General features: G+C 50.8%; 49 protein-coding genes (2 of these 49 only partly in view). 28 read left to right on the top strand and 21 right to left on the bottom strand.

The window, feature by feature from the left end; all coding sequences use genetic code 11:
* The 4 genes from ABDW72_RS05280 to ABDW72_RS05265 all read right to left on the bottom strand — a co-directional run.
* Positions 1-1345 carry the 5' portion of a TonB-dependent receptor domain-containing protein gene (locus tag ABDW72_RS05280; protein ID WP_347157414.1) on the bottom strand. The gene continues 1082 nt to the left of window position 1, outside the view, so the window shows 1345 of its 2427 coding nt (coding positions 1-1345); it begins with the start codon at positions 1343-1345; the stop codon falls past the left edge of the window.
* A gap of 8 nt (positions 1346-1353) precedes the next feature.
* Complete coding sequence (locus ABDW72_RS05275) at positions 1354-2727, bottom strand: HTTM domain-containing protein (protein ID WP_347157413.1); 1374 nt, start codon at positions 2725-2727, stop codon at positions 1354-1356.
* A 33-nt stretch (positions 2728-2760) separates the two neighbouring features.
* Positions 2761-3879 (bottom strand): imelysin family protein, encoded by a 1119-nt coding sequence (locus ABDW72_RS05270; RefSeq protein ID WP_347157412.1) that lies wholly within the window; start codon positions 3877-3879, stop codon positions 2761-2763.
* Between the two features lie 83 nt (positions 3880-3962).
* On the bottom strand, positions 3963-5066 hold the full coding sequence (locus tag ABDW72_RS05265) for a DUF4856 domain-containing protein (protein WP_347157411.1): 1104 nt from the start codon (positions 5064-5066) through the stop codon (positions 3963-3965).
* A 244-nt stretch (positions 5067-5310) separates the two neighbouring features.
* On the opposite strand from ABDW72_RS05265, the gene ABDW72_RS05260 reads away from it, so the two are divergent.
* The 4 genes from ABDW72_RS05260 to ABDW72_RS05245 all read left to right on the top strand — a co-directional run bounded on the left by ABDW72_RS05260 (position 5311) and on the right by ABDW72_RS05245 (position 10750).
* The gene (locus ABDW72_RS05260; RefSeq protein ID WP_347157410.1) at positions 5311-6975 is read left to right on the top strand and encodes a S41 family peptidase; all 1665 of its coding nucleotides are present in this window, start codon (positions 5311-5313) and stop codon (positions 6973-6975) included.
* Positions 6976-7112: 137 nt separating this feature from the next.
* Positions 7113-7640, top strand: coding sequence for a hypothetical protein (locus ABDW72_RS05255; RefSeq protein ID WP_347157409.1), 528 nt, complete (start codon positions 7113-7115; stop codon positions 7638-7640).
* A gap of 17 nt (positions 7641-7657) precedes the next feature.
* Complete coding sequence (locus tag ABDW72_RS05250; RefSeq protein ID WP_347157408.1) at positions 7658-8041, top strand: co-chaperone GroES; 384 nt, start codon at positions 7658-7660, stop codon at positions 8039-8041.
* 192 nt (positions 8042-8233) lie between these two features.
* Entirely contained in the window at positions 8234-10750 is a 2517-nt protein-coding gene (locus ABDW72_RS05245) for a DUF5916 domain-containing protein (RefSeq protein ID WP_347157407.1), read from the top strand.
* 182 nt (positions 10751-10932) lie between these two features.
* Here ABDW72_RS05245 and ABDW72_RS05240 read toward each other — a convergent pair whose 3' ends face one another.
* From ABDW72_RS05240 to rocD, 3 genes are all read right to left on the bottom strand, one after another.
* A complete protein-coding gene (locus ABDW72_RS05240; protein ID WP_347157406.1) occupies positions 10933-14691 on the bottom strand; it encodes a S8 family serine peptidase in 3759 nt (1252 codons plus the stop codon).
* 369 nt (positions 14692-15060) lie between these two features.
* Positions 15061-16032 (bottom strand): porphobilinogen synthase, encoded by a 972-nt coding sequence (gene hemB / locus ABDW72_RS05235; RefSeq protein WP_347157405.1) that lies wholly within the window; start codon positions 16030-16032, stop codon positions 15061-15063.
* An 835-nt stretch (positions 16033-16867) separates the two neighbouring features.
* Positions 16868-18109, bottom strand: coding sequence for an ornithine--oxo-acid transaminase (gene rocD / locus ABDW72_RS05230; RefSeq protein WP_347157404.1), 1242 nt, complete (start codon positions 18107-18109; stop codon positions 16868-16870).
* A gap of 207 nt (positions 18110-18316) precedes the next feature.
* Between rocD and ABDW72_RS05225 the strand changes: the two genes are divergently transcribed.
* The 8 genes from ABDW72_RS05225 (at position 18317) to rimO (ending at position 23446) form a co-directional block, all read left to right on the top strand.
* Positions 18317-18478 (top strand): C1orf53 family protein, encoded by a 162-nt coding sequence (locus ABDW72_RS05225; protein ID WP_430438143.1) that lies wholly within the window; start codon positions 18317-18319, stop codon positions 18476-18478.
* 141 nt (positions 18479-18619) lie between these two features.
* Positions 18620-18859: a 50S ribosomal protein L28 gene (rpmB, locus tag ABDW72_RS05220; RefSeq protein ID WP_347157403.1), complete on the top strand. Its 240-nt coding sequence runs from the start codon at positions 18620-18622 to the stop codon at positions 18857-18859.
* 342 nt (positions 18860-19201) lie between these two features.
* Positions 19202-19390, top strand: a complete 189-nt coding sequence (rpmG, locus tag ABDW72_RS05215) for a 50S ribosomal protein L33 (RefSeq protein WP_347157402.1) — start codon at positions 19202-19204, stop codon at positions 19388-19390.
* Positions 19391-19392: 2 nt separating this feature from the next.
* A complete protein-coding gene (locus ABDW72_RS05210; protein ID WP_347157401.1) occupies positions 19393-19548 on the top strand; it encodes a DUF4295 domain-containing protein in 156 nt (51 codons plus the stop codon).
* Positions 19549-19657: 109 nt separating this feature from the next.
* On the top strand, positions 19658-20614 hold the full coding sequence (ftsY, locus tag ABDW72_RS05205; protein ID WP_347157400.1) for a signal recognition particle-docking protein FtsY: 957 nt from the start codon (positions 19658-19660) through the stop codon (positions 20612-20614).
* Between the two features lie 10 nt (positions 20615-20624).
* Positions 20625-21182 (top strand): carboxypeptidase regulatory-like domain-containing protein, encoded by a 558-nt coding sequence (locus ABDW72_RS05200; protein ID WP_347157399.1) that lies wholly within the window; start codon positions 20625-20627, stop codon positions 21180-21182.
* 318 nt (positions 21183-21500) lie between these two features.
* Positions 21501-21935 carry a hypothetical protein gene (locus ABDW72_RS05195; protein ID WP_347157398.1) on the top strand — a complete coding sequence of 145 codons (435 nt, stop codon included), beginning with the start codon at positions 21501-21503 and terminating at the stop codon, positions 21933-21935.
* A 197-nt stretch (positions 21936-22132) separates the two neighbouring features.
* A complete protein-coding gene (gene rimO / locus ABDW72_RS05190) occupies positions 22133-23446 on the top strand; it encodes a 30S ribosomal protein S12 methylthiotransferase RimO (protein ID WP_347157397.1) in 1314 nt (437 codons plus the stop codon).
* An 81-nt stretch (positions 23447-23527) separates the two neighbouring features.
* Here the strand turns inward: rimO and ABDW72_RS05185 are convergent, their stop codons facing one another.
* A complete protein-coding gene (locus tag ABDW72_RS05185) occupies positions 23528-23908 on the bottom strand; it encodes a PH domain-containing protein (RefSeq protein WP_347157396.1) in 381 nt (126 codons plus the stop codon).
* Positions 23909-24453: 545 nt separating this feature from the next.
* On the opposite strand from ABDW72_RS05185, the gene ABDW72_RS05180 reads away from it, so the two are divergent.
* The 3 genes from ABDW72_RS05180 to ABDW72_RS05170 are packed head-to-tail and all read left to right on the top strand — an operon-like array spanning position 24454 to position 26938.
* On the top strand, positions 24454-24726 hold the full coding sequence (locus ABDW72_RS05180; protein ID WP_347157395.1) for a hypothetical protein: 273 nt from the start codon (positions 24454-24456) through the stop codon (positions 24724-24726).
* The gene (gene bshC, locus ABDW72_RS05175) at positions 24699-26363 is read left to right on the top strand and encodes a bacillithiol biosynthesis cysteine-adding enzyme BshC (RefSeq protein ID WP_347157394.1); all 1665 of its coding nucleotides are present in this window, start codon (positions 24699-24701) and stop codon (positions 26361-26363) included. The genes ABDW72_RS05180 and bshC overlap by 28 nt, the downstream gene beginning before the upstream one ends.
* Positions 26363-26938: a 5-formyltetrahydrofolate cyclo-ligase gene (locus ABDW72_RS05170; RefSeq protein WP_347157393.1), complete on the top strand. Its 576-nt coding sequence runs from the start codon at positions 26363-26365 to the stop codon at positions 26936-26938. Before bshC ends, ABDW72_RS05170 begins: the two co-directional genes overlap by 1 nt.
* 1 nt (position 26939) lies before the next feature.
* Here the strand turns inward: ABDW72_RS05170 and ABDW72_RS05165 are convergent, their stop codons facing one another.
* The 5 genes from ABDW72_RS05165 to mnmC2 form a co-directional block, all read right to left on the bottom strand.
* Positions 26940-27908 (bottom strand): hypothetical protein, encoded by a 969-nt coding sequence (locus tag ABDW72_RS05165; protein ID WP_347157392.1) that lies wholly within the window; start codon positions 27906-27908, stop codon positions 26940-26942.
* Between the two features lie 218 nt (positions 27909-28126).
* Positions 28127-29122 carry an aldo/keto reductase gene (locus ABDW72_RS05160; protein ID WP_347157391.1) on the bottom strand — a complete coding sequence of 332 codons (996 nt, stop codon included), beginning with the start codon at positions 29120-29122 and terminating at the stop codon, positions 28127-28129.
* Positions 29123-29390: 268 nt separating this feature from the next.
* The gene (locus ABDW72_RS05155; protein WP_347157390.1) at positions 29391-29687 is read right to left on the bottom strand and encodes a hypothetical protein; all 297 of its coding nucleotides are present in this window, start codon (positions 29685-29687) and stop codon (positions 29391-29393) included.
* A gap of 402 nt (positions 29688-30089) precedes the next feature.
* Positions 30090-30581: a glutathione peroxidase gene (locus tag ABDW72_RS05150; protein ID WP_347157389.1), complete on the bottom strand. Its 492-nt coding sequence runs from the start codon at positions 30579-30581 to the stop codon at positions 30090-30092.
* 122 nt (positions 30582-30703) lie between these two features.
* Positions 30704-31387 (bottom strand): tRNA (5-methylaminomethyl-2-thiouridine)(34)-methyltransferase MnmC2, encoded by a 684-nt coding sequence (gene mnmC2 / locus ABDW72_RS05145; protein ID WP_347157388.1) that lies wholly within the window; start codon positions 31385-31387, stop codon positions 30704-30706.
* Between the two features lie 193 nt (positions 31388-31580).
* On the opposite strand from mnmC2, the gene ABDW72_RS05140 reads away from it, so the two are divergent.
* Together ABDW72_RS05140 and rlmN are read left to right on the top strand one after the other, a co-directional pair.
* A complete protein-coding gene (locus ABDW72_RS05140) occupies positions 31581-32021 on the top strand; it encodes an acyl-CoA thioesterase (RefSeq protein WP_347157387.1) in 441 nt (146 codons plus the stop codon).
* 8 nt (positions 32022-32029) lie between these two features.
* On the top strand, positions 32030-33103 hold the full coding sequence (gene rlmN, locus ABDW72_RS05135; protein WP_347157386.1) for a dual-specificity RNA methyltransferase RlmN: 1074 nt from the start codon (positions 32030-32032) through the stop codon (positions 33101-33103).
* A 60-nt stretch (positions 33104-33163) separates the two neighbouring features.
* Here the strand turns inward: rlmN and ABDW72_RS05130 are convergent, their stop codons facing one another.
* The 5 genes from ABDW72_RS05130 to ABDW72_RS05110 all read right to left on the bottom strand — a co-directional run bounded on the left by ABDW72_RS05130 (position 33164) and on the right by ABDW72_RS05110 (position 38913).
* Positions 33164-34126 carry a YihY/virulence factor BrkB family protein gene (locus ABDW72_RS05130; protein ID WP_347157385.1) on the bottom strand — a complete coding sequence of 321 codons (963 nt, stop codon included), beginning with the start codon at positions 34124-34126 and terminating at the stop codon, positions 33164-33166.
* 271 nt (positions 34127-34397) lie between these two features.
* Complete coding sequence (locus ABDW72_RS05125; RefSeq protein WP_347157384.1) at positions 34398-35852, bottom strand: DUF4403 family protein; 1455 nt, start codon at positions 35850-35852, stop codon at positions 34398-34400.
* Between the two features lie 86 nt (positions 35853-35938).
* Positions 35939-36259: a thioredoxin family protein gene (locus ABDW72_RS05120; protein ID WP_347157383.1), complete on the bottom strand. Its 321-nt coding sequence runs from the start codon at positions 36257-36259 to the stop codon at positions 35939-35941.
* 146 nt (positions 36260-36405) lie between these two features.
* On the bottom strand, positions 36406-37131 hold the full coding sequence (locus ABDW72_RS05115) for a DUF3891 family protein (RefSeq protein ID WP_347157382.1): 726 nt from the start codon (positions 37129-37131) through the stop codon (positions 36406-36408).
* An 807-nt stretch (positions 37132-37938) separates the two neighbouring features.
* Entirely contained in the window at positions 37939-38913 is a 975-nt protein-coding gene (locus tag ABDW72_RS05110; RefSeq protein WP_347157381.1) for an NAD-dependent epimerase/dehydratase family protein, read from the bottom strand.
* Between the two features lie 380 nt (positions 38914-39293).
* Between ABDW72_RS05110 and ABDW72_RS05105 the strand changes: the two genes are divergently transcribed.
* The 4 genes from ABDW72_RS05105 to ABDW72_RS05090 all read left to right on the top strand — a co-directional run bounded on the left by ABDW72_RS05105 (position 39294) and on the right by ABDW72_RS05090 (position 42361).
* Positions 39294-40499, top strand: coding sequence for a hypothetical protein (locus tag ABDW72_RS05105; RefSeq protein ID WP_347157380.1), 1206 nt, complete (start codon positions 39294-39296; stop codon positions 40497-40499).
* A 61-nt stretch (positions 40500-40560) separates the two neighbouring features.
* Complete coding sequence (gene kbl / locus ABDW72_RS05100; RefSeq protein WP_347157379.1) at positions 40561-41751, top strand: glycine C-acetyltransferase; 1191 nt, start codon at positions 40561-40563, stop codon at positions 41749-41751.
* 95 nt (positions 41752-41846) lie between these two features.
* Positions 41847-42134, top strand: coding sequence for a hypothetical protein (locus ABDW72_RS05095; RefSeq protein WP_347157378.1), 288 nt, complete (start codon positions 41847-41849; stop codon positions 42132-42134).
* Positions 42135-42160: 26 nt separating this feature from the next.
* Positions 42161-42361: a PLDc N-terminal domain-containing protein gene (locus ABDW72_RS05090; RefSeq protein ID WP_347157377.1), complete on the top strand. Its 201-nt coding sequence runs from the start codon at positions 42161-42163 to the stop codon at positions 42359-42361.
* Between the two features lie 118 nt (positions 42362-42479).
* On the opposite strand, the gene cdaA is transcribed toward ABDW72_RS05090, so the two are convergent.
* Both cdaA and folP read right to left on the bottom strand, forming a co-directional pair.
* The gene (gene cdaA / locus ABDW72_RS05085; protein ID WP_347157376.1) at positions 42480-43322 is read right to left on the bottom strand and encodes a diadenylate cyclase CdaA; all 843 of its coding nucleotides are present in this window, start codon (positions 43320-43322) and stop codon (positions 42480-42482) included.
* Complete coding sequence (gene folP, locus ABDW72_RS05080) at positions 43319-44191, bottom strand: dihydropteroate synthase (protein ID WP_347157375.1); 873 nt, start codon at positions 44189-44191, stop codon at positions 43319-43321. The genes cdaA and folP overlap by 4 nt, the downstream gene beginning before the upstream one ends.
* A gap of 29 nt (positions 44192-44220) precedes the next feature.
* On the opposite strand from folP, the gene ABDW72_RS05075 reads away from it, so the two are divergent.
* The 6 genes from ABDW72_RS05075 (at position 44221) to ABDW72_RS05050 (ending at position 49046) form a co-directional block, all read left to right on the top strand.
* Positions 44221-44775: a DUF1599 domain-containing protein gene (locus ABDW72_RS05075; protein ID WP_347157374.1), complete on the top strand. Its 555-nt coding sequence runs from the start codon at positions 44221-44223 to the stop codon at positions 44773-44775.
* 40 nt (positions 44776-44815) lie between these two features.
* The gene (locus ABDW72_RS05070) at positions 44816-45913 is read left to right on the top strand and encodes a BT_3928 family protein (protein ID WP_347157373.1); all 1098 of its coding nucleotides are present in this window, start codon (positions 44816-44818) and stop codon (positions 45911-45913) included.
* A complete protein-coding gene (locus ABDW72_RS05065) occupies positions 45910-46650 on the top strand; it encodes a hypothetical protein (protein ID WP_347157372.1) in 741 nt (246 codons plus the stop codon). The genes ABDW72_RS05070 and ABDW72_RS05065 overlap by 4 nt, the downstream gene beginning before the upstream one ends.
* Before the next feature lie 72 nt (positions 46651-46722).
* The gene (locus tag ABDW72_RS05060) at positions 46723-47784 is read left to right on the top strand and encodes an ABC transporter permease (RefSeq protein ID WP_347157371.1); all 1062 of its coding nucleotides are present in this window, start codon (positions 46723-46725) and stop codon (positions 47782-47784) included.
* 46 nt (positions 47785-47830) lie between these two features.
* Positions 47831-48340 (top strand): shikimate kinase, encoded by a 510-nt coding sequence (locus tag ABDW72_RS05055; protein WP_347157370.1) that lies wholly within the window; start codon positions 47831-47833, stop codon positions 48338-48340.
* Between the two features lie 97 nt (positions 48341-48437).
* The gene (locus ABDW72_RS05050; RefSeq protein WP_347157369.1) at positions 48438-49046 is read left to right on the top strand and encodes a sterol desaturase family protein; all 609 of its coding nucleotides are present in this window, start codon (positions 48438-48440) and stop codon (positions 49044-49046) included.
* 184 nt (positions 49047-49230) lie between these two features.
* Here the strand turns inward: ABDW72_RS05050 and ABDW72_RS05045 are convergent, their stop codons facing one another.
* Positions 49231-49407, bottom strand: a complete 177-nt coding sequence (locus tag ABDW72_RS05045; protein WP_347157368.1) for a hypothetical protein — start codon at positions 49405-49407, stop codon at positions 49231-49233.
* A 1251-nt stretch (positions 49408-50658) separates the two neighbouring features.
* Here ABDW72_RS05045 and ABDW72_RS05040 point away from each other — a divergent pair.
* On the top strand, positions 50659-57671 hold the 5' end (the start) of the coding sequence (locus ABDW72_RS05040) for a malectin domain-containing carbohydrate-binding protein (RefSeq protein WP_347157367.1). It continues 15583 nt past the right edge of the window; the window shows 7013 of its 22596 coding nt (coding positions 1-7013); the start codon lies at positions 50659-50661; the stop codon falls past the right edge of the window.

Genomic DNA, 57671 nt, shown 5'->3' with positions numbered 1-57671 from the left:
GATCTGTAAAACCGTGGTAGTAGCGGGCGCCCACCAGCAGCGTAGAGAAGGTGTTGAGGAAGTCGTAACGGTGGATGAGGCGCGTTTCGTTGCCGAAGTTATGGAACTGGTCCTGCAGCAGCGTCCGCGGAGCCGTCAGGTCATCAGGGCGGTTGATTTTGCCCATGTAGCCCAGGGCGTCGCGCTCGGCCAGCAGGCCAAAGTTGCGGACGTTCAGCTTGGTGCGCTCGCTCAGGCGGTAGTCCAGCTGCAGGGCCATCAGGTTCCACCTCACGCTAAACCAGTTGCGGTCGCGCACCGACTGCCGCGCGTTCTGGGCAAAGGCGGTTGCGTCCAGGCCACCCGGCTGTTGCGCCAGGTAGTCCATAAAGGTATAATCGAAGCTGATCCTGAGGTTTTCAGAAGGGCTATACTTAAGTGATCCAAACGCGGTATGCGCATCAAAGCCGGAATTTTCGCGCCAGCCATCGCCGCGCTTGTACTGGTAAAAGCCGTAGTAATTCAGCTTTCCGGCTGTGCCACCTACACTGTTGAACGAGTTGAAAAGGCCCCAGGAACCGGCTGTCTGGCGGGTAGTCAGCTCAAACGGCTTGTCTTTTGGTCCTTCTTTCATCACAAAGTTGATCATGCCGCCAAACTGCGTGCCATACTGCAGCGAAGCCGCACCCCGCACTACCTCAATCCGGTCGAGGGCTTCGGTGGGCGGCGTATAGTAGCTTTCCGGGTAGCCGAGGGCATCGGCGCTGATGTCGTAGCCGTTCTGGCGGGTGTTAAAGTTGGAGGTGCGGTTGGGGCTGAGGCCGCGGCCGCCAATGCCGAGCTGCAGACCCGCGCCATCGCTTTCCCAGATGTTGAGGCCGGCTACCTTCGCAAACACCTGGCGGCTGTTGTTGGTGGCTTTGTTGGCTGTGATCTCGCTCAGCACCACTACCTCACTTTTCTTGGCTTCGTAAATGGCGGTGCCTTCCACGGCGTTCAGGTGGCCGATGCCCAGCGTTTTCTCCCGTTCCCCTTTCACGTTTACCTCGCGCAGTGTTCCCTCCAAGGGCTTCAGTATGAAGTTAAGGACCACATCGCTGCTGCCGATCATGACCTGCTGCGTCTGGCTCCCTAGGCCGGGGCTATAGGCGGTGAGGGTATAGGTGCCGGCGGCGAGGTTATTTAACTGGTAGGCACCCTGGCTGTTGGTTTTGGCGATGGTGCCCGTGTTGGTGAGCAGCACCTCGGCCTGTGCCAAAGGCTGCCCGTTGCCGGCGCTGGTCACGTTGCCGGAAATTGAAAAAGACTGTGCCAGGGCTGTCAGGCAGCTGCAAAGCACAAGAAAGGAGGTAAGCGCTACACGCATGTTCGGTGTTAATTTGAGCCGGCCATCTGCTGTGGCGGCGTAACGTCATCAAAAGGTAAGATCCAGGTTTTGGGCAAAAAGCTCTCGTGCTCGGCTGCCAGGTTCACGGTGGGGTCGAGCAGCAGGCGGCTGCCCCGGCCGTTCATGCTCACGTATACTTCGGCCCGCACCTGCGCCCCGGGCATGCCGCGGCGGGCAAATTCCTCCTGCAACAGGTGGGCAAACTGCAACAGCATGTCGGGCTGCGTGGCCATCTGCTTTTCCTGGTTCAGGGTCAGGTATTCTTTGTTGTTGATCTCGATCTCGTAGCCGGTGCGCGGGTCCCGCACATAAAAGAAAGCCGTGCCGGTTTTTTCCATCAGCATCACCCGCCACGAGAAGCGGTAGCCCTGCTCGGTCCAGAACAGCTTGCCGGGGTAGAGCAGAAAGCGCCAGGGCACCAGCACCTGCACCACCAGGTACAGCGCCAGCAAGTATAAAAGCACCGGCTGACCTGCAACCGCCGCGGTTCGCTGCAGCACAGGCTGCGGCACCTGGGCAATGGCTCTGCCCCAGCGCAACAGCGTTTCATGAAACTGCGGAGAGAAGAAAACCAGCGTGCTGACAATCATGATGTAGGGGAACATGCCGATGGGGAACAGCACCGCCGTGAGCACATGAAACACGATCACGGTGAGGTAGGCTAGCCACCGGCTCCGGCGCCAGCTCAGAAAAAACGGAATGGTGAGGTCGTAGAGGGCGCCGAACCAGCTAAACAGGTAGGCCACCCATACTTTGTCGAGCAGCGGCCCGATGAGGGGCAGGTGCGTGTGCGCCGGCAGCCAGTAGCGTAGCGGCATGGCCTCCAGCAGCCAGTCGGGGTTGAGCTTGGCCACGCCGGCATAGAAGTACACGAGTCCCAACTGCCCCTGAAAGATGAGCACGGTCCAGCGGGGCACCTGACTGGCCCACAGGTGCGGCTTGCGCAGCACGTCTACTGAGAAATGGCGGTTGGCCGGCACCAGCATCAGCAGGAAAGCCACCACGCTCACAAAGTAGTAATGGTTGAGGTAATTGGTCTTGTCGAGCAGCTCCACATACGTAAAGCTCAGGAAAAACAGCAGCGCCGACAAGCGGTAAAACAAGCCCAGCATCAGGCCCAGCGCCGCCAGTGCCATCAGGCTAAACACGGCATACATGCCCGCCTCGCCCAGGGGTTTTACCCATTCAAAGCCATAGTAGGGGAAGTATACTTTGGGCAGCACATACAGCTCTGTCACCCAGCCTTTGGCCATAAAGCGCAGTACGCTGGCCAGCATCATCCCGCCAAAAATAACGCGGAATACCGCCAGCGGCGCGGCAGACACGGGAGCAGAGAGGTAGGACTTCAGCTTGGAAGGCATTGTAAACGCATTTTTATACTTGCTGCGGCCAATTTAATCGCCGTCGTTGTCGGTGTAGGTGATGGTTACACCCAGGGCGGCCGGCATATCGGTTTTAGTGAGCACAATGAGCTTCTGCAGCTCGTCGTATACTTTGGTCACGGCCTGCGGTTGCGTGGTAACCGCCTCCGATAGCGGCCCCTGTACGGCATTGGCCGCGGCCAGGGCGGCATCGAACTGCGCCTCAATCGCCTCCGACAAAAGGGTGTTGTTATACTTGGCGCCCACGTGGTCCAGGTAATCGTCGAGGCCAGGGCCGTTGGTGCCGTTGGCGTGCTGGCCCATAAACACGGCTTTCTCGGCGCTGATGGCCCGCTTCAGCAGGTCCAGGGAAGTATGGCTGTAGTAGGCTTCCACCTTTTCGGGGTAGGCGCTGCCGGCGGTAAAGCGGCCGCTCGGGATGCCTACCTTGGCGCGTTTAGTCAAATCGATGTCGGAGTTGAGCTGGTTGACCAGGTTACCTACAGCGCTGCCAACAGCTGTGCCGGCTGCTTTCTGGAAGGTATCGGCATAGTTGCCGCTTGTCCAGCTGGTGTATACCGTCTCGGCTCTTTGCTTGATCAGCCCGGCCACGTCCTGCAGGTACTGCTTGCGGCTCTCCGCTTTGGCATCAGAAGTATAAAGCGTGATTACGTCGGCCTCGGTGGGCGAGCCGTACAGCAGGTAGTCCAGCGCCGGGAAGCCTTTGGCGTCCAGGTTCGCGGATGTCTGCAGGTCGTAGGTGCCCGTGGCGATGTTAGCCTCGATCTCTGAAGTGGAAGTTGGATAGATATTGAGGTTGTTACGCAGCAACTGCTCGTCAGCGGGGCCAAAGCTGTAGACACTCACATCCTGCCAGGCCTTGTAGGCGGCTACATAAGCCTGGCGGGCTGTTGCCAGGGTCGTAGCGGAAGGGCTTGCGGTAAATGCCGAGACCGCCGCCGTCAGCTCATCTGTCGTTGTTTTTAGCGCCTGGTAGCCTGGCACGATCAGGTTTTGAGAATAGTTTGCCAGCATGGCCTGCCGGTCGTATTCTGTTTGCGGACTGCCGTTGTCCTCCTTGTCGGAGCTGCAGCCAGCTAATGTGGCCAAGCACGTAAACACTGCAACGGTATAGGTTTTGTAAGCTTTCATAAAGTTGGTTTAATGCGAAAGGCAGCTGCCAGGGCCAAGGCCACAGCAGCTGCGCTTCTGGTTTATTTGCTTTGCTTCGTGGCCTACAGCTGCGCCTTGATGTTGTCCATCTGGTACGCAGTGCTCAGGATGTCAATGGCGGCGGCAACGTCGTCCGCGGTAGTGGTGTAGAAGTTATCGCCGAGCTTGGCCAGCACCTCGTTATACTTGGCCTCGGAGATCACGCGATCGCCTTTGTAGGCCAGGCTCAGCACAAAGCCTTTGCCCTCTGAGAGGTAGTGGCTTTTCTTGGCCTGGTCTGCTATATTCTCACGGGCTTCTTTCAGCTCCATGATGGCGGAGGCCACCGCCAGGCGCTCCCACTCTTGGCGCAGGGTGGCGGCAGCGGCGTCCTTAGCTTTCATGTCGTTGGCGTTGATGGCGGCGCGGCCTTTGATAAAGGCATCCATCATGGCTTTGTTGCTGCCCAGGGCGGCGTCTACCTCCGTGCTGTAGCCAGCCCAGTATAGAGCATTCGTGGTGTTAGCTGGGAAGTCGGTGGGGGCGCCAAAGTAACCGAACGCTTCGTCCCAGTGGTGCTGCATGGCCGTGCCTTCGCCCGGCGTTACGGTCTTGTTATCCACGGCAGCGCCAATTTCTTCTTCTGTCAGGTAATGGTCTACCGCCTGGTAGTATAAGATCGCGCCCATCAGCCCTTTTTTGATCAGCTGCGCCAGCTCTACCCCCTTGGCATCTACCAGGTATGTTCTAGACCCGTCAGCTGTGGTTAAAAGGCCGGCCGTGCCGTTGCTGGCCGGCGCGCCGGCAGACTGGCTGGCCAGGGCTACCGCATCAAAATAACCTTCGTACTGCGCCTGCGCCGTGGCAATTGTTTTATCTTTAAGCTGCTTGTCGGAGCTGTTCAGCGCGGCATCGGCAAAAGGAGCAGCCGTGTTGGCATACATGTTTTTGATCTTTTGGCCACTCAGCACTTCGCCGTTGTTGCCTGTTTTAATGTAGTCGTTCAACTCGTTGAGCATGTTCAGGCGTGTGGTCTGCCCGGCGTAATTCACGTTCTCAAACGTATAGGTCGTGGGTACCTCATAAGCGGGGGTAACGTCCTCTTTGTCGTCAGAGCAGGAGGTAAATGCAGCGAAGCAGGCGATGGCAATAGTAGCAAGTGTTCTATGTTTGAAGACGTGCAGCATAATTTGAGTAATCTTTATTTAGACTTATTATCAATAATGGGAGCAAAGCTAGGACAGAAAAGTTCCAGAGGCAAGCCTTATTTATAATTATTTTAAATAAGCATTCTAAGCATAAGGTTACCTGTTAGATTTAGCTGCAACTTTGGCAATTCTACCTTGGTATACTATAGTAGTCTGCGGTTATATCGTTATCTTTAGTGTTGGCAGTTGCGTTGCTGTAGCTGCTGCCTCATGCTTATTTTAAATGATGGACAAAATGGAGAAAGAGGAAGAGCAAGGAAGCATCCGCAACTCGCCGTTTCAAATAAAGCTGCCGCTTTTTATAGCCATGGCACTGGTAGTAGGGGTGCTGATTGGCGCCACTACCTTTTCGCCTTCTACTAACGATCCGCAGGGTACTGCCCGCAGTTACCTTAAATTCCGCGACATTCTCAGCTACATCGATCGCGATTACGTGGACTCGGTGGACGTGGAGGAATTGTCGGATTACGCCATTAGTAAGATGCTGGAGAAGCTGGACCCGCATACGGCGTATATTCCGGCCGATGAACTGGCTATGGCCCGTTCGCAGTTGGAAGGAGATTTCGAAGGCATCGGTGTAGAGTTCAATATTTTTCAGGATACTATTTTTGTGATCACCCCCCTGAGTGGTGGCCCCTCTGAGGCAGCTGGCATACAGGCCGGCGACAAGATCGTGGAAGTGGATGGGGAGAATGTGGCTGGCATCGGCATCAACAACGAAGGTGTTTTTAAGCGGCTCCGCGGCCCCAAAGGCACGAAAGTAGCCCTCGGCGTGGTGCGCAAAGACAGCAAAAAGCCACTCAGCTTCACCATCGAACGCAGTAAGATACCAACTACCTCGGTTGATGCCAGCTACATGGTAAATAACAAGACTGGCTATATCAAGGTCAGCCGCTTCTCGGCTAACACGTTCGAAGAGTTTAAACAGGCGCTTACGGAGCTAAAGAAAAAAGGGCTGCAGCAGCTTATACTGGACCTGCGCGGCAACCCCGGTGGCTACATGGACCACGCTACCCGCATGGCCGATGAGTTTATTTCCGGCGACAAGATGATTGTGTATACCGATGGCAAAGGCGACAAGTATGATTCCAAAACTTATGCCCGCACCAAAGGTGATTTTGAGAATGGGCCACTGATCGTGCTGCTGGACGAAGGAAGCGCCTCCGCCTCTGAAATTCTGGCTGGTGCTCTGCAGGACAATGACCGCGCGCTGATTGTGGGCCGCCGCTCTTTTGGTAAGGGACTGGTGCAAATGCCGATTCCGCTGAACGATGGCTCCGAACTGCGCCTGACCATTTCGCGCTATTATACGCCAAGTGGCCGCTCCATTCAGAAACCTTACAACGGCGATCCGGAAGAGTACCAGAAAGACATCCTGCACCGGTATGAGAACGGGGAGTACTTCCATCCCGATAGCAGCCTGTTTGCAGACTCGCTGAAGTACCACACGCTGCATGGCCGCAACGTGTATGGCGGCGGTGGCATTATGCCCGATGTGTTTGTGGCCCGCGATACGACCGAGCTCTCGCCCTACCTGAGCCAGCTCTATAACAAGAGTATTCTGCGGGAGTATACTTTAGAGTATTACCACGACCACCGGAAGGAACTGGAGAAGCTGCCGCTGCAGAAGTTTAAGCAAAGCTTTGAGGTTTCAGACGCGATGCTGCAACAGATGCTGCAGATGGCCGGAAAAGCCGGTGTTGAGTATAACGAGGCACAGTTTAAGCGGTCAAAGCACCTTATCCGGAACAATCTGAAGGCTTTTATTGCACGAAGTGTGTATGGCAACGACGGCTTCTTCCAAGTGCTGCACGCCACAGACGAGGAGTTTCAGCAGGCCCTGAAGCAGTTTAGCAGGGCACAGCAACTGGCAAAGAACGGCAGCTAATAGTGCTTTGGAAAGTATAGGATGCAGGAGGGGCGCAATAGTAGGGTGCCATAAATTGCACTCTATTTTGTAAATTGCGGCAGAAGAATGGGACAGCCTTTTCTTCTGCCGTTTTATATTGCCCTTATACTACTTATATGCGAAAAGCCCTTATACCTGTTGTGTGGCTACTGGCCCTTGCTGGCATTGCCTGTAATAAAATTGATGATCTCCTGACCTTTTATATCAACCAGGACGAAGAAATTAAAGTAGAGGCTACTTTCCCGCTGGGGCAGGTCGTGCCGTTAACTCCCGTTACTGTTACTACTAACTCGGAAGAGACATTTAAGAACAACAAAACGAGGGCAGAACTGGTAAAGGATGTAACGCTGCAGCAACTGGAACTGACCATTACAGATCCGCAAAACGAGAACTTCAATTTTCTGAAAGGTATTGAACTATACATCTCCAGTGAGCAGCAAGGGGAAACGAAGATCGCGTACCTGGATGAGGTACCGCAAAATGTGCGTACGCTGCAGCTGAAGCTGACCAATGCCAAGCTGGATGAGTATATCAAAGGTGATGCCTATACGATCAGAACGAAAGCGGTTTTGGCGAAACCGATAGCAAGTGATATTGCCATTAACGCCGGCATGCGTTTTAAAGTAACCGCAGATCCATTATAAGTATGCATACATTACCCATGAGGATATCTGATAAAAATAAATTAGAGAAGATCATCATCGTCGGCGACCGCGTGCTGATCAAGCCAAAGTCGGCCCGGGAGCAGACCAAGAGCGGCTTGTTCCTGCCACCCGGCGTACAGGAAAAAGAGAAAGTGCAGGAAGGCTATGTCATGAAAGTAGGGCCCGGGTATGCTATTCCGGCTGATTACGGCTTTGATGATGAGCCTTGGGAGCGGGGAGACGAGGAAGAGGATGTGCGCTACATTCCGCTTCAGTCGAAAGAAGGAGACCTGGCCATTTACCTGCAGCGCGATGCCATCGAGATCAATTATCTGAGTGAAAAATACTTTATTGTGCCGCAATCGGCCGTACTCATGCTGGTGCGCGAAGAAGACCTCTAGCAGCAGTTAACTTTCTCAGTCCTCATACACAACGCCATACTTACCAAGTATGGCGTTGTGTATGAGGACTGCTATTATCAAAGCAAAGCACATTTTTTCTGCGCCTCAGGCAACCTTTGCCACTAAAGTCCCCTCTTTAGCCTACCCATACTTAACCATGCGCTTTGGCGCTTTGCCTGCTATTTTTGCTTTATGAATAGAGCTTTACCGCCACTTTTTCCCTTGTCCCTGTATCTGCTGCTGGTATTTACAGGTGCGCCTTTTATACTGGTGGCACAGAACAGTGGCAAAAAAGCTGTTGTGCATCCGCAAAAAACCTTGCAGGCGCTACGCGTAACAGAGGTGCCAAAAATTGATGGCCTGCTGGACGAGGCTGTATGGCAAAAGGCGGAGATCGCCACCCGTTTTATCCAGAACCGGCCAACGCCGGGCCCGCTTGAGAAACACCCCACCGAAGTACGCATCCTGTACGATGACGAAGCCATTTACGTGGGCGCGCTCATGCACGATGTAGCCCAGGATTCCATCTTCCGGCAGATGGGCACCCGGGACGACCTGGGCAACACAGACTGGTTCGGTATTTTTCTGGATACTTATCATGATGGCACCAATGCGTTCGGCTTTTTTGTGACTCCTGCCGGGGTGCAGCTCGATGCCCGCTACTCCAGCAATGGCGAAGATTTCAGCTGGAATGCCGTGTGGGAAAGTGCGGCCAGCCTGCAGGGTACTGATTGGGTAGCTGAACTGCGCATCCCTTATTCCGCTATCCGTTTCAGCAGCAAGCCCGAGCAAGTATGGGGACTCAACTTTATGCGCAACCGCCAGTCGACGCGGCAAGGCTACTTCTGGAATTATGAGGACCCGGCGGTGGATGGTTTTGTGAATCAGTATGGTACTCTTACCGGCCTCCACAACATTAAGCCTCCGCTGCGCCTCTCCTTTACGCCGTATGTTTCTGTTCTGGCGGAACGCTATCCCTACCAAAAAGAAGGCAGCGGCGGCACTGGGTATAAAGATGCGGTAAACTTTAGCGGCGGCATGGATGTGAAGTATGGCATTAGCGACGCTTTTACCCTGGACATGACACTGATCCCCGACTTCAGCCAAGTGCAATCGGATAACCAGATACTGAACTTAGGGCCTTTTGAGACACAGTTTAATGAGAACCGTCCTTTCTTTATGGAGGGAACTGAGCTGTTTAACAAAGGTGATTTCTTTTACTCGCGCCGCATTGGAGGTGTGCCCGTTAATTACCTGGATGCTGATGCAGAGGCCGAGCGCGGGTATAAAGTAATTGAAAACCCTTTGGAGACCAAGATGCTAAACGGCACCAAGCTGTCGGGGCGCACCAAGTCGGGGTTGGGAGTAGGCGTGTTTAATGCGGTGGTGAGCCGGCAGTATGCCACCCTGGAAGATGCTACCGGAGAGCGCTTTAAAAAGGAAACACAGCCGCTGACCAATTACAACATTGTCGTGCTGGACCAATCGCTAAAAAACAACTCGTACGTAACCTTGGTTAACACCAGCGTTGTGCGGCAGGGCACCACCTACGATGCCAATCTAACCGGGGCTCTTTTCCGAGTAGCCAGCAAAGGGAACAAGTATGCGCTGCAAGGCAAGGGCGCTCTTAGTCAGCGATACTTCTCCGACAGTACCGCGCTGGGCCACACGTATGCCCTGGAGTTTGGGAAGGTGAGCGGAAACTTTCAGTACAGCATTTCGCATTCGGTGGAGTCGGATACTTACAACCCAAATGATCTGGGCATCCTGTTTACCAACAATAACAAGGAGGAGGAGCTAAACCTAAGCTATAACATTTACCAGCCTTTCTGGGAGTTACTGAACCTGTACACCCACCTAGGGGCAAATTACTCCCGCCGTTACCGGCCGGATGCGTTTCAGAATTTTGTCATCTATGGCGAGGTGAATGGCACTTTTAAGAATTTCTTTAGCGCCGGATTGCACGTAAATATGGAGCCGGTAAAGACGTACGACTATTTTGAACCACGCGTGGCAGGTTGGTATTACTACTTCCCGACCAACTATAACATTGCAGGTTGGTTCTCTACAGACTACCGGAAGAAACTGGCCCTTGACGTAGAAATGAATTACCGGCGCTTTCAGGAGAACAAGCGGCATAACTTTAACTATGCTTTCTCGCCCCGCTACCAGGTAAACGACCGGCTGATGTTTGTGTACAACTATAGTTCTGAAAACCACCTGGATGACATGGGTTATGCGGATGATTTTACTGCAACAGAAGATGGCCAGCCCCGGCAGAAGATCATTTTTGGACTGCGCAATGTGAATTCTGTTTCTAATTCCTTGTCGGGCAGCTACATTTTTAACAACCGTATGTCGCTGACGCTGCGGGCACGCCATTACTGGTCTAAAGCAACTTACAGCCGGTTTTTTCAGCTAACCAGTAAAGGCGAGCTGTTGCCTGATACTTATAACCAAAACAAAGATGTAAACTTCAACGCCTTTAACGTCGATATGGTTTACTCGTGGTGGTTTGCACCGGGCAGTGAGATCAGCCTTGTGTGGAAGAATGCCATTCTGCAGCAGGAAGACCAGGTGACACCCCATTATTTTGATAATTTCAGCCACACCATTTCCTCTCCTCAAAATAATACGCTCTCCCTCAAAGTGCTCTACTACCTCGATTATCTTACGCTACGAAACAGGTTGTTCAGGAAAGCACAATAAAGCAGTTTGTAACCCATACTTAAGCGATCAGGAAGGAATATTGTCAGAGTCCTGCTCTTTCCTGTATGGCTGAAGCGAAGCTGTAGCAAGTATAAATGCTGCATCCTACTGCTATCCGTATCAAAGCAAAAGCGGCCCCGGTACAAACCGGGGCCGCTTTTGCTAAGTCACAACAAGTATACTTAATGCTGCACCACCATCTTTTTCGATTCTACAGTGTCGCCATGCGTTACGCGCAGCATATACACCCCGGATGCCCGTTTGCTAAGGTCCACTGAACTTTCGTACTGGCCGTTGCGCTGTGTGGCTTTGCTGGTGTATAGTTTATTGCCGAGCATATCATATACTTCATAAGAAATGATCTCTGGTTTTGAAGTCTCTAGGCTAATATTAAAGATGCCTTCGCTTGGGTTAGGCCATACGACCAGCACCGGCCCCAGGTCTTCCAGATCAGGGTTATACTTGAATGAGAAAGCGGTAGAAACATCTGATATACAGCCTTGCTTCTGCTGCATAACCGAATAATCGCCGCTCTCAGTAGGAGTATACAACTGGCCTGTAGCGCCGCTTATTGGCTTGCCATCCAGGAACCACTGGTTTCCTTCTGCCGCACTGGATTTCAGTGCTGTTCCATCGCGCACTACTACCGGTGTTGTTAATGGTGCACCAACCTGCACCGGCACTTCTACGCGCTCACTTTTACAGCCAATGGCGCTTACTTTCAGGTTATAGAAGTAATAATAGTAGCTCTCAGAAGCTGTAGTAGCCGTGTTGCCGATGATTTGAACCACGTTAGGGATGCCAAACGGATAACCACTAACGCCCTGGTTGTTTCGGAAGATGGTGGCTCCATCCAGGTAGGCGATGGCAACAGAGTAGGTGCCGGCCTCTGGCAGCGCCAGGCCCAGGTAGTATACTTCCCCTTTATCGTTCGGGTCGTTAGGCTGTACTCCTTCTCCGGGAGTAGTGCGGGTAGCAGTTACGGCAAGCGTTCGGGTAGATACCGGAACGCCATCTTCATTATAAACTGTAAATTTAATTTTGCCACTGTGCCCGATGTATAGGCGGGCGCTTTCCAGCTGTATCGGCGCATTGGTTTTGAACACCACATCCGGCGAAAACTGGTTGTAGCCCCCGTCGGTGAAGACGCTCTTTGTGGCCGGCCCGATGGTGGCGCTAAAATCGTTGAGGCTGGCGAAAAACTTGCTGTCTGCCGTGTTGCCCGTTAGGCGCAGGTTACTGCCTGCTGCTATTGGAGTGGTCGCGGTTGCGCTGGGATACCAGAAAACGGCCCCGTCACCGGTGCCGGTGAGGGTATAGGCCGACTCCGTGCCACAGCGGTAAACTGCCGCATCAGGTGCCGCCGAAGGCTGCCCTACGGTAAAGGAAAGATCGGAGCGGTTATTACTCTCCACCACATCGTTCTGCAAGCCCGACAAAGCAACAAGTTGGTAAGTGCCGCCCGGCTCAGTTGCGAAGGTGCCTTCCGGTATAAATTCTACCCGTGTGTTTGGCTCTAGGCTTCCTGTATAAGTGCCCGTCAGCTTTCCGATCTCTTGGTTATTCTGGCGCACACTAATTGTAACCGGTATATTCTTTTGCGCGTTGGTGCCAAAGTTTTTCAGTGTAACTGCTATGGTTTGGGCGCTGCTGGCGCAGGAAGAAACACCTGTTGGCAAAACACTCAACACGCCGATGTCTTTGCCGGCCCTGTTAAACTGCAGCAGGTAATCCTGCGTTTCGCCATGGGCATAACTGCCGCAGGCATTCACGGCTGCGGCATCGGCCGTTTCCTCGGCTACCAGGCGCATGCGTACCTTGTTGCCGGTCACGAGGGTGGCCGGAGCCGTAAGTGAGGTGGCATAAGTCGCATTGCCAGTCAGCACGCCTGACGTTGCGGCCAGTTCGCCATTATCGTCAAAGTCGCCGTCACCGTTCCAGTCAACAAACACTTTAACAACTTTTGAGGCGTCGCTGGCTGTTGTGCCAAGCTCAACGGTCAAGGGCTTTGTCTGGCCTGGCTCAAAGCTGAACACATTGTTGGTGAGGTTCTGATACGTGGTGCCGCCTGCCGCCATTGTGATGACCTGGCTGCCCACTGTCACTTTATTGATCCTGGTACCATCGGTGGTGGCAGCAGCGCTGGTGCAGAACGCTTTGCCTCCAACACCGCTCACCAGCAGAGAATAGGCCTGCGGTCCTTTGACTAAGGTGCCTTTGTGTTTAACGGTAATCGTATACGTTTCGCCCGGAACAGCATTGCCGAGGTATACTTGTTCCACGTTATCCAGCTTGTTATCGCCGGGTACCGCAGCGCCCTCTGGATGGGTAGGATCCAGCGTCCAGGGCATATAGGTGGTGGTGCCTTTGGTAACCCGTACATCCAGGTCGTTTACCAGGCGTGCTGTGCGGTTATTCAGGGCACCGCTGCCTTCCGCTACGGCAGTAGCTTCCGGGTCTGTCCAAGAGATGGTGACAACTAATGGTCCGGCACCGGAGGCCTTTACCTGCAGCGTATAGGTTTTATCCTGCTCTAGGCTATTTTCCTCAATCAGGTTTGTTCCGTTGGCGTTGGTAAGCATGCTGGCTGCTTTTGCCGAATTGAGCAATCCCCAGCCATACTTGTAATCAGGTCCGGCTGTTTCGCCGGTTTCACTCGCTGTATGAATGGCAAGGGCTTTCAAGGTAGCGGCACGCATAAAAGTACCCTGGTGCAGGTTGGCGTAGTGCTCCTGCAGCAGCAGCAAACTGCCCGAAACGTTGGGAGCAGCCATCGAAGTACCGCTCATAATTTCATAGGCCCGGTCTCCGCTGCCCGTTGTTGACAGCACGTTAACGCCATCGCCTACCACGTCAGGCTTAATACGGCCATCGTCGGTCGGGCCATAGCTGCTGAAGGCAGAGACAGCGGCATCAGAGGGCTGGGTATAGCCTTCTTCAATCGCATCAATCGCACCCACAGCCAGCACGTTTTTGGCCGTGCCATACGTAGCGATCCCGTCATAGCTGTCGTTGCTGCTAAGGCCGTCCGGGCGGGTTTTTACCAGCGTGAATTTCCCATTCTTATTGCGTTGATAATAAGGAGCGCCTACTTCAGGCCCAGTTTCGCCCCGGTTGTTGCCCACCGATTTTACGATCAGATAGTAAGGAGCATTATAAGCGATCTTATCCCATTCAGCGGCATCTGCATTATAGTAGCCAAACTTGTAATCTTCGGTCGCACTAATCTCGGTATCGCCCCACCACTCCCAGGCTGGATCTGTGTCGGTGCCTTTGCGGTCGGGGTTATAGTACCAACCAGCTATAGTGCCGTACGAGTGGTTCGAGATGAGCAGGTTATCGGCTGCACTTGCCATTTCAGCCACATCATTGTTGAAGTCATACGCCTGCAGGTTTTTATAATTGTAGGCCATTCCTTTGGCTACCGGGTTTATGCCCGTTGCCATCATCGTGCCAGCTACGTGCGTGGAGTGGTCGTTTATTTCAGAGGCTTTGTCTTTTTGTACTACGCGGCCTATCAGTTCCTGGTGTGTTTCCCGCACACGTCCGCCATCCCATACGGCCATTTTGTTTGCCACAGCAGCACTTGAACCGTCTAGGTTTAGCCCGAGCGCTCCTCCCTTCCAAAGCTCATTTGTTCGGGTAGTAACGGCAGAGATGGTGTTGTTATACGTGATGTAGTATACTGGCAAGCCTTTCGCATCCAGGCCCTGCAATGCAATATGTCGGCCGTTAGCAAAGGTTTTCTCTATAATCCAGCCGTTCTGTCGGGCGAGTTCCACTGCACGGGCGTGGCTCTCCTGGTAGTTTTTTGCTGCGGTCCCGGCAATACGCTGTAAGGCACTCTTATTAGTAGTATGCGGGGTGATAGTTTGCTGTGCAAACGCCGTGGTAGCCGTTGCCAGGCATAATGCAACGCTCCAAAGGCCCAGTCTTCTCATAAAAAAAACAGTAGATAAAATATTGTATCTCAATTTAGTGTAAATTGATGATAATGGCAAAGTTGTTCCCGCAGGAGGAAGTTTATTTTTGAAAAGTATACACCCGAGCCGGAATAGCAGCGCCTTACGCGTTTGAACCGCCCGGGCCAGTGGTAGTACGGTATTACCCCAGCGGCAGCACATTCAGAAGTAAACACTTTGTAAACAGCGGGCACAACTCCGGCGCAAATTGTAGAACCTATGTTGCGCACCCGCAGCATGCGGCGCTTTCATCAGGATAGCGACAAGCAAGTATAGTACAGGAGTGCAATTAAAAAGCGCGCCGGTATTTTGATGCCAGCGCGCTTTTTAAATCCTGCAGAAAAGTGTCTATTTCTTCAGCAACTGCGCATATTCTTTGGCAAAGTAAGTGAGGATGATGTCGGCGCCAGCACGTTTTATACTTGTCAGGATCTCGACCATCGCCTTTTCACCGTCTATCCAGCCATTTTGGGCAGCCGCTTTCACCATGGCATACTCGCCGCTGATGTTGTAGGCGGCAATCGGCAGGTTGGAGTTGTCGCGCAGCAGCTTGATCACGTCGAGGTACGAGAGGGCGGGCTTCACCATCAGGTAGTCGGCACCCTCCAGCGTGTCCAGTTCGGCCTCTATCAGCGCTTCACGGCTGTTGGCGTAATTCATTTGATAGGTTTTCTTGTCGCCGGCCTTGGGCGCGGAGCCCAGCGCGTCGCGGAAGGGGCCGTAAAAGGCGCTGGCATACTTGGCGGTATAGGCCATAATCGCCACTTTCTGGAAGCCGTTCTCGTCGAGCACTTGCCGGATGTGGCCGATGCGACCGTCCATCATATCCGATGGCGCCACAATGTTGGCACCGGCCTGCGCCTGCACCAGGGCCATTTTGCCAAGCACTTCCAACGTTTCGTCGTTCAGGATCTCGCCGTTCTCCACAATGCCGTCATGCCCATCAGAGTTGTAAGGGTCCATGGCCACATCGGTGATTAGGGCTACCTCCGGAAAGTTCTTCTTGATGGCGCGGATCGCACTTGGGAAAAGGCCTTCGGGGTTGTGGCTTTCCGTGGCATACTTGTCTTTCTGCGCCTCGGGTATACTTGGGAACGGTGCAAAAGCTTTCACGCCCAACTCTACGCAGGCAGCTACCTCCTCCAGCACTGTATCAATGGAGAAGCGGTTAATGCCCGGCATCGATTTTACCTCGATGCGCTGGTTCTGGCCGTCTATTAAAAAAAGCGGGTAAATTAAATCTTGCGTGCCGAGGGTTGTCTCCTGCACCATATCTCGAATCACCTGTGTCTGGCGGTTACGTCTTGGTCTTCTGATCATAGTAATTTGTTTTCAGAATCTATTCTAAATCATACTCCTGCAAAGGTACGGTGAAAGCCGGGGAATCGGAATGATAGACGTCGTTTTTTGAGGTTGACGGGACGCTGCGGGATTGGTTGAAGCAGGAGTTGCTTGTTAAAAGGAAGGAGGCTGGAAAAGTAGGATGTTGTGCAGGGAGTTGCTAGCGTTGCTTCCGTTTGTACTTCCGTTTTATAGTTTAGCTAGCAAGCTATACTTAATAGCCTACTCATACTTTCGGTTATACTTGCTAGCTGTTGTTTATACTTTACGAGGCAAGCTATACTTATTAGATGCGGTTTACTCCTCAGTTTTATACTTGGCTTGTTGCATCTTTAGCTTTAGAGCGCTCTGGCCCGCGAGGGCACCTCGGGTTGAGCGCGGTGGCGTGAACCTGCGCTGGCGCGCTGCCCTTACGGGCACCGCAACCCACCAAGGCGCTCCACCCAAGGACTGGAAGCTTTCTCATAGCTACAGTTTACACTTTAGCTCAAGTATAAACTAGTGTACTAGCGCGAATCTCCAGATTCGTGGCGGAGATGAAGTCTGATTTCATCGGCCTGAAGGGACAAAGCAGTACTACGAAGCGAAGCTTGTACTATAGCACGTACACTTCAACTCGCTTCAGCTACAGAACTCCCCTCCTTAGACAAGCGAGAACGCGAGTTCGAAGCTTGCGAGCGCAGCTCTGAGGGGTAGGGGTGGTTGGATCCGGTACTGAAATCCTACAGCCAATCCCGTCATCCACAGTGCCCAAAATCAAAAAGGCGACACCGCTGGTAGCAGTATCGCCTTTCATATCTTAAAGTGCTAACGTCTAAAATCCCATAATTACGTCTTCAATTACATCACAGCACTCCTGCAGTTGGGCTTCGGTAATAACCAGCGGCGGCGCAAAACGGATAATGTCGCCGTGGGTGGGTTTGGCCAGTAGGCCTTTCTCCATCAAAGCAACGCATACATCCCAGGCAGTGCGGCCATCGGGGGTAGGGGTGATAACCACTGCATTCAGCAGACCGCGGCCACGCACCAGTGTGACTAACTCCGGGCGTTTGGCTTTCAGTTGTTCCATACGCTCCCGGAACTTCTCGCCCAAGCGATACGCATTTTCTGTTAGTTGCTCCTGTTTGATCACCTCCAGCGCCGCAATGGCCACCACGGCTGCCAGCGGATTGCCACCAAAGGTAGAGCCATGCTCGCCCGGTTGAATGCAGAGCATGATCTCGTCGTTGGCCAGTACGCAGGAAACTGGTAGTACACCACCCGACAGGGCTTTGCCAAGTATAAGTATGTCGGCTTTTACATCGTCGTAGTAGCTGGCCAGCAGTTTACCGGTGCGGCCAATACCCGTCTGTATCTCATCCGTAATCAGCAGCACGTTGTACTCTTTGCACAAGGCCTGCGCTTTGGCCAGGTAGCCCTGGTCGGGCACCATTACGCCGGCTTCGCCCTGGATAGGCTCTACCAGAAAGCCGCACACATTCGGGTTCTCCTGTAGAGCCTCTTCCAGAGCAGTAGCATCGTTATAAGGAATTACTTTGTAGCCTGGCATGTAGGGACCGAAGCCTTTGGTAGAGTCCGGATCGGTAGAAAAGGAGATGATACCGGTGGTGCGCCCATGAAAGTTGTGCTCCACGACAATGATCTCTGCCTTATTCGGGGCGATACCTTTTTTGAGGTACCCCCACTTGCGGGCCAGCTTCAGGGCTGTTTCCACCGCTTCGGCACCGGAGTTCATGTACAGCGCCTTGTCGTAGCCAAAGTACTCGCACACATACTTCTCTGCTGCACCCAGCTTGTCGTTATAAAATGCGCGCGAGGTGAGGGTGAGCTGCTGCGCCTGCTCTACCAAGGCGCTGATGATTTTTGGATGGCAGTGGCCCTGGTTTACGGCGCTGTAAGCCGACAGAAAATCGTAGTAATGCTTGCCTTCCACATCCCACAGGTGTACGCCTTCGCCTTTGCTCAGCACAACGGGTAAGGGATGGTAATTGTGGGCGCCAAACTGGTGCTCTATGTCTATTTCTTGTTGGCTGGAGGTAATTGGTAGCGTATCCATAGTTATATTTTTAAGGTTGATGTAAAAAGGTGAACTGCCGGCAACCAGAATACCGCAGTTATGATTTTTACAGGGAAAAACAGTTATATGTTGTAAAGCTAATGAATTAGCGCCGACTTTGAAACCGGAGATATCCCTGCTGCCCGGCAGCGTGTTGCAGAATATGTATATCTTTGCACCGCTGGCACATCAAACAAAAGACACCTGGTGGGAGAAGAGTTAAAAGAAGGAGAGGACTACTACCTGAACGAACAGGGGTTGCTGGTGTTTACGGCAAAATACCTGCTGCGGCGTGGCTATTGCTGCCGGAACGGTTGCAAACATTGTCCTTACGGGTTCCGGAAAAAGCAACAGAAACAGGACCAGTAAGTATAAAACTAGCGCCCTGGCGGGGTACTTTGGCCATCTTTATACAGGTTTACAGGAAAAATATTCGCTATCCCTTTGAGATTCTGTATCTTTTTACTGATATTTGCACCCCTATTGAAATAATTTAGATAAAAATACAAGATGGCACGAGTTTGCGACTTAACCGGAAAAAGACCACAAGTAGGAAATAACGTATCTCACGCGAATAACAGAACCAAGCGTAAGTTCTATCCAAACCTGCAAAAGAAGCGTTTCTACATCCCTGAAGAGGATGCTTGGGTAACGCTGAAAGTTTCTACTTCAGCTTTGAGAACCATCAATAAGAACGGTATCTCAGCTGTGTTGAAGAAAGCAGTAGAGCAAGGTTATATCATGTACTAGTGGCCCTGCCAGGCTGCCGCATTGCACTAGATTAAGCCTTTGCGCTTTCTTCGGCTATGCAAGGTCTGTGGTGCCATCTGCTACTTTAGATAAATTCCTCAGCAACGGAGAGAACGTAAGGCTTTGTAGCTTCCCGCTCGCTCCGTTGCTGTTTTTTTGCGCTTCCGGGCGGCCGATAGCTTATAGTGTGCTTCGGCCTGTTAATGCGCCAGGTGTGCGCAAAGCACGTAAAACCATGCGCTTGCTTTAGAACAGGCGGTGGAATAAAAATTATACTTTGTTTGTAATTAGAGATTTAAGCAATTATATTTGCAGTCCTAAATAAAAAATCATTATAGAGAGATGGCTAAAAAAGCAAAAGGTAATAGAATCCAGGTTATTATGGAGTGCACAGAGCAGAAGACTACTGACATACCTGGAACTTCAAGGTACATCACTACCAAAAACAGAAAGAATACTCCGGAGCGTCTTGAGCTGAAGAAGTATAACCCGAATTTGAAAAAAGTAACTGTACATAAAGAAATTAAATAACCATGGCTAAGAAAACCGTTGCAACCCTAAAGACTGCCACAGGTAAAGACTGGGCAAAAGTGATCAAAGCTGTTAAATCGCCTAAGACTGGTGCCTATAGCTTTAAGGAAGAGATGGTGCCTGTGGATAAAGTACAGGATGCTCTCTCTGGCAAATAAACAAGCTTACTCTACTATACATAGATAACACGAAGAAGTCCCTTTACCGGGACTTTTTTAGTATATTACCGTATCACCGAGATAGTCGTCACCCTTCATAAAGACCGGTATGGGAATTTTTGACTTTTTCAGTAAAGAGAAGAAGAAAGAATCGCTGGACAAAGGCCTCGAGAAAACCAAGTCCAGCTTTTTTGGCCAGCTAAGTAAAGCCGTAGTCGGTAAAGCTACAGTGGATGTAGAGGTGCTCGACGAACTGGAGGAGATCCTCGTGCACGCCGATGTAGGCGTTGGAACGACCGTAAAGATCATTGACCGCATCGAAAAGCGCGTAGCTCGTGACAAGTATGTAGGCACCGACGAACTGGACCAGATCCTGCGCGAGGAGATTGCGGCCCTGCTGGAAGAAAACAACTCCGGCGATGGCGCCAACTTCGACCTACCCAAAGATATCAAGCCTTACGTGATTATGGTGGTCGGCGTAAACGGCGTTGGCAAAACCACTACGATCGGCAAACTGGCGGCGCAGTTTCATAAAGCAGGCAAGCAGGTGGTGCTCGGTGCTGCCGATACGTTCCGAGCCGCAGCCGTAGACCAGCTGATCATCTGGGGCGAGCGTGTAGGTGTGCCGGTTATTTCGCATGGCATGAACACCGACCCGGCCTCTGTGGCCTACGATGCCGTGAAAAAAGGCGTTGAGCTGAATGCTGATGTGGTGATTATTGATACGGCAGGCCGCCTGCACAACAAAGTGGGCCTGATGAATGAGCTCACCAAAATCAAGCGCGTGATGCAGAAGATCACGCCCGATACGCCGCATGAAGTGCTGCTGGTACTGGATGGTTCCACAGGACAGAACGCCCTGCTACAGGCGCGCGAGTTTACCAAAGCAACTGACGTAACGGCCCTAGCCATCACCAAACTGGACGGCACCGCCAAAGGAGGTGTCGTGATCGGAATTTCAGATGAATTTAAAATTCCGGTGAAATATATCGGAGTTGGCGAGAAAATTGAAGACTTACAATTATTCGACAAGCACGAATTTGTAGATTCTTTCTTTTCACGCTAATACACATTAAATGGATAAGCTCCTGCTGTTACCGCTGGCACTGCTGCTCTCTTGCTGCAGCAGTACGAAGCCTGCTTCTACGGGTACCAATCAATCAGAACAACAGATGGAGCAATCTCAAGCACCTGCGCAGCAGCCAGGGCAGGTAATTGGCGCACCTGCCAGCGCCTCTTCACAACAGGTAGTGCCTGTTTCGCAGGGTATAGCTGGCAAAGTGCTTTGGAAGTCGGGCAACCAAATGCCCTCTCCGGATGCACCGCCCAGCCAGGGCAGAGGCGTGCAGCGCACTGTATACGTCTACGAACTTACAAATGCCAGCCAGGCAACAGCTGTAGACGGTGTTTTCTATACTAACCTCAAAACAAATCTTGTGGCGCAGGTGGAAACTGATGCGGATGGTAGCTTTTCCGTTAACCTGCAGCCCGGTACTTATAGCCTTTTCACGAAAGAGGAGAAAGGCTTATTTGCCAGTATTTTTGACGGAGAGATGAACATTAACCCGGTGGAGGTGCAGAAAGGACAAGTAACCAACGTGGAGTTGGTAATCAACTATAGGGCTAGTTATTAGGTAATTGTAACCGCACGCGCTTGCACAACTGGAACGGAGCGTCTGTTTTACCAGCGTCAATGCAAGCTCATATTCCGCTGGAAAAGCTTTCTTGTAGTGCTTCTATGCAATATCTGCCCTAGCTTTAGGCCATACTTACAAGGGCAGGAGCTACCTGCAAAGTACAACGAGCGCCTGGTTATACTATATTTACGGCCTCTCCATACTTTTGCTGAATTAGCTGTACAGCATTTCGGAGGTAAGCTATATTGAGAAGTATAACGCCGCTTTTTGTGCTGGGAAAGGAAAGTAGCTGTTCTCTTAACACTTATACTGCTGATGTATATAATTAAGAATGATTTCATGGAGGTGACGTACGAGGTCGCCCAAAATGTATTCACCGTCAAGTGGTCTGATGCGCTAAGTGTAGAGTCGCCCCTATTTTATCAAACTATCATTTCCTTGTTTGCCATAATTCAGGAACGCAAAGTAAGAAACCTGATTATAGACTCCGGCATTCCGGCGGGAGGTGTGCTGACAGAGGAAGTCATAAACTATTTTATCCAGCACATCCCCTATACCACTTTACGAAATATTGCCCTTCTGGAGTCGCCGGATTTTCTCTGGGACAACAATTTGTATCAGGTGCTTTCGCTGCTTATTACCAGCTACCATTTGCCAATTGCAATTGAAATGGTAAAAAGCCCGGAAGCAGGTCGGGAGTGGTTTGCCCAGGCTGCGCTGGCGAGCCCCCATACGGATATAGTGGGTTGAAGCTGCAAGAGACAAGTTACGTGAGGCGGAAGTAGCCGCCGTCCTCCTCTAAATTCCGGCAAGAGAACCTGCTAAAGCGCTATCCCCTATTTATTTGTCAAACATATCGTACCTTTGCAGGCCGGTTTACGAAACGAACCAATCGGAGCCGGGGCGGGTTCTAAATTATTATCGCATACTCTCTTAATTACATATAAGTGAAAGTAAGATCACTCAAAAAAGATAAAGTAAACGTCGTAACGCTCGGTTGTTCCAAAAACCTGGTGGATTCAGAAGTGCTGATGGGCCAGCTGCGTGCCAATGAGTTTGACGTGGCGCATGAGTCCGACAAAGACGACTCGAATATCATCATCGTGAATACCTGCGGCTTTATCGACAATGCCAAGCAGGAGTCTATCGATACAATCCTGCGCTATGCCGATGCCAAAGAAGCGGGCCAGATCGATAAACTGTATGTGACCGGCTGCCTCTCGCAGCGCTACAAAGATTCGCTGGAGCAGGAGATTCCGCAGGTAGATGCCTACTTTGGTACGCTGGAGTTGCCGCGCCTGCTCAAAACGTTAGAGGCCGACTACAAGCACGAGCTAATTGGCGAGCGTTTGCTCACCACGCCATCACACTACGCCTATTTTAAAATTGCCGAAGGCTGTAACCGCCCCTGCTCTTTCTGTGCTATCCCGCTGATGCGCGGCAAGCACGTAGACCGCCCCATTGAGGACCTGGTGAAGGAGGCGAAGCGCCTGGCAAGTATGGGCACCAAAGAACTGGTGCTAATTGCGCAAGACCTGACCTACTACGGCCTGCAGCACTATGGCGAGCGCAAGCTGGCTGATCTGCTTCGCAACCTGTCGGATGTAGAGGGCATTGAATGGATCAGGATGCAATATGCCTACCCGTCGCAGTTCCCGATGGAGGTGTTTGATGTGATGAACGAGCGTGAGAACATCTGCAAGTACATAGACATGCCACTGCAACACATTTCGGATAACATGCTCAAGACCATGCGCCGCGGTATCAGCAAGCGCCGCACCATTGAGCTGGTAGATCAGATCCGCCAGCGCGTACCAGACATCGCGCTACGTACCACGCTAATTGCCGGGCATCCGGGCGAAACGGATCAGGATTTCCAAGAGCTGTACGATTGGGTAGAGGAGACGCGATTTGACCGCTTGGGCATCTTCACCTACTCACACGAAGACAACACCCACTCCTATACCTTAGAAGATAATGTGCCGGACGAGGTGAAGCAGGAACGTGCCGATGCGATTATGGAGCTGCAGCAGGGGATTTCGGTGGAGTTGAACGAGGAGAAAATCGGCCAAACCTATAAAGTGCTGTTCGATCGCAAAGAAAGCGGCTACTTTGTAGGTCGTACCCAATATGATTCGCCGGAAGTAGACAACGAAGTACTGGTGCCGGCTGACAGCAACTACATACGCCTTGGCGATTTTGCCCACGTAAAGATCACCGATTCTTCCGACTTCGACCTATATGGAGAAGTCGTGAGCTAAGTACTTGAATCATTATTAAGAAGAGGCCAGCTAGGTATAAATCCTGTCTGGCCTCATCTTTTTTAAGCTTTGTGCACAGTGCTACTTCAGCACATACCTGCTCAGTACCCGGTACGCTTCGTTAATGTTTTCCCCTTTCTTAAAGTCCTGCCGGATGGTTGGCTCCAGTTCGCCGGTAAGCCAGATCTTCAGTTCCGCATCCAGGTCAGCGATGCCGGCGCTTTCTTTTGAGAACATTTTAATACTGCCATAAGGAATGCTCTGGTAGTCTTTTTTAGAGGCGGTGACACCCTGCTTGTTTACGATGATCAGGCGCTTGTTGGTAAACACGAGCATGTCCCGAATCAGCCGGTAGGCACGCTCAATCGTTTCGTCTGTAATGAGGATTGGTTGAAATTCGTCTGTTATTTTTTCGATAGACACTTCCGATGCGTGTCCCATCATGCCGCTTAGTAATCCCATTGTTGTATTGTTTTGAATCGTATACTCTTGTTTACGTCTGTCAGCAATTAGGTTATGGGCGGGTGTATATAGGAACTTAGGAGGTCTTTTGTAGGACCGGGTCCAATCCCCCTGCCCCTCAGAGCTACGCCCGCAAGTTTCGAACTCGCGTTCTCACTTGTCTAAGGAGGGGAGTCTGTTACTACTTTAGTTTAAGTATAGGCGTTCTTAAGTATAGGCGTTGTAGTTTTGGCTGTTGGAGAAGTATAGATAGTATGGGCTTTACTCGTAGTGCTGCTTTGTCCCTTTGGACCAGAGAAGTCAGAGACTTCAGTTTTACTGCAAGTCACAAATCAGGAGATTCGTGGCAGTATACTTCTTTATACTTCAGATCAATATAAACTGTAGCTATAAGAAAGCTTCCAGTTATTGGGTGGAGCGCCTTGGTGGGTTGCGGTGCCTGTAAGGCAGCGCGCCCGCGCAGGTTCACGCCACCGCGCGGTGCCCTTGTCGGGGGCACCTGCCCCCCTAGGACATGCCCTCGCGGGCTTAGAGCGCACCAAAGTATGAGATGCAACAAGGCAAGTATAAAACTGCGCATCAAACCAAAACTAGCAAGTATAACCAGCCTGCTTAAGTATGAAGCAGCCGCTACCAAGTATAGCCAGAAGTATAAGTTAAACTCAACAGGTAATCTGCATCCCTATGCCTTTCATGCAAATACATCCTATAGCTCTTTTCCCTTGCAACTTATCCCTCTCCACCTGCTTTCTATCGGATCGGCTGCAAAACCGAAAATAAAGCCGTTACTTTGCGGCAGACCAGCTGGCAAAGTATAGGCCAGGTGCAACACATTTCCAGCATAACTGTTAAAGAGGCTATACCCAAGGCCAAGCGGATGGAAGTACAGAACATGAAAATCACCGAAATGGAGTATGCAGCGACTGGCGCATTCTCCCAAACCATAGCAGATTACCTCGGTCGGAGCGAGCAGCTGCGCCCGTTCTACAATCACTTTCCGAGCATCGAAGCGTTTGAAGCGCAGCTGAAAGAGAAGCGCTTTAGCCCAGAACAGCGCCAGACACTCTGCCAGGCACTGCAGCAGCAGTATACTTCTGTAGCCGACATTCACCCGCAGGTGCAGCAAAGCCTCGATCTGCTACAGCAGCCAAATACCTACACCATTACTACCGGCCATCAGCTTAATATTTTTACCGGTCCTTTATACTTCGTGTATAAAATTATTACGGCCATTAATATGTGCCGGCAACTGCAGCAGCAGTACCCGGACTACAACTTTGTGCCGGTATACTGGATGGCTACTGAAGATCATGATTTTGCCGAGATCAACCATTTCAGCCTTTTTGGCAAGACTTATACATGGGAAACGGACCAAACTGGTGCCGTAGGCCGCTTTACGACGGATGGCCTGGAGAAAGTACTGGAGGTGCTGCCGGAAGCCTATCCGGTTTTTGAAGAAGCCTATCGCAACAGCAAAAACCTGGCAGCTGCTACCCGCGCTATCACGCATGCGCTGTTTGGAGAATATGGCCTGGTAAGTATAGACGGCGACGATGCGACGCTGAAGAAGGCGCTGCTACCGGTTGTGGAGAAAGAGCTGACGGAGCAACTGTCGAACAAGTTGGTAGAAGAGGCAAGCGCACAACTGGAGGAACTGGGTTACAAGCCGCAGGTATACTCACGCGAGATCAACTTGTTTTACCTGACGGATAGCTTGCGGGAACGCATTGTGGAAGAGAACGGCACGTACCAGGTGCTGAATACAGAGATCCGGTTTACGCTGGAAGCAATACGGCAGGAGGCAGAGGAGCACCCGGAGCGTTTCAGCCCAAATGTGATTTTGCGGCCGCTTTACGAGGAACTGATTCTGCCGAACCTGGCCTACATCGGCGGCGGCGCAGAGGTGGCGTACTGGTTCCAGCTAAAGAAGCTTTTTGCCGCTTACGAGGTGGCTTTTCCGGTGCTGATGCTGCGCAACTCGGCCTTGTATATTACGCAAAGCAACGCCAGCCGCATGCACAAACTGGACCTGCAGCCGCAGGATTTGTTCCAGGATTACCAGGAGCTGAAAAAGCAGCTATCCAGCCAGATACACGAGGAGGAGATTAGCCTGGAGGCGCAGCGGAAAGCCGTAGCTGCTGCGTTTGCCCAGGTAGAGCAACTGGCAAAAGAGGTGGACCCAACGCTGGTAAAAGCCGTAGGAGCGGAGGAGCAGAAGGCGCTCAACGCACTGCAGATGCTGGAGAAGAAAATATCCAAAGCGCGCGACAACAAGCACGAGCAGACCTTTAAGCAACTGGAGAACCTGAAAGAGAAGCTGTTTCCGAACGGCAGCCTGCAGGAGCGCCACGATAACCTGCTCACCTATAAAACCAACAACCCGGACTTTATACAGGCTTTAGTAGAAGCATTTGATCCTTTTGAGCTGAAGTTTACGATACTGGAAGAAGCATAATGCGGAAAGCGGAGCTCCGGCGGCAGATGCTGCAGCAGCGGCGCACCTTGCCATTAGAAGAAGTGCAGCAATGCAGCGCGCGTATTGCCGATCAATTTTTTACGCATTTTCCGCTGCACGCAGGGCAAACCGTGCATGTGTTCCTGCCGATCATCAAAAATAACGAGGTAAACACCTGGCCTGTTATCGAACGGCTACGACTGGAGCACCCGGAGGTACGCGTAGCCGTGCCGGTTACGGATGTGGCACAACATGTCCTCACCCACCACCACCTCACAGATGAGGCCGTACTCGTGGAAAATGCCTGGGGTATTCCCGAACCGCAAAATGCGCAGCTTATACTTGCTCCCGAAGTAGATATCGTGCTGGTTCCGTTGCTGGCGTTTGATAAGTATGGCCACCGTGTAGGGTATGGCAAAGGTTTCTACGACCGTTTTCTGGCCGATTGCCGCCCGGATGTACTGAAGATCGGCTTGTCTTTAGCGCCGCCCGTAGAAAGTATAACTGATGCCAATGCGTTCGATATTCCGCTGGATGCTGTGGTCATGCCGGAAGGAGTATGGCGGCGGCAGTAGCTTAAAAAAGCTTTAGCTGCCTGTTTTCCGACTCAGCAGACGTTATTTCGATGAACCGGATCCTGGGCCTTTTCTCCAGCAACTCTCCTGACTTTTTATCCAGCCGGTCTACAAATCCTTTCACAGTAGCGTTTGTAAACAGGGCTGTTTTATACTGTTTGATGTTGCCTTCGTGTGGATAGCATGTCAGCACATGGTCCTGATACAGAAATCCAAGTGTGTTTGAGTTCTCGTTTCCTCTGGAAATGTGGCCTTCCAGCGTTACATACATGTTGTGTCGCAGGTCCGGGAAAAGGATCTCATTCTCATCTTCGTTTGGGAGAAAAATAAATTTCTTCTGAGCATCTATGCTGACATAGTTGGCGCCATCCGCATTCTGGTACCCGACCACTAATACTCGTTCTTCTGCTATCACTTTAGCCAGCCGCTTAAACAGGTCGCCTGGGCAGGCGGCAAACACTTTCAGGTATTGCGCCGGAACAACCAGAACTTCACCTGCCGCATTGCCAACGGAGACTTTGTTATCGCCGGTAAACTCCACTTGACTGATCTTTTTATGGGTGAGGGAGCCTGTGTGCTTCGCGATCTTCATCACCCAAGTCATGGCTTTAAATGCGTTCTTAAATATAGCTTTGAAGCCTAACTCCTTTAAGTCCGTTGCAGGAATTTCGTTTAAAGCTGTTCCAAAGTATTTGCTCTCCTCCCAGGTGGCAGAGGCTTTGAGCAGCAAGGCATCAACGTCTTCCGGGAAAATCGTTTCCCAGCTGCCTTTTCTTACCCGAACCGGTATTTCAAAAGTAACGTGCTCCAGCGACGTGTCTTCGTGCTGTATAAAGAAACGCAACGCCTCATCAATTCCCAGGAGTGCTTCGCCCGCTTTCCGGGCATCCAGAAAACCTTCCTGCACCAGCGCTCCTTCATACTTGATGTAAGCAAAAACAGCAGGTACTTCATATTGCTCCATAGCCATGCTAAGAAATAGGTTTTACAACAGGTTAACGCTCTTTGTAATATAGCCAGAATAAGATAAAGTATACCAAAGTTGCTGTGATTCTTTGCGTGTAAGAACCGGTTCTGTGCAGCCATGGTCTGGGCGTCTCTTTGGATTGCACAGCTTCAAACGCGTAGATATAGAAAGGCAGCTGCTAAAGTATAGCAGCTGCCTTTTGCAATGTATAAGTGGCGTTGCTATTTCACCAGTTCCAGCTTGTTCAGTTCTTCGGTAATGAAGCTTACCTCTTCCGGGCTTAGCTTTACATGGAGGGCTTTTGCGTTTTGCGTAGCCTGGTCGGCGTTGCGGGCGCCTACCAGCGCAATGGTAATGCCGGGCTGCTCCACGGTCCAGCGGATGACCAACTGCGCCAGGGTAGCATTCTTCTCGTTGGCCAAAGGCTGTATCTTTTTCAGGAAAGCATCGGTGCGCTTCAGGTTTTCGTCTTTAAAGAAGTATAAACCGGCGCGGTGATCGCCTTCGCTAAAGGTATAGCCGGGCTTCATCTTGCCCGTCAGCAGGCCGCGCTCCAACGGACTGTAAGCGAGGATGGATTTGTTATTGTCGATACAGTAGGGCACCACATCAGCCTCAATGTCGCGCTTTACCATACTATAGGGCACCTGGTTTGATACCAACTGCACATACTTTTCCGCCTCCCGCATCTGCGCAACATCATAGTTGCAGACGCCGGCCTGGCGCACTTTTCCTTCTTTTATGAGCTGCGCCACTGTTTCCATGGTCTCCTCGATTGGTGTGGTCGAGTCGGGCCAGTGAATCTGGTACAGGTCGATGTAGTCGGTGCCGAGGCGGCGAAGGCTATCCTCGCACTCTTTGATGATACTTTCGCGACCGGCATACTTGTACACGTCAATGTCCTTGCCGCTGTTGTCTTTGCTTTTAAAACCGAAATCGCCTTTGGCTACGTCCCAGCGCATGCCATACTTGGTCAGGATCTGCACCTTGTCGCGCGGCAAACTTTTGATGGCTTCCCCTACAATCTCTTCGCTGGTGCCCTGGCCATAGATTGGTGCGGTGTCGATAGAGGTGACGCCCAGATCATAAGACGCTCTGATAGCCTCCACGGCGTCTTTACGCTCAGTTCCGCCCCACATCCAGCCGCCGGCCGCCCATGCGCCAAACGTTACAACAGATACATTCAGGTCTGATGTGCCTAATTTTCTATATTCCATGTTTGTTTTTATTTATTATATTTTGCTCCCTTGCCAAGAGCCTCAGAATAAATAAAAACGTGAACATGGCAGATTGGTTTATTTCCGATAGCCGCTGCCGCAGCAGGACCTCACCCAAAGCCACAAAATTACCTGAACGCTAGTCTGCCGACCAGCATAACGGAAAAGTTAAAATGCCGCTATCGTAGCAGCACTCAAAAAAGCACAGCCCCTGCAACGCATAAGTGCTGCAGGGGCTGTAAGCTGGCGGTGCCGGTTGTGGCGCTGCTTAGCCTTTGTAAACGATTTTATACTTCTTCAGGTCGTGTATGGGGCCAAACTCAGATTTCTCGATTGTCTTGCCACGACGCTTCAGGTGTACCTCAACCGGAGCCATGGTTTTGGTCATATCCGAGTTAACCACTTTTACATAAAAGTTGCGTGCTTCTTCTTTGGCGCCTTTCTCAAATTTGTGTTTGGAGTGGTTTCCGTTTACCGGCTGCCCTGGAATAATGTGATAATTAGTGCAAACCACTTCATAGCTAGGCAAAAAAGGCTTGATCACTTTCTTTAGTAATTTTTTCATTTATTGCGTGATTGTTTTTAGAAGCGCTTCAATCGCTCTAAAGTAGTTAAATTTTTGATAAACAACATATAGCCGCATTGGTAAGAACTTATTTTTTTATTGCAGCCCAACATAACTACAGAGCCATACTTTGCTGTATTGCTTTAATTTTGGATATAAGCAGGATGAGGACCAATAAAAGAACGCTTAAGATGACCAAGAAACGCTAAACTACAGCTGAAAGTGTGCTCTTTTTAAGATAAAAAGTGAATAGGACGAAAGCCATAGCTCGTCTTGCTGCAATAGTACGCTGAAGTATAGGAGCATGGCAGCAAATCAAATCGGAAGCGAATAGGAAAAACACCGGAGCTGTGCAAAGCTTAACGCAGCAGCCATAGCATGACCGTAGAGAGGAAAACCCGTTTAGACCTTCGCCTCAGTGAGCAATTGCGTGATGTATGGCTCTATACTTTCTGGCTTGGTGATGGGGGCAAAACGCTTTACCGGTTTCCCGTTGGCATCGAGCAGAAACTTGGTGAAGTTCCATTTTATACGACGTCCAAAAAAGCCGCCAAGCTTCGATTTAAGGTATCTGAATACCGGATGCGTATTGGCACCATTCACCTCCACCTTATCAAACATCGGGAAACTGACGCCATAGTTCACCAGACAGCCTTCCTCTATTTCTTGCTTGCCGCCGGGCTCCTGGTTGCCAAACTGGTTGCAGGGGAAACCCAGGATCACCAGGCCCGCCTCTTTATACTTGCGGTAGAGCGCCTCCAGGCCTTCATACTGCGGTGTAAGGCCGCACTTACTGGCCGTGTTCACCACCAGCACCACTTTGCCCTGAAACTGGTCAAATGCTATTTCCTTCCCTTGCAGGGACTTGGCCGATAACTGATAGAATGCTGCCATAGTGCTGTGTTTTTAATAAATGTTCGTACGCTTAAACCAAAGCAGCCCGATAATGTTGCGCTTTATACGTGAGCTGCTGCCAAATGCCTCTGCAGCCTGCCTGGATGCACTTTTTTCAAATGCTAAAGAGTGGCAACCGGCTTCAGGCCGCGTGTCATTTCGCGTTTGCCCGGAGGGCCAGGCAGTGCTTCTACAGTAAAGCCTGCTGCTTTCAGGCTTCGCTTAAACGAGCCTTTGGCGCAATACGTCACCAGTACGCCGCCTGGCCGCAGCGCCTTGTAAAGTTTGTCAAATATGGCTGCTGCCCATAATTCCGGCTGCTTGTCGGGCGCAAAAGCATCGAAGTAAACCAGGTCATAGTACTGGTCCGGCGCTATAAATTCTTCCAGCGTTTCATGGATCTTCTGAAGCGTGAAATATGGAATCAGGTCTACCGGTTTGTTCCATGTGGCCTGGTGCATCTGCAGGAAAACCTCGTAAAGCTCTGGGTTCAGGATAATTCTTTCGTAGTGCAGCTGTTCAACCACATCAGCTGCCAGCGGGTATTTCTCCAGCGTGTCGTATTGGATAAACGCTTGCTTTGCCTGTGCAAATGGAAACGTCAGGATCGCATTGAGGCCAGTGCCAAAGCCTACCTCGAGTATTTTAACGTCTTTTTTAGTCTGCAGCACATGCTCCAGGCCATACTTGATAAATACATGTTGCGACTCCTGCAAAGCCCCATGTACCGAATGATAATGTTCGTTCAGCTCGGGCACGAACAGGGTATTAGATCCGTCTTTGGTCTGGCGTATTTCGAGGTGCATTTCTTTTGTATTACCTTTACAAAGGTACGCATTGCGGCAGCCTGTCTGCAACAAGTTGGTTGTTTATTGCTAATTGCTTTAGTGTATAAGCTATAGGCGCATCTTTAAACGTGATCTTTCAGGCTGCAAAGCACGTCATTGCTTTCAAAATAAAGTATAAATACGCTTACATAACTCTTTAGCACCAAAAATAATGGCCAGAATACACGTGCCCCTACCTGCTCATGTGCATTACGAAGCAACCGTCCCGCTGCGCATTACGGATATGAATTATGGCGGGCACCTGGGCAATGATGCGCTACTCACCATCCTGCACGAGGCACGCATGCAACTGCTGCACCACTTTGGCTACAGCGAAATGAACCTGGGCGGAGCCAGCCTGATCATGGCTGATGTCGCGATCGAGTATAAAGGCGAAGGCTTTTACGGCGATACGCTCCACATCAAAATGGCCTTCTACGAGCTAAGCAAGTATGGCTTTGATATTACCTACCACGTCAGCAACCAGAACGGCAAAGAGGTGGCCCGCGCTAAAACCGGCATGCTATGCTTTAACTATGAGGCGCGTAAGCTCATGTCGCTGCCACACGAAGTAAAGGCAAAGATTGAAACTAAAGCGGAAGGTTTTTTGTAATTTTGTGTATGACATTGATCGCAGATATAAATATTCTCCATAGGAAAGACATCCGCAAGTTGTCTCTGGATGAGCTGAAAGCGTGGCTGGTAGAGCAGGGCGAGAAACCGTTCCGTGCAAAACAGATCTATGAGTGGCTTTGGAAGCATTCTATCCGGTCGTTTGAGGAGATGAACAACGTGAGTCTGGCACTGCGCGAAAAGCTGGAACAGCATTTCGCCATCAATGCCGTGCAGGTAGCCACGCAGCAGTTAAGCTCCGACGGTACAATAAAATCAGCCTTTAAACTACACGACAGCAATATTGTAGAGGGCGTGCTGATTCCGCATGATGAGCGCAAAACAGCCTGCGTATCGAGCCAGGTGGGCTGTTCGCTTACCTGCAAGTTCTGCGCTACCGGCTACATGGACCGTGTCCGTAACCTGGATGCTGCCGAGATCTACGACCAGGTGGTGCGCATCAACGAACAAAGTATGAAGCAGCATGGCGTGCCGCTCACCAACATTGTGTATATGGGTATGGGCGAGCCGCTGCTAAACTATGCCAATGTCATGAAGAGCATCGAGCGCATCACAGCGCACGACGGCCTGGGCATGGCAGCCCGCCGCATAACGGTGAGTACTGCTGGTATTGCCAAGATGATCAAAAAGATGGCTGATGATGGGGTGAAAGCTAACCTGGCGCTATCGCTGCATGCTGCCAACGACGAGAAGCGCAACCAGATCATGCCGATCAACGAAACTAACTCGCTAGAGGCCCTGACCGAAGCGCTGAAGTATTATCACCAGCTGACAGGACGGAAAGTGACTTATGAGTACATCGTATTCAATAACTTTAACGATACCCTGCAGGATGCCGAAGAACTGCTGCGTTTTTCTAAAGTTATCCCCTGCAAGATCAACCTGATCGAGTATAACCCGATTGAGAACGCAGATTATGAGAACACCGATGAGGACCGCTGGCAAGCCTTTATTTATTACCTGGCCGATCGGGGTGTGCAGGTAAACGTGCGCCGCAGCCGTGGCAAGGATATAGATGCCGCCTGTGGCCAGTTGGCTGTAAAAGAGAAGCAAACAGCTTAAATAAGCTGCCGGATTATAAAACAAAAAGGCCCTGTTGTGTAAACGGCAGGGCCTTTTTGTTTATTCTTTATTAAACCGTCCTTCGGCAGGTGGCCGGCCACTTTCCACATCATGGCGTTCTTTTCGCACCTCGCGCTCCTCTACAAACACGGCATGGCGTTTTGGCCGTACGTGTTGCCCGAAGCGGTTTGCATACTGCTGCGTGAACTCGGCCCCAAACAGCACGATCATGGATGAATAATAGATCCAGATAAGAATAATGATGATAGAGCCGGCTGCACCATACGCAGAACCCGGATCACTGGTGCCAATGTACCAGCTGATCAGGAACTTACCTATGGTGAAGAGTAGTGCTGTAACACCTGCCCCAATCAAGGTATCTTTCCAGCGGATAATGGCGTCGGGCAGGTATTTGAAAATAAGCCCGAACAGCACAGTGATCAGCCCTACAGATACGATAAAGTCTACTAACTTGATTACCCATACCCCTACGTCTGGCAGCAGTTTGTTCAGGTAGCCGCTCAGGATAGAAATGGCGGCACTGATCACGAAGGATACCAGCAGAAGCAACGCAATGCTTAGAATGATGCCGAAGGAGAAGACACGCTCCCGAATCAAATACAAAATGTTGTTCGTTGGCTTTACTTTCAGGTTCCAGACGGTGTTAAGCGACTGTTGCAAGGTGGCAAAGAAAGTGGTGGAGGCAAAGATCAGCGTGCCGATGCCGATCCAGAGAGCCAGGCCCCCGGAGCCGCTCACCTGCGCGTTCTCAATAATGGATTGAATACCTTCTGCAGCTCCTGAACCAACAGCGGTGGAGATCTGGTCGGCAAGCCTGCCGGACACTGCCTCCTGCCCATAGAAAAAACCGGCGGCGCGAATAATAATGATGAGCAGCGGCGGAATGGAAAAGATGGCATTGAAGGCGAGAGCGGCTGCCAGGCTTAACGCGTTATTTGCTGTAAACTCGCTAACAGATGCTTTCAGGATAGGCAAGGCGCCCTTTATAGTAAAATCGGACATAGGCTTATAATGTCGTAATTAGCATTAGTTGTGCTGTTTGATACGGCAGTTTTGGCCCTGGGTTGGTTTTAGCGGCTGTGCGAGCGGGTTCCCTGTTAAAAAGAGTGGTTGCTCCCGTGCTCTTTAGCCAACGCTTTAATTAGCTGAAAGACAGCAGCAAGAAGTCAGCAAAGGGGCTGCGCCCGCTTGTGATCTGCTGCCTAACCGGTTGCAGCGGGCTAAAACCAACAGAGGCCGACAAGTGAGTTGCGGCCTCTGTTGGTAAAGACTTTTAAAGTTTATCGATCGTGGCGCTTAGTTTGCCTGTAGCGTTTACGACGGCTTTTATGCCGTCCGGCGTCAGGTAAATATCGTCGGGGGTAATCTCCTGTATTTTGCCCTGCAGCAGCAACGACTGGTTTACATGCCCTTGCTGATCGAGGGTGGCCTGCAGCATTTTTCTGGCATCATCCAGCTGCTTCTGTACCGGAAAGCTCACCTGCTGCTCAATCATATCTACAAACTTGTTTTTAGCCATCCAACTGGCCGTGCGCAGCAGCTTATCCTTTGTGTCAAGGTCATAGTCCACGTCGCGCACTTTGATGGCGGCTGTTGCGGCATCATAGTAGGGGGTGCCACGCAGGTATACTTTGCCCACAATTTTTTTGGTGAACAAGCCGGTTTTGGTTTTGCCATTTACATCCAGCATCAGCACCAGTTGAGAGCCTGCCGGGGTAATGGCTGCTTCATTTACCGTTAGCGTGCTCTTGCCATCATCAAAGGAATAGGTGTGTCCGGCTATCTGCGTTTGCAACACCTGGCTAGCATACGCATAAGGTATGTTTGCCGTCAGCCCGATCTGTACCTCATCGCGTAGGCGGTTGTCGATGATCAGCTTGGGCAGCTCTTTGTTAAACTGGCTTGCAGGCTTTCCGTTGGTTGTAACCGCTACGTATGAGGTAATGCCGATACGGGTGTTCAGCGTGCCATTGCTCGCCAGCAGCGGAGCCACACGCACTTCTTTCGGTACTATGGTTAACCAGGCATTCATGTCATTATCCAGCTTTACAGGCTGTTGCATCAGCTGCCATGCCTGCACTACATACTGGCGCAGGTCCAGGTACTGCTGTAGTTCTCTGTCCAGCTGCTTGGTTAAAGTGGCCATCTGGCTGCGCATGGCGGGCTCCACAAAGCGGGCCAGGCCAATGGTAAGCGGCCCCAGTTGCAGCGTCGGTTTGGTGTCGCCCCATTCAAAGTCGCCGCTGGTTACCGTGCTGATCTTGTAATCTTCGGTGAGCCTTATTTTGCTTTCCGTTTTGATCACCATATCAAAGCTGGTATCCTCCGTCTTATCTATCGCGGGGCACAACTTGCAAGGGTCCCACTTCCAGCGGCCTTTGGCATAGATGTGCAGCGGCAGGCTGAAGTATACTTTATCTTTCTCGGCACGGATATTCAGCAGCCCGTTTTTAGTAACTGTTACAGCTACATTATCGTCATCCAGCTTATCATCTTTATACAAAACGCCTTTTACCTCCTGGTTCAGGCGCTGTGCCACGGCGGCGACAGAGACCGACACCGGGATAGAGATGGACGATAACCTGGGCTGATATACCGGGGCGGCCGTAGTGGTAGCCGGTGCCGTGGCGTCTAGCTTGGCCGTGCTGGAGCAGCTCCAAAAGGCCAGAATACCACAGGCGCAAATAACATAAAGCAGCAGGTGCTTTGGTAAAACAAACGTTCTCACTATTAAGCGGATTTAGGAAAAAGTGGCGCAAGTTACAACGACTATTCCGAATCAGCTACAAGATTGTGAACAGGACCATACTTATACTACAGGAGTTGTTGCAAGAGCTGGCGGAGGCCGTCTTCGGTAGCAACAACACCACAGGCTAACAGCGTTCCGTTTTTATAGGTTGCGATAAAGGGAGTGCCCGTCATGCGCACTTCTTTGCTGGAAACAGGGTTCTCTTTGGCGTTCATCCGAACAAAAGTAATGGACTGATAGGCCGGATCACCGGCAAAGGCGCTGAAGCTGGGGGCAAGTGCCTTACAAACGGCGCAGTTCTCATCTATAAACTTTACAATTACTCTATTTTCTTTAAAGATCAGCTTGCGCAGATCGTTATCGTTTGATTCCACTATCATTGTCATGCATTTATCTGTTTTTAAAAGCTGCAGGTGCCCTTCTATAGACGCGAAATATGACTTCAGGTTAGTCTTGAGGCCACAGGAGTTCTCCATAGTGGTACAGCCGTAAGCCGGAAAAGGATAAAAAACGATGTGTTATGATTTGCTGCTTACGCTTTAAAAAGCCACGTTTTATACTTGACATCCGCCTGGTGTAGCGCCTGTGCCAATGCAGCATCGTCTTTAAACTGCAACTGCGTTAGCTCGCGGTATTCCGCTTGCACCTCTATCTGGTTTTGTGCAAATGGCCACGGTTCCACGTGTAGCGTGTCATCGGGCAGCTGCTTCACAAAGTATGTTTGGTCATCAGGTCCGCTTGCTATTTCCAGGGCGCGCGCAGCCGTGGGCAGCTCCCGTCGGCAGAGTATAAGCGAAAGGCTGTCGCACCATTGCAGGATGGCGTATGCCTTCTGGGCCTGCTTCTGCGGAATACCCAGTTGCTTGCGGTAATGCTGCTGGAGGTGCCGCTGTTCATCCAGAAATGCATCGGTTGCGGGGCTTTCGCCGCGGCGAGGCTCATAGAGGTAGCTCATATGCAGCGAAGTGAGCAGCGCTACCCAATTGCCCTGAAACCGTACGGCATCCATCAGCGCCCGGGCCTGTTCCAATGTGTTCGGTTGTAGCGTGAAATCGGCGGGAGCACCGGCGGTTGTCAGGCCATCCTGCCCGCGCCATGGCTTCTGGCGGTTATCGTGGTTGGCAATGGCTACCATAGTTTCGACCCAATAGAGGCACTGCAGCTCAGGTTTGAGGTGGTAGGCCAGCTGCGCTGCCAGTATGCCGTGCGCCTGCTGGTAAATCACTTCCCATCCTGCCGGTATGGCGTTTACGATCATGTTCGCTCTTTTGCAAAGTATAACTGTTTTTTGCCGGGAAAGTTAGGCGGATGTTGCTGACGCTGTACGGCTGTTATTGGTTGTGGCTGTTTGAAATTTAGGCTTACTCTTGCAAGTTGTGCTGGAAGCAATGAGGCATCGCATGCATCGGCGGTGGCTAATATTCTGTTTATACTTCCGGCTATACTTGATAGCTGTAGTTTATACTTTGGCAGGCAGGCTATACTTGCACGCCGCTTTTTATCCTGTAGAATAACAAGCGGCTTGTTGCATCTTTGGCTTTGGTGCGCTCTAAGTCCGCGCGGGCACGTCCTGGGGGGGGCAGGGGCCCCCGACAAGGGCATTGCGCTGCTTTCGTTTCCTGCCCTCGTGCCTCGGGCTGCCTCGCCCAAAAGCTCGGCACCGGAAACTCTCGAGGCGCTCCACCCAAGGACTGGAATCTTTCTCATAGCTCAAGCTTATACTTATGCTCAAGTATAAATAAGTGTACTGGCGCGAATCTCCACATTCGTGACAAGGGGTGAAGGTAAAGTCTCTGACTTCTCTGGGCCTAAGAGACAATACAGATCCACGAAGTGAAGCTTATGAACAGTGAAGCTTATTCTTATACTATAGCACGTAACATCAACTTCCTCCTACAGCCGGATTTCCTCTTTGAGGAGGGTAGGAAGGTGTTTCTGCTTAGCTAGAGCTACAAAGCTCATATACAAGCAAGTGTAGTAGCCTGCTGCACCTTTAACGCTAAAGCGAATTCTGCACACCAGGAGCGGGAGCCCGGTATAACACCAATTTTCTTTCTAGTAAAGCCTAAAAGGTGTGTGCTGCTTTTAACCTTTTCAAATTAGTTAGCATATCAGCTGTCATGGTGTCCAGATCGTAGGCCGGTTGCCAGCCCCAGTCCTGCCGGGCAGCACTATCGTCTATACTTTGTGGCCACGAGTCGGCGATCTGCTGGCGGGCGTCTGGCTTGTAGATGATTTTAAAATCTGGAATATGCTGCCGGATGGAGGCGGCAATTTCGTCGGGAGAGAAGCTCATCGCTCCTAAATTGTAGGAATCCCGCACTTTTACCTGTTCGGCGGGAGCATGCATCAGGTCCAGCGTCGCCTTTAAGGCATCAGGCATATACATCATCGGCAGGTATGTATTCTTGTCCAGGAAACATTCAAACGGCTCCCCTTGCAGCGCTTTGTGGTAAATGTCTACTGCGTAATCGGTGGTGCCGCCGCCTGGCAGCGCTTTATAGCCGATCAAGCCGGGGTAGCGGAGGCTGCGTACGTCAAGGCCATACTTTTCAAAATAGTAGGCGCACCAGCGCTCACCAGCCTGTTTGCTGATGCCATATACCGTGTTAGGGTCCATGATGGTGTGCTGGGGCGTAGCACGGCGCGGTGTGGTGGGGCCAAAAACAGCAATGGAACTGGGCCAGTATACTTTGCTTACCTGGTGTTCCAGGGCCAGGTCCAGCACGTTAAACAGGCCATCCATGTTCAGGCGCCAGGCAAATTTAGGATTCTTCTCGCCTGTGGCTGAAAGTACAGCAGCCAGGTGATAAATCTGCTTGAACTTATACTTGGCAGCCAGGTCGGCGAGCACCTGTGTATTCAGCACATCTACCTTCTCAAAAGGACCGGAATCGCGTAAATCGGACTGTTTTGGCATAGCGATGTCTGCTGCTACTACATTTGCATTGCCGTACAGGCGCCGTAATTCCAGCGTAAGCTCAGAACCAAGCTGCCCGCAGGCGCCAATCACCAATACCGTTTCACGTTTGTTTGCCATAGTCCCGAGGAATCTTTGCGCAAAAGTAATCGATTTCGGGTTAATACTAAACAGTGCTGCTAAGAAACAACTGAGGGGATGGCTCGTGGTGCTGCAAAGGAGGCAAGGAGAGATAAAATAGAAATGGCCTGCTGCAGGCAGGCCATTTCATTAAACTAACTAACCATTATTCACCTTGGCAACAAAGGTAAGGTGGAGACACCCGCCGGAAAAGGGGGAGCAGCAGACTTAATAAATCGATAATACCGCGTAAGATACCGGTAACATGCGCCGGCCCGGCATGGATTTTCTTATATTTGCAAGGCAGAGTGCAGCGCGGCAGGGCACTTTTAAGTCCGAAGCTTAACTTTGCGGCACCAGCCAAGTATAGCCCTTGTAACATGACGTTTGAAGAATACCTGGTAAAAAAGCGGATCAACACGGCAGCATTTAAGGCGGCAGAGCCTGCACGGTTTATGGCCTGGCAGGAAATGTACGCTCAGATGCATCCGAACAGCTTCTATACTTCTGTGAAGATGGTGCTCAACAACGTGCGCCTGCAATACCATCTAGCGGAGGAGGAAGTGCCGAAACCAGCGCCGGCTACTGCAGCCCGACCAGCTGTCATGCGCCGTGCTGTAGCGCCTGCACCAGCGGCAAACCAACCAGAAATGCTGAAACCGGCCGTTCCGCAGGAAACAACCGAAGAAAAGGCAGTTGCTTCAAAGCCGCGGCCAGTGGTGCGCCGACCTGCGGCACTACAGCAGCCGGCTACAGAAGGTGAGCCTGCCGGAAAAGAAGCAGCAGCAGATCAGCAGCAGCCAGCGGCCCGGCCCCGCCCCGTTATCAAGCGCCCTGTTATTGCTAAACCAGACACACCAGCAGCAGATACGTCTGCCGCGCCAGCACAGGCCGGAGAAACGGCACCAGCCGCCGCAGAGGATAAACCAGTGCGGCCAAGGCCAATCATCAAACGGCCTGCTGCCCTGCAGCGCCCTGCGCCGGAGCAGACCGAGGAGACACCGGCTGCCCCGGCCACAGCAGCACCTGCCTCGGAAACGGCTACGCCGGATACGCCGAAGCCGCAGCGTCCGCGGCCTGTGATGAAGCGGCCGGTGGCCTTGCAAAAGCCACCGCAAGAGCCAGCTGCTGCTGCAGCGGAGAACAAAAATCCTGAACCGGCGGAGCAAACTCCTGCCGTGGAAAAAGTAAAACCACCACGGCCACGGCCTGTAATGAAACGACCGGTAGCCCTGCAAAATCCAGCAGCGCCGGAACCGGAGCCGAGTTCTGAAAGCCCGGCTACTCCAGCGCCTGCACCATCTGCGGAAGAAAAGCCCCGGCTGCCACGACCGCGCCCAATTATGAAGCGGCCAGCTGCCGCTCCGGCAGAAGAGGAGCAGCCAGTATCGCCTGTAGTAACGGCTAATGAAGTCGCGGCTGCTCCGGATGCAGCGGCTGAGAAGGCAATAGAGCAGCAAACACCAGCGGCTTCTGAAAACCAACCTTCGGAGGATGTTCCTGCGGCCAAACCACCGCGGCCGCGGCCCATCATGCGCCGGCTACCGCCAAAGTCGGATGAAAGCGGCGACGCAACCGGCGTTTAGCTATACTTATTTTATACTTAGAAATCGAACAACGAGAAACGCATAACGAACCACGAAAACTATGTACGGAACTTTAAAACCAGATCTGGAGCAGCAGCTCGCCGAAATACAGGAAGCAGGCCTTTATAAACAGGAACGCATCATCACCACACCTCAAGGAGCCGATATTGACACGACCCTGCAGCCGCATGTGCTCAACTTCTGCGCCAACAACTACCTGGGCCTGTCAGCTCACCCGCGCGTAATTGAGGCGGCGAAAGAAGCAATCGACACCCACGGTTATGGTATGAGTTCAGTGCGTTTTATCTGCGGCACGCAGGATATTCACAAAGAGCTGGAGCGTAAACTATCGGAGTTCCTGGGCACGGAAGATACTATTCTGTATGCAGCGGCTTTCGATGCGAACGGTGGTGTGTTTGAGCCACTGTTTGATGCGGAGTCAGCTATTATTTCTGATGCCCTGAACCATGCCTCTATCATCGACGGCATTCGCTTGTGCAAAGCGCAGCGCTTCCGATATGAGCACAACAACATGGCTGACCTGGAGGCAAAGCTGCAGGAGGCACAAGGCGCCAAGCACCGCGTAATCGTTACCGATGGAGCGTTCTCGATGGATGGCACGGTGGCACAGCTGGATAGAATTGTGGAACTGGCCGACAAGTATAAAGCGGTGTTGCTGGTAGACGACTCCCACGCCACCGGCTTTATGGGGCAGACCGGCCGCGGCACGCACGAGTACCACCACGTAATGGGGAAAGTGGACATTATTACCGGTACGCTTGGCAAAGCGCTGGGCGGTGCCATGGGTGGGTTTACATCCGGGCGCAAAGAGATCATCGACATGCTGCGCCAGCGCTCGCGCCCTTACCTGTTCTCCAACTCGCTGGCACCGTCTATCGTGGGGGCGTCTATTGCTGTGTTGGACCTGCTGAGTGCTACCACCGAGTTGCGCGACAAGTTGGAGTGGAACACAAAGTATTTCCGGGAGAAGATCACCGAAGCTGGTTTTGACATTAAGCCCGGCGACCACCCGATTGTGCCGGTGATGCTATACGATGCACCGCTGGCGCAGGAGTTTGCCGCCCGCATGCTGGACCGCGGTGTTTACGTGATCGGTTTCTACTACCCGGTAGTGCCTAAAGGGCAGGCGCGCATCCGGGTACAATTGTCTGCAGTGCACGACAAGGAGCACCTTGACCATGCGATTGCCGCATTCACCGAAGTAGGCCGCGAGTTAGGCGTGCTGAAGTAACATTCATACTTACGAAGCGATAGAAAAGCCACTTTCTGCTAGGGGAGTGGCTTTTATTTTATACCTTGTTCTACTATAATTCCGGAGCTTAACGTATGAACAACATCAAAATAAAAGCCGGGCAACTGCTACTTGGCACAGTGCTCTCCTGGCTGGTGGTATCCTTCCTGGCATATAGTACGGCAGGTATTCGTGGAGAAGCCAACATAATGTACACCTTGCTGCAGATCACGTTTTACTTCTCGTTGCTGTTGTCGGTAGAGGCATACATCAGCATGCTGCTGAACCCGCAGTGGACACGCCTGAACCTGGGAATGATTCTGCTGCTTTGCGCCCCGGCGCTGGCGTACCTGGTATGGTTTTTCAGTGAAATGGTTTTCTAAGGAGCTTCGGAAAGATAAGGATCATTATGAAATTACTCGCCCACAGCCCTGTTCTCTTTTGGGTAGTTGTATTAAACTATCTGCTGGTGGTGTACTGCCTCTACCATCTGATCTTCCGCTCAAATTATACGTTGAATCAGCGCCTGCTCTGGATGGTGGCTCTGTGGTTAGTGCCGGTGCTGGGGCCGGTGGCCTACTTCTTTCTCAGGAGAGGCAGAGAAGTATAGGAACTGGAGCAAAGCCATACTTGCATACAGCCTAGAACGCAGCAATTCAGCAATAGCCAACGCTTACCGGATAATTACCACCCTTCTATACTATTGCCGCGCTACTTTGGAAAAGCTGCTATGCAGCGTTGATCGATTTTTCGGCAGGAGAAACGGATGGTTGCTGGTCGGTATCAAACAGGAACTGATTTAGCTTGATGCGCAGATCGGCAGAAGAAAGATTACGAAACACTTCGCCGTTTCGCACAAGCGCTACCTGCCCTGTTTCTTCCGACACGACCAGCACCACACTATCGGTTACTTCTGTCAGGCCGATGGCGGCCCGGTGGCGCAAACCCATAGAGGCCGGAACATCGTTGTTCTCTGTTACAGGCAAAATGCAACGTGCCGCTTTCACACGGTTGTTGGCAATGATAACGGCCCCGTCGTGCAGCGGGCTGTTCTTGTTAAAAATGGAGATGAGCAGGCGCTTGGAAACAATTGCATCAATCAAATCGCCCGATTCGGCATAGTATTTTAACTCGGAGCTTCGTGCAAATACGATCAGCGCACCCGTGTTTTTAGCGGCCAGCGATTTGGCGGCTTCAATAAATGGCGTCAGGCTGATCTTTTCGGCTGTTTCCCGGCGCCAGGGGAAGCTCCGGAAAAGGCGGTCGTTGTTAAAGGCCGTCGTTTTGCCTATCAGCAGCAGAAAACGGCGTATCTCCGGCTGAAACACGATGATGGCCGCCAGCACGCCCACGCCCATAAACTGACCGAGAATAATGGTGAGCAGTTCCATGCCGGCTGCCCGCACGACCAGGTACAGCAGGTACACCGACAACAGGCCCAGGAAAATCTTAAGCGCCACACTACCCGTCAGCAGTTTGTACAACTGGTACAGCAGTACCGTAACAAGCAGCACATCCACAATGTCGAGGAAGCTGATCTCCAAAAAACCTATGCTGAATAAAAATATCAAAGTGTTGTTTTCTTGTAAAGTTCGATGGTCTGTTTAGTCTCTTTTACGTCGTGTACCCGCAAAATGTCGGCCCCTTTCATCAACGCCATCGTGTTGAGGGCTATTGTGCCGGGCAGGGCATCCGCCTGGTCAATGCCCAGGAATTTATAGGCCATGGATTTGCGCGAAAGTCCTGCCAGTACAGGCAGGCCGAGCAGGCGCAGTTCACTTAGCCGGTTCAGTAACTCAAAGTTGTGATGAATGGTTTTAGCAAATCCAAAACCAGGATCCAGTACAATATCTTTTACGCCTTTTTGCTGCAGGTTCGCTACCGCTGCCTGCAATTCGTCCAGCACCTCCAGAACTACATCATCATACTGCGCCAGGCTGGCCATGGTTTGAGGGGTGCCGCGCATGTGCATCAGAATGTAGGGCACCTGCAGGCGTGCCGCAGTTTCAAACATGGCCTCATCCAGGCGGCCACCCGAAATGTCATTGATAATAGCAGCGCCGGCAGCTACAGCGGCCTCCGCCACTTCTGCCCGAAATGTATCCACGGAAAGTATGGCTTCCGGAAAAGCATTTATGATAGCTTCCACTGCAGGTACAACCCGGTCTAATTCCTCCTGCACCGTGATATCTGCAGCGCCGGGGCGGCTGCTGTAACCTCCTGTATCGAGTATGTCAGCGCCGTCAGCCAGCATGGCACCGGCTTTTTCTACGGCTTCAGCTGTAGAGTACAGGCGGCTGCCGGCGTAAAACGAGTCGGGTGTCAGGTTAAGGATGCCCATGACCTTCGGAGTGTCCAGCGGCAGGATTTTTCCGCGACAGTTCAGTGTGGTTTTTTTGCTAAAAAGCGTATCTTTCGCTTCCAATGTAGGCATCTGCATCAATTGTTTTTAAAATTAAAGCTAAAAAGTTGATTAGTCAAACACTCCAGGAATATAATCGGGTAGTACAGCACTGCAAGGATACATTTGTGAAGAAAACAAGGGACTATGGCACTGCCTGGCGTGTACTGCGGCTTCCTTCTATTACAGATCAGATCTTTATCAAAGCCCAGCGCATCCGCTCTATCCAGGAAAAAGGCCGGCAGTTGGTAGCCGACGACGTCAACAGTGAGTTTGTCGGCATTATCAACTACTGCGTGATTGCACTGATGCAGCTGCACTTGCCAGACGATGCAGCGCTCTCGTTGCCAGCCGACGAGGTGGAGCGCCAGTACATGTACCACATCGGGCAGAACCTGGAACTACTGAACGCCAAAAACCACGACTACGACGAAGCCTGGCGCGACATGCGCGTAAGCTCCATCACCGACATCATCCTAATGAAGCTTTACCGCACCAAGCAGATAGAAGATAATGCCGGCCAGACGCTGATATCAGAAGGGGTGGAGGCAAATTACCGCGACATGATCAACTATGCCGTATTTGCCCTGATTTTGGCGGGTTTTGCAGCGGGAGCGCAGTAAAACTTTAACCTTCTAACTCTCCAACTTTTAACTGAAAAGAATGAAACTGATAAGCAGGTTTTGCTGGATTTTTGTGGGGGTGTTGTTCATCTTCTCGGGCCTAATCAAGATCAACGACCCGGTGGGCACCGCCATCAAACTCGATGAATATTTTGAAGTATTTGCTACTGACTTCGCCTCGTTCTTCCTGGCCTTCCGGCCGCTGGCGCTGTTCCTGTCAGTGTTTCTGAGTGCCGGTGAAATTGTGCTGGGTGTGGCGCTGCTGCTGCGCTGGCGCCTGAAAAGCATCTTGATTGCGCTGCTGGCCATGATCGTGTTTTTCACCTTTCTCACCTTTTACTCGGCATACTTTAACAAAGTAACGGATTGCGGCTGCTTCGGCGATGCGATCAAGCTTACGCCCTGGCAATCGTTTACAAAAGACCTGGTACTGCTGGTGATGATCGTGGTGCTGCTCTTGACGCGCCGTTATCTGCCGCCCAGTGTGCACACACGCATTGCGGGAACTGTTACGGCTATGGCAGCCATACTTGCCATCTTTATCGGGTGGTATGCCTACGAGCACCTGCCGTTCATCGACTTTCGCTCCTACAAAATAGGCAATAACATTCAGGCGCTCATGAAGCCCTCGGCCCCGTTGCGCTACAAATATGTGATGGTGAAAAACGGGCAGGAACAGGAGTTTGATGAGTACCCTACCGATGAAACTTTTAAGTTTAAGGAGATGGTAGCCATCAACCCGGAAGATGGCCCTAAGATCACCGATTTTAATGTATGGAACGATGAAGGCGACCATACACAGGAGGTGTTTACGGGCAATAAGCTACTCATTATTGTGCAGGACGCCATTACAGCTGACCGGGAGGATTTTAAGAAAATAGATAAGCTGGTGCAGGCAGCGGAACAAAATGGGATTCAGCCTATGGTAGTTACCAGCAGCAGCGGACAGGAATTCGAGATCTTCCGCCATGATGTAAACCTGGCGGCGCCCTACTACTTTGGCGATGGCACTGTGCTTAAAACGATCATCCGCGCCAACCCTGGCTTGGTGCTGCTGCAGAACGGCACCGTAAAAGGCAAATGGCACCACAACGACACGCCAAGTATAGAAGAGGTGAAAGAACGGTTAGGGGAGTGATCATGACCTTCCGAATATCTTTTCTTTTGCTACCCCTATTGCCATTGATGGCCTGTCAAGCTAAAGTGGCAGAGTATAAGAACTGTGCTTATCAGACCAGCGATACAGAATTACAAGTATATAATGACTTACTGATTGAACTGGTAGAAGGATGGTTTTATAACTTATACTTAGGAGAAAGGCGTGAGGAACTTACGAAGGAGGTAGAGAGAAATAGAATTGCAGACTCTGCTCAACTAAAGAGGTTTGAGCAGAAGGCGATAGAGCTGCAGCATGAGCAGTTTGGTGATACTGCCAGGTTCCGGATAATGTATCTCGCTCAAAAGTTAATCCGTAAGCGCGAGGTGACGGAGTTTCTGCATAATCAGTATAGGACAACAGTCGCAAACAAAGACAATTACTTTCTGAATAATTTTAGTACAGATAGTGCTGCAGTAGTGGCAACATTATCTGAGCCGCAACAGAAGTATAAGCCTGAAGATTTTCATGCTTGCACCTTCAAAGTAATTTCTTTGGGCAAAGCTACATCCTACCAGGAGTTAGGGCTTATGCAAAAGCAAAGGGCAATTGGGCAGATAAGCTTTTCTGAAATTTACTGGAATAAACAGCAAACGAGAGGCGTGTTATACTATGAGTTCTATTGTGGTGGCTTGTGCGGCAAAGGAGAATTTATAGAATTTGAGAAAGTGGATGGGCACTGGAAAATAGTAGGGATGCATCAACTATTTATATCCTAAAACTAGCTAAGGAAGCTTTCCATTTAGTTTATATGCAGCTTACATTAGCGGGAACGTAACAGCAAGTACCTTATGAAGTTTATAGGATTTATACTTAGCCGACTGGGGCATGGCCTGCTGATCATGCTGGGGGTGCTGGTGGCGGTATTCTTCCTGTTTAACGTGCTGCCCGGCGATCCGGTGGCGCTGCTGGCCGGCCAACGCTCTGACCTCTCTACCCGCGAAGCGATCACCAAAGAACTGGGTCTCGATAAGCCGCTACCGGTGCAACTGCTCTATTACCTCAATGATGTGTCGCCGCTCTCAGTGCATGAAGATACGGAAGCCAACCAGCAGAAGTATGATTATACAACGTTGATCGACTTTGGGCAGGATGTTTTGGTGTGGAAAACACCTTACCTGCGCCGCTCTTTTCAGAGCAATAAGAGCGTAACAGCTATTCTGGCTGATCATTTTTCTGGTACCATGTGGCTGGCAGCAGCGGCCATGCTGATTGCGACTGTGTTCGGCATTCTGTTTGGAGTAGTGGCCTCGCTGCGCCCGCACAGTGCCTTAGATCATACTTTGGTCACGACTTCGGTGTTCGGCATTTCGGTGCCCTCCTTTGTGGCAGCCATACTTATTGCCATCACCTTTGGCTATTACTGGAGCAACTGGACAGGGCTTAGCCTGACCGGCCAGCTCTACGAGATAGATCCGTTCAGAGGCAAGCAACTGATGCTCCGCAACCTGTTGCTTCCGGCTATTGCATTGGGCGTGCGGCCGCTGGCCATTGTCGTGCAACTCACCCGCAGTTCCATGCTCGACGTCATGTCGCAGGACTACATTCGCACGGCCCGTGCCAAGGGCTTGAGCAAGTACAAAGTAGTGGTGCGGCATGCCCTCAAAAATGCCCTCAACCCCGTGGTGACAGCCGTGTCGGGTTGGCTGGCTTCGCTGATGGCCGGTGCTTTTTTCATAGAATACATCTTCAACTGGAAAGGCCTTGGCTCGGTAACCCTGCAAGCAGTACAAAACCTGGACTTCCCGCTAGTGATGGGCGCTACACTGTTTGTGGCCTTTTTGTTTGTGCTGATCAATATACTGGTAGATGTGCTCTACGCTTTGCTGGACCCCCGTGTAAAGCTGGAGTAACAGCACAAGCTTATACTTTCATTTAGCGTTATTCCTATTTAAACAGATGCGGATCTTTTTACTTGGCATGATGGGCAGCGGCAAAACTACCCTGGGGCGGCAACTGGCCGAGCGGCTTCGTTACCCGTTCGTTGACCTGGACGCTTACATCGAGCAACGGGAGGACCGGCGCATTGCAGAACTGTTTGCACAGGAAGGGCAGGAGCAGTTCCGGGTACTGGAGCGGCAGGCGCTGGAAGCTTTGGTACAAGCGCATGCGCAGGCCGTCATCGCGACAGGCGGTGGTGCTCCCTGTTTCTTCGACAACATAGCATTTATCAACCGGCACGGCCAAAGTATTTTTCTGGATGTGCCAGTGAACGAACTCGCGCAGCGGCTCCTGCAATCGGACCTGCAGGAGCGGCCGCTGCTGGCAGGCAAAACCGAAGCAGAGCTTAAAATTTTCTTAGCTAAAACATTAGCTACACGGCGGCAGTTTTACGAGCAGGCTACGTATACTGTGGCGCAGGCACCCTATCAGGTGGCGAATTTACTGGCTGTGCTGAACTCTGCGTAGCCCCTCGCGTTATACTTTTATACTTGACGGAGCTAGGAGTGGCAACAGATTTTTTTTTGAGTAGTTTTGCAGCCGAAAGAAGTATAGAGTAGATTATATGAAACCGAATCATAAAGGAAGTGCACAGCTCTTCGACAACCCAATCCTTGAAAGGCTGACCCGGACGCATATTGCGATGCCAATTACTATTTTTATCGTTATTGCTGCTGGGTTAATCTATTATGGTCTTTCCTACAGCTTTATCAATGTGCTGAATGCCATAGGGTTTTTCTTTTTGGGTTGGCTTATTTTTACCCTGATCGAATACCTGGCGCACCGCTATATTTTCCATATGGATACCAGCACGCCTTTCAAAGCTCGCCTGCAGTACCTGTTCCATGGCAATCATCATGAGTTTCCGAAAGATAAGAAGCGCCTGGCGATGCCGCCGGTGGTCAGCATCCTATATGCCTCCGCCTTCTTCTTTATCTTTAAGCTGATCTTCGGGCAGTTTGTGTTCGGTGTAGTGGCCGGTCTGTTGTTCGGGTATGCGTTGTACCTGTTTGTGCATTATGCGGTACATGCTTATGCACCTCCAAAGAACTTCCTTAAAACATTGTGGGTGCATCATAGCATTCACCACTACAAAGACCATAATGCTGCCTTTGGCGTATCGTCTCCGCTATGGGACTATATTTTAGGCACTATGCCGAAACGCTCAAAGTAGAATGTACCCCGATTGAAACGACACAGGGAAGCTTTCAGGGCTTCCCTGTGTCGTTTCTCCTGTGCCGTTTCTGAAGATGCCGTGTAAGCGGCTGTGCTGAAAGCAAAAGTAAAAACTCATCTAAACCAAAAGGGCACCTGCTAAGGTGCCCTTTTGGTTTAGATGAGTTTTATGATTCGGGCTCTTAACGTCCGGTAATCTTTCTGAAGATCCAGATGACGATCAGCACCACAATAACAATAACAATAACGGCAGTCCACATGCCTGCTTGAAAGATATCGCCAATCGCTTCGCAACTGCTTAATGAAAAAGTAAACAGGATAAACAAAACGGGGAGTAAGTATGGTCTTATATTCTTCATAGTTTTATAGTTTATAGTTTAAGCAGGTAGCACTTTCCTTCTTCGATAAAGCAATAGCTAACTGCATATGACGGTATTGCCATGTATGTTGTAAGTACTGGCAAAATGCAAAAAAGGTTAGGCAACATTGTGAATTCTGCTATCCGGTGGGGCTATAACATAGGAAAAGCTGGGCTACAGGATCGTCCCTCCTGAAAACACGTGCTATATGATCTTGTCATAAACCCTATTCCGGTCTTATCTGGCCTAATGGCATTTTTCTAAAATAAATTTTAAATAATATATATTTAGTTCAGCCGCCTTTTGCAAATGTCCGTAGTATAATTTCTAATGAGAATATTGCATTTCCTTAGATTATATATGAATGTCATTTCTATGCTGTTGTGAGCTTTCTACAACAAAAAACATAAAAAAATATTGATTAATTTTTATTTGTAAAAGAAGTTATTTTATATTAGCAAAAAATTTATGATTTATTAAATAAAAATATTTAATATTTCTCGCTTTAGGATGAAGTTAGTTGAACAGAAATATAGCACAGAATTTTAAAACAAGACATTTGGGCATACAGCTTCTTGAAAGCTCCAAATACATCACCTCTGATTTATAACTAATAGAATAAATACTTGAACATGAAATTTAGATAAGCCCAAGCATTGTGGTTAGTATTATAAAAGTGCCTATAAGTATGGGTGCTTAGTAAATATGCTGATAACCGCAAGGGCATGCTTTTAGCCAAAGCGATGAAACTTCTACCTTATTAAAGTTTCAATATACTTTCCGCAAGTGTATTAGTGCTTTAAGAACATTTGAGACAGTTAGAATATTATAACTGCCTGACGCTCATAATTTAAATATCAATCAACTCGATGCATAGAATTATGCAAAGAGTTGCGCTCACCTGGAAAGCTTTCTTATAGCAAAGAGAGCTTGAAACTGCTGTGTTTGCATTTGCTGCTTAAAGAATTAAAACTAGTAACATTCAAATTTCCAAGTATGAAAACAAGATTTACCTACCCTAAATCTTTATTAACATCAGCACCTTATAAGCTCGTAGCAGCAGTAATCTGTGCTGCCTACATAGTGGTGCCCTCTTTAGCAAATACCTACTTTACCACAGGAAGTATTCTGGGGCATTCGGAGGAAGCAACTCGTAGCGATGCTCCCATAACTTGGAAGAAAGAAAGCACAGCTGACTTTAGTGGAGCTGTAGCAGCAAAGAGCAGATCGGCAGTTATTAACCAGGTACCGGTGTTTCCAACAACACCTTATGTGTTTTCTGTAAGTGCGGATGCCGCTGTCGGAAGTCTTATAGGAACGGTGGAAGCGCAGGATGCAGATAGCGACGCGCTAACCTATACAATAACGGCAGGCAATGATGCAGGCCTTTTTGAAATAAAATCCGGGACGAATGAAATAAGCGTTAGTGGCTTATTAAGTCCAGCTACATACACCCTTACGGTTACGGCGACAGAGGCAACTACTGATCCGCCTCTTGCAGCCAGTACGGACGTCACCATTACGGTAGAGGAGGCCCCTGTGGCAGGAGCTACACTGGTTGCAAGCGCATCTGCCCTGCAGTTTGGTGCTCAGGAAATTGGTGCTGCTTCAGCGGCACAAACTGTTACGCTAACCAATACTGAGGCTGTTGGGGGTGCTTCGATCAGCATCAGCAATATTGCCTCTGATAACAGCGCTTATATAGTGGTGCCAAATCCTGCTACGGCAGTGCTGGCCCCGGGAGAAACTTTTACATTTGAGGTAAGTTTCAACCCAGCGGTGGCTGGTGAAGCTACAGGAACGATCTCCATTACCCATGATGGAGCCGACAGTCCAACACTGATAACAGTAGCAGGAGAGGGGCAACTTGCCGCCAATCAGAGCCCGCAAGTAGCCGTGGCGCCACTTCACCAGAACCTGACGACAGAAACGGCTTTCAGCTTTTCAGCTGGCAGCTTTACAGATCCGGATGGCGATGTGCTCACCTACACGGCTACCCGTGATGATGAAACCGCACTGCCTTCCTGGCTGGTGTTTAACGCACAGGAGCTGACCTTCAGTGGTACAGCACCGGCAGCCGCTGAAGAGGTTGCCGTGAAAGTAACAGCTACGGATGCTTCCGCTGCCAGCGTGAGCACCTCTTTTACAATTACAGTTCAAGCTCCTGAAGTGGTCGTTGCATCCCTGGTAGCAGACCCTGCATCGTTAAGTTTCAATGCGCAGGTTATCGGAACTTCATCTGCGACGCAAACAATCTCACTTATACATTCCGGAGCTGCAGGAAGTGCAGCTATAAACATTACCTCCGTTACATCAGATAACGGAGATTTTGTTGTTTCAGCGCTTCCTGATATGGTGGTTAGTCCATCTGCAGTTGGAAGGGTGAATGTATCCTTTAATCCTAAAACAACCGGTGCGGCTTCTGGTATCATAACTATTACGCATACGGGTGCAAACAGCCCCTTGCAGATAGCACTATCAGGCGAAGGCGCGCCTGTTCCGGTGGTTGCCTGTACTCCTATCAGCACACTGCCCTGTGACCAGTTACTTGTAAGCCTTCCGGTTCGGCTGGAGTTTACGGGTTTAGAAGGAGGGCTTCAGGACAAAAATGGAGCCGGGCTTGGCTTTACCATGGTAGATCCTCCCTCTGCGCGTATAGCACTTGACGGAACTATCTATAATCCTAGTGTTCCCGGCTATGAGCCGGCACGCCTGGTACTGGCTAATGACCAACTTAAGATAAATGCGGCCAAAGGGATTTCTTTTCTGAAGACCACCACCAGCACAAACACCAACTCACAAATCAACACGCTTGGTGTAGCCTTTGCCGCAGCAGGTAGTTTTGATGTAAGCACTGAGATTGTTAACCCATACTCAGATGCTACCATCAATTCAGAGCAGGCAGGCGTGTGGTTTGGCCTGAATGAGGACAACTATGTCAAATTGGTTGCCGTGAATGGGGGCGTATTGGAGATGCGGGTTGAAACCGCAGGAGCTTCTGCGGATGCAACCAATAGGTTGCAGGCAAATGTGGCCAATTTAAACACCAGTGTCGTTACGCTCCGTTTACGGGTAGATGTCGTTCAGAAAACAGTTAAGGGATATTACAAACTAAACAACGGCACAGAAGTAGCCATTGGCTCGCTCGCTATTACAGATGCGCTGATAAATAAGTATCAGGTAAATGGAACAGCGGCTTCATTTGCCGGTATTTTTACTACCAAGCGTAATGAAGTGGCGACAGTTGCTGTTGAATACACATTTAATAGTTTCTCCCTCACACCCGCAGCTGCAAATCAGGCACCGGTAGTAGCTTCAGCCCCTCTTGACCAGATATTAACAGGCGGTTCCCTTATCAGCTTTTCTGGTGGCAGCTTTACCGATGCTGACAATGATGCCCTCACATACAAGGCAACGCTCGAAGGTGGGGGGGCGCTCCCAGTTTGGCTCACCTATAATACTGCCACGCAGCAGTTCTCGGGTACAGCACCATTAATAGCTACTAACCTACGGGTGACAGTTACCGCCACAGATCCGTCAGCGGCTGCCGCTGCTGCAACTTTTGCTGTAACAGTAAACCCGCCGGCACAAGCTCCTTCATTTACGAAAGCGGATGAGTTTGATAGCTACGGAGAGGGTGCTTTGAAGGACATGGCCAGCAGTGCCTGGGCAAAAGAGGCAAGTAGTGCAACAGGCAGTGAAGCTCAACTGCGGCAGGCAAAAATTTCTTTAGCAGGAAATCTGACCTCCGCCTATTCTGTAGACTTCTCTAATGTTGTTTACACATATGATAACAAGGCGATCACGGCTACTCCGTTGGTGATACAGGCCAATCAGCCATTTTATTTTGGTACTATCTTTAAGGTGAGCCAGATCGGGAGCCTGGCCGACAGCCGTATCCGCTCGGTAATCCGCATTGACGGCAACACAAATACTAGCACAACCAACTGGGTACGCCTGCAAGTGGGGAAAACCAACGGGCAACTGGAGGCACAGGTAGGCCTGGGTGGGCTAAGTGAAGTGCATTTCAGGCAAAATGTTGCTGCGGATGAAGCACTGCAACTGGTAGTAAAAGGCATTTGGAACGGTAATGGCACAATAGACTATTGGGTAGCCGTTAATCCGGTATTCAATGAGCAGCAGGTAAACTGGACGAAGGTTGCCTCTACGCATACTGTAAATAAAGCGCCTGTAATTGGCAGGTGGTTTATCAGCTCTGCCAACGCAGGAAACATCGGCAGCATTACAGCTGGCCGCATCAGCACTGATTATACTAACGTAGTTATTCCGGAGCCTGTAGCAGAAAATAATGCACCTGTATTTGCAGCTGCTTCTTATGATTTTAGTGTAGCCGAAACAGCTGAGACGGGCACTACGATAGGAGCAGTAGCTGCCAATGATGCAGATAATGAGCCTCTTACTTATACGATAACCTCAGGCAACGAAGCTGGCAAATTTGCCATAGATGCAACCGGCGCTATCACTGTCGCCTCCGCTCTTACGCAGACTGAGCCGACCGTTTATGCTTTAAGTGTAACTGCCAGCGATGGAAAAGCTTCGGCTTTTACGCAAGTAAATATCAGCGTAACAGAAACCATTCCGGCCAATCATAGTCCTGAAGTTGCTGTAGCCTTGGCAGACCAGGCTATAGAGGTTGGAGAAGCCTTCACTTTCACGCTTCCTGAAGGCACTTTCACGGATGCAGACCAGGAGGACGCGCTGACTTATACGGCCAGTCTGGAAACAGGAAATGCCTTGCCAGCGTGGTTAGCCTTTGATGGCAGCTCATTTAGCGGAACACCAACTGAAGCGGCTACCTACCAGATCATGGTAACTGCCAGCGACGGCAAAGCAAGGGTGGCAGATGTGTTCACTTTGGCTGTTAAAGAGCTGACGCAAGCAAACCGGACACCGCAAGTAGCCGTGGCGCCGCAGGATCAGAACCTGACTACAGAAACGGCTTTCAGCTTTTCGGCTGGCAGCTTTACAGACCCGGATGGCGATGTGCTCACCTACACGGCTACCCGTGATGATGAAACCGCACTGCCTTCCTGGCTGGTGTTTAACGCACAGGAGCTGACCTTCAGTGGTACAGCACCGGCAGCCGCTGAAGAGGTTGCCGTGAAAGTAACAGCTACGGATGCTTCCGCTGCCAGCGTGAGCACCTCTTTTACAATTACGGTATCGCCTGGAGTTACAACTGTTGCTGCATTAGGAACGAGTAATGAGGCTGTAAACTTCGCTGAGCAAACTATAGGTATAGAATCTACGGCCAAAACCATCACCTTCACGCATCTTGGGGAGCAGGGCAGTGGTGACATAACGATAAACTCAGTCGCAGTTACTGGTAATGCCTTTAATTTAGCGCCGTTTACTACTCCTGTTACTTTATCTGCCGGTCAAACAGCAACAGTGAATATCTTCTTTAATCCGACAGTTGCAGGTGAAACGAGTGGAAGCTTGGTAGTAACCCATAATGGGGAGAATGGGTCGCTCACTATCCCGCTCACAGGTGTGGGTGTTGGCTGTCCGCCGAATAGCATTCTGCCATGCGACCAGGTAGTTGCAAGCTTGCCTGTGCAACTGGAGTTTGGTGCAGCAGCAGGGGGTTTGGTGGATAAGAATGGTATAGGAACTGGTTTTACAATGGCACTGGCACATAGTGGCAGCAGACTGACAGAGGATCAGCCTGTTTCGAATGCTATCGTGAATGGCTATGAGCCTGCTAAAATTAGTGTGCTGAACAACAACCTGGTTGTTAGTGCCAACAAAGGTATTGCTTACTTGAACAATAATGCGCAGGTAAATACGCTTGGCGTAGGGCTGCGTAATCTTTCAAAGAAGTTCAGCATCGAGACAACCTTACTGAATGTGCCGGCTTTTACCGGGTCAGCACAGGAAGGTATTTGGTTTGGTATTGATGACAAGAACTTTATAAAGCTTGATGTAAACAGTAATAGCAACGTCAGAAATATTGAGCTTAGACGCGAGGTAAACGACGGATCATCAAGTACGACAGCCGATCAGTTACAGCTGGCAGGAGCATTTGCAGTAGGACAAGACGTAAAGCTGCGGTTAGAAATTGATCCGATTGCGAAAGTTGCCAAAGCATACTATACAGTAGGTACAGGAGCCGAAACATTGCTGGTAACAACTGGTATCAGCACACTGGCACTGCCAGATAGCTACTTTGCCGGCACAAATGGCGTGAGCTATGCCGGGTTATATGCCACTTACCGCAATGGAAGCACCTTCAATGCTTTATTCGATTATTTCACAGTAAAAGAAGCTACGCCGGTTAACAATGCCCCGGTTTTTGCCACAACGACCTACAACTTCAATGTAGTTTCTACAGCAGCAGAAGGAGCAGAAGTAGGCACCATTGCAGCTACTGATGCTGACCAGGATGCGCTGAGCTATACCTTCACAACGGGCAACGAGCAAAACTTGTTTGCCATAGATGCTAATGGTAAAATTACGGTTGCAGCTGCCCTGAGTGCGGCACAGCATGTGCTAACCGTAAGCGCTACCGACGGTAAGGCTACAGCAACCGCTACAATTAATATAAACGTAACGGATGTAGCGCAGGAGAATACAGCACCGGTAGCTTTAGCCGATGCTGCTACTGCCTATCATGGCACACCGGTACTTATAGATGTGCTAGCCAACGATACTGATACAGACGGCACGTTAAATGTTACAACCGTAACTGTTACAACGCAGCCGGAGCAAGGCACAGCAGTTGTCGACGCAACGGGCAAAATCAGGTACACGCCGGCAACCTTGGGTACTTATACTTTCAGCTACACGGTAGCAGATGATAAAGGTACCGTATCAGAGCCTGCACTTGTAACCGTGACCACAGGTATAAAAGTGAACTTCCAGGATATGGCTACCGTGCCACCCGCAGAGTACCTGAAAGATTATGGACAGGGCTTTGGCGTGCGCACAGATAGTAACCAAGGCACAGGATTAAGCTATGGCTGGAAAGACAAAGGGGATCTGAATGATGGGCCATTAGATTTAACGCTTAATGGAAGAAACCGCATTACGTCGACCTACACCAGCGCCAGCCAGGAAGAGAAACTACGTGGTACGCTGCTCCACATGCAGGGCGGCGATCCTGCCGGCTTCACTGGCAATACCACAGAAGGTAAATGGGAAATAAAAGTTCCGAATGGCAGATACCGCGTTGCCGTGGGAGTAGGTGATCCTTCAGTAGATAGTAAAATAACGGATACGCCGAAGCATTCTATCAACGTAGAAGGCGTGGCCGCTATCATACAGTTTGTTCCTGCAGGAACTGTTTTCAACAACAGTGGCACACGCCATAAATCCAATACCGTTGTTGTAGATGTGGCCGATGAACTCCTGACCATTGATGCCTTCGATGGTTTTAATACCAAGATCAGCTCTGTTGTTATTACGCCTACTACAGAACCTGCAGCAGGTACACTTGCCTTTGCGCCGAACCCGCTGGAATTTAACGGCCTTACAGGCAGTGCCGCCAGCAGCAAAACTGTTGCTTTAACAGGTACGCCAGCCGCAGCAGGCACTACGCCGAAGCTATTCGCAACTGCGCCGGACTGGTTAACTGTTCCGGCAGGGGCCTTTGGCGATCTTTCCTTTACAGCTATCCCTGGTGCGCTGCCGTCCGGCACCTATAATACAGAGGTAACTGCCAGAGCTGTCGGATATCTGTTCACCAAACTGCCGGTTATCCTCAACCTCAGCGATCCGCAAAATACAGAAGCGGTCATTACCACTTTTGCCCTTGCGGATGCCACTGGTACAATCAACACAACAGATCATACTATAGCCGTATCTGTTGCGCCGGCTACCGACCTGACCAACCTGAAAGCCACCTTCAGCCTTTCAACAGGTGCTGTTGCTACAGTGGGTGATGTAGTACAGGTAAGCGGCGAAACAGCAAACGACTTTACCAACGCCCTTACTTATACAGTAACGGCGCAGGACGGTACCACTACACAGGAATGGGTAGTATCGGTTACGAAAGAAGATGTATTAGCAAACCTGGAAGCCACGCCTTCAGAACTCGCCTTTACAGGGCAGATGCTTGGCACAACCTCCGGTAAACAAACAATAACACTACGGCACATTGGTGCTGCAGGAAGTGCAGCAATCACATTAGGGCAGGTGTCTGCCACTAACGAAGCGTTTGTTGCCACCGCACCAGCAGTCACAACACTGGCTCCGGGCGAGAGCACGACAGTAGATGTAACCTTCACGCCTGCAGCTGTTGG

The sequence above is a fragment of the Pontibacter chitinilyticus genome, from assembly GCF_039748935.1.
GTDB classification, from domain to species: Bacteria; Bacteroidota; Bacteroidia; order Cytophagales; family Hymenobacteraceae; genus Pontibacter; species Pontibacter chitinilyticus.
Note: the sequence above shows the minus strand (reverse complement) of the source record. Positions and strands in the feature narration are given on the sequence as shown.

Excerpts from the sequence above, each read along its gene's own strand:
- hemB (WP_347157405.1), bottom strand. The coding sequence starts at position 16,032 with ATGATCAGAAGACCAAGACGTAACCGCCAGACACAGGTGATTCGAGAT.
- ABDW72_RS05105 (WP_347157380.1), top strand. The coding sequence starts at position 39,294 with ATGACGTTTGAAGAATACCTGGTAAAAAAGCGGATCAACACGGCAGCA.
- ABDW72_RS05275 (WP_347157413.1), bottom strand. The coding sequence starts at position 2,727 with ATGCCTTCCAAGCTGAAGTCCTACCTCTCTGCTCCCGTGTCTGCCGCG.
- ABDW72_RS05090 (WP_347157377.1), top strand. The coding sequence starts at position 42,161 with ATGAAATTACTCGCCCACAGCCCTGTTCTCTTTTGGGTAGTTGTATTA.
- ABDW72_RS05165 (WP_347157392.1), bottom strand. The coding sequence starts at position 27,908 with ATGGCTATGGAGCAATATGAAGTACCTGCTGTTTTTGCTTACATCAAG.
- rpmB (WP_347157403.1), top strand. The coding sequence starts at position 18,620 with ATGGCACGAGTTTGCGACTTAACCGGAAAAAGACCACAAGTAGGAAAT.
- ABDW72_RS05070 (WP_347157373.1), top strand. The coding sequence starts at position 44,816 with ATGAAACTGATAAGCAGGTTTTGCTGGATTTTTGTGGGGGTGTTGTTC.
- ABDW72_RS05120 (WP_347157383.1), bottom strand. The coding sequence starts at position 36,259 with ATGACAATGATAGTGGAATCAAACGATAACGATCTGCGCAAGCTGATC.
- rlmN (WP_347157386.1), top strand. The coding sequence starts at position 32,030 with ATGACATTGATCGCAGATATAAATATTCTCCATAGGAAAGACATCCGC.
- ABDW72_RS05270 (WP_347157412.1), bottom strand. The coding sequence starts at position 3,879 with ATGAAAGCTTACAAAACCTATACCGTTGCAGTGTTTACGTGCTTGGCC.
- ABDW72_RS05095 (WP_347157378.1), top strand. The coding sequence starts at position 41,847 with ATGAACAACATCAAAATAAAAGCCGGGCAACTGCTACTTGGCACAGTG.
- ABDW72_RS05130 (WP_347157385.1), bottom strand. The coding sequence starts at position 34,126 with ATGTCCGATTTTACTATAAAGGGCGCCTTGCCTATCCTGAAAGCATCT.
- ABDW72_RS05250 (WP_347157408.1), top strand. The coding sequence starts at position 7,658 with ATGAGGATATCTGATAAAAATAAATTAGAGAAGATCATCATCGTCGGC.
- ABDW72_RS05185 (WP_347157396.1), bottom strand. The coding sequence starts at position 23,908 with ATGGGATTACTAAGCGGCATGATGGGACACGCATCGGAAGTGTCTATC.
- folP (WP_347157375.1), bottom strand. The coding sequence starts at position 44,191 with ATGCAGATGCCTACATTGGAAGCGAAAGATACGCTTTTTAGCAAAAAA.
- ABDW72_RS05155 (WP_347157390.1), bottom strand. The coding sequence starts at position 29,687 with ATGAAAAAATTACTAAAGAAAGTGATCAAGCCTTTTTTGCCTAGCTAT.
- ABDW72_RS05255 (WP_347157409.1), top strand. The coding sequence starts at position 7,113 with ATGCGAAAAGCCCTTATACCTGTTGTGTGGCTACTGGCCCTTGCTGGC.
- ftsY (WP_347157400.1), top strand. The coding sequence starts at position 19,658 with ATGGGAATTTTTGACTTTTTCAGTAAAGAGAAGAAGAAAGAATCGCTG.
- ABDW72_RS05240 (WP_347157406.1), bottom strand. The coding sequence starts at position 14,691 with ATGAGAAGACTGGGCCTTTGGAGCGTTGCATTATGCCTGGCAACGGCT.
- ABDW72_RS05170 (WP_347157393.1), top strand. The coding sequence starts at position 26,363 with ATGCGGAAAGCGGAGCTCCGGCGGCAGATGCTGCAGCAGCGGCGCACC.
- ABDW72_RS05195 (WP_347157398.1), top strand. The coding sequence starts at position 21,501 with ATGTATATAATTAAGAATGATTTCATGGAGGTGACGTACGAGGTCGCC.
- ABDW72_RS05055 (WP_347157370.1), top strand. The coding sequence starts at position 47,831 with ATGCGGATCTTTTTACTTGGCATGATGGGCAGCGGCAAAACTACCCTG.
- mnmC2 (WP_347157388.1), bottom strand. The coding sequence starts at position 31,387 with ATGCACCTCGAAATACGCCAGACCAAAGACGGATCTAATACCCTGTTC.
- ABDW72_RS05265 (WP_347157411.1), bottom strand. The coding sequence starts at position 5,066 with ATGCTGCACGTCTTCAAACATAGAACACTTGCTACTATTGCCATCGCC.
- ABDW72_RS05110 (WP_347157381.1), bottom strand. The coding sequence starts at position 38,913 with ATGGCAAACAAACGTGAAACGGTATTGGTGATTGGCGCCTGCGGGCAG.
- rocD (WP_347157404.1), bottom strand. The coding sequence starts at position 18,109 with ATGGATACGCTACCAATTACCTCCAGCCAACAAGAAATAGACATAGAG.
- ABDW72_RS05050 (WP_347157369.1), top strand. The coding sequence starts at position 48,438 with ATGAAACCGAATCATAAAGGAAGTGCACAGCTCTTCGACAACCCAATC.
- ABDW72_RS05060 (WP_347157371.1), top strand. The coding sequence starts at position 46,723 with ATGAAGTTTATAGGATTTATACTTAGCCGACTGGGGCATGGCCTGCTG.
- ABDW72_RS05140 (WP_347157387.1), top strand. The coding sequence starts at position 31,581 with ATGGCCAGAATACACGTGCCCCTACCTGCTCATGTGCATTACGAAGCA.
- ABDW72_RS05160 (WP_347157391.1), bottom strand. The coding sequence starts at position 29,122 with ATGGAATATAGAAAATTAGGCACATCAGACCTGAATGTATCTGTTGTA.
- kbl (WP_347157379.1), top strand. The coding sequence starts at position 40,561 with ATGTACGGAACTTTAAAACCAGATCTGGAGCAGCAGCTCGCCGAAATA.
- ABDW72_RS05045 (WP_347157368.1), bottom strand. The coding sequence starts at position 49,407 with ATGAAGAATATAAGACCATACTTACTCCCCGTTTTGTTTATCCTGTTT.
- ABDW72_RS05260 (WP_347157410.1), top strand. The coding sequence starts at position 5,311 with ATGATGGACAAAATGGAGAAAGAGGAAGAGCAAGGAAGCATCCGCAAC.
- ABDW72_RS05210 (WP_347157401.1), top strand. The coding sequence starts at position 19,393 with ATGGCTAAGAAAACCGTTGCAACCCTAAAGACTGCCACAGGTAAAGAC.
- rpmG (WP_347157402.1), top strand. The coding sequence starts at position 19,202 with ATGGCTAAAAAAGCAAAAGGTAATAGAATCCAGGTTATTATGGAGTGC.
- ABDW72_RS05245 (WP_347157407.1), top strand. The coding sequence starts at position 8,234 with ATGAATAGAGCTTTACCGCCACTTTTTCCCTTGTCCCTGTATCTGCTG.
- ABDW72_RS05115 (WP_347157382.1), bottom strand. The coding sequence starts at position 37,131 with ATGATCGTAAACGCCATACCGGCAGGATGGGAAGTGATTTACCAGCAG.
- ABDW72_RS05180 (WP_347157395.1), top strand. The coding sequence starts at position 24,454 with ATGAGATGCAACAAGGCAAGTATAAAACTGCGCATCAAACCAAAACTA.
- ABDW72_RS05200 (WP_347157399.1), top strand. The coding sequence starts at position 20,625 with ATGGATAAGCTCCTGCTGTTACCGCTGGCACTGCTGCTCTCTTGCTGC.
- ABDW72_RS05150 (WP_347157389.1), bottom strand. The coding sequence starts at position 30,581 with ATGGCAGCATTCTATCAGTTATCGGCCAAGTCCCTGCAAGGGAAGGAA.